This window comes from Winogradskyella psychrotolerans RS-3, assembly GCF_000427335.1.
GTDB classification, from domain to species: Bacteria; Bacteroidota; Bacteroidia; order Flavobacteriales; family Flavobacteriaceae; genus Winogradskyella; species Winogradskyella psychrotolerans.
The window spans coordinates 115343-173013 of record NZ_ATMR01000128.1; the positions used below are offsets into that span (position 1 = coordinate 115343).

Annotated in this window: 58 protein-coding genes and 3 pseudogenes (2 of these 61 running past the window's edge); 22 read left to right on the forward strand and 39 right to left on the reverse strand. The window is 33.4% G+C overall.

What is annotated here, in order from left to right; genetic code table 11:
* The 5 genes from ADIWIN_RS13745 to ADIWIN_RS22200 form a co-directional block, all read left to right on the forward strand.
* On the forward strand, positions 1-67 hold the final stretch of the coding sequence (locus ADIWIN_RS13745; protein ID WP_020896749.1) for a LysE family transporter. The gene continues 551 nt to the left of window position 1, outside the view; only the last 67 of its 618 coding nucleotides appear in the window; its start codon lies off the left edge, out of view; it ends in the stop codon at positions 65-67.
* Positions 68-415: 348 nt separating this feature from the next.
* Positions 416-2035, forward strand: a complete 1620-nt coding sequence (pyrG, locus tag ADIWIN_RS13750; protein WP_020896750.1) for a CTP synthase — start codon at positions 416-418, stop codon at positions 2033-2035.
* A 121-nt stretch (positions 2036-2156) separates the two neighbouring features.
* Positions 2157-4073 carry a membrane protein insertase YidC gene (gene yidC, locus ADIWIN_RS13755; RefSeq protein ID WP_020896751.1) on the forward strand — a complete coding sequence of 639 codons (1917 nt, stop codon included), beginning with the start codon at positions 2157-2159 and terminating at the stop codon, positions 4071-4073.
* Positions 4074-4152: 79 nt separating this feature from the next.
* Complete coding sequence (locus tag ADIWIN_RS20905; RefSeq protein ID WP_020896752.1) at positions 4153-4338, forward strand: hypothetical protein; 186 nt, start codon at positions 4153-4155, stop codon at positions 4336-4338.
* Positions 4339-4344: 6 nt separating this feature from the next.
* A complete protein-coding gene (locus ADIWIN_RS22200; RefSeq protein ID WP_369021497.1) occupies positions 4345-4569 on the forward strand; it encodes a GNAT family N-acetyltransferase in 225 nt (74 codons plus the stop codon).
* A gap of 90 nt (positions 4570-4659) precedes the next feature.
* Here ADIWIN_RS22200 and ADIWIN_RS13765 read toward each other — a convergent pair whose 3' ends face one another.
* Positions 4660-5652, reverse strand: a complete 993-nt coding sequence (locus tag ADIWIN_RS13765) for a fasciclin domain-containing protein (RefSeq protein WP_020896754.1) — start codon at positions 5650-5652, stop codon at positions 4660-4662.
* A gap of 64 nt (positions 5653-5716) precedes the next feature.
* Here ADIWIN_RS13765 and ADIWIN_RS13770 point away from each other — a divergent pair, with 64 nt between their 5' ends.
* The 9 genes from ADIWIN_RS13770 (at position 5717) to ADIWIN_RS13810 (ending at position 15440) form a co-directional block, all read left to right on the forward strand.
* Complete coding sequence (locus tag ADIWIN_RS13770) at positions 5717-6427, forward strand: toxin-antitoxin system YwqK family antitoxin (RefSeq protein ID WP_020896755.1); 711 nt, start codon at positions 5717-5719, stop codon at positions 6425-6427.
* Positions 6428-6684: 257 nt separating this feature from the next.
* Positions 6685-7872 (forward strand): tRNA 2-thiouridine(34) synthase MnmA, encoded by a 1188-nt coding sequence (gene mnmA, locus ADIWIN_RS13775; RefSeq protein ID WP_020896756.1) that lies wholly within the window; start codon positions 6685-6687, stop codon positions 7870-7872.
* A 112-nt stretch (positions 7873-7984) separates the two neighbouring features.
* The gene (locus ADIWIN_RS13780; protein ID WP_020896757.1) at positions 7985-9607 is read left to right on the forward strand and encodes a S8 family serine peptidase; all 1623 of its coding nucleotides are present in this window, start codon (positions 7985-7987) and stop codon (positions 9605-9607) included.
* Positions 9608-9768: 161 nt separating this feature from the next.
* Positions 9769-10710 (forward strand): NAD(P)H-dependent flavin oxidoreductase, encoded by a 942-nt coding sequence (locus ADIWIN_RS13785; protein WP_020896758.1) that lies wholly within the window; start codon positions 9769-9771, stop codon positions 10708-10710.
* A gap of 210 nt (positions 10711-10920) precedes the next feature.
* Positions 10921-12393, forward strand: coding sequence for a potassium/proton antiporter (locus tag ADIWIN_RS13790; RefSeq protein ID WP_020896759.1), 1473 nt, complete (start codon positions 10921-10923; stop codon positions 12391-12393).
* A 133-nt stretch (positions 12394-12526) separates the two neighbouring features.
* Entirely contained in the window at positions 12527-13036 is a 510-nt protein-coding gene (locus ADIWIN_RS13795; protein WP_020896760.1) for a DUF3124 domain-containing protein, read from the forward strand.
* A gap of 108 nt (positions 13037-13144) precedes the next feature.
* Positions 13145-14524 carry an MATE family efflux transporter gene (locus ADIWIN_RS13800; protein WP_020896761.1) on the forward strand — a complete coding sequence of 460 codons (1380 nt, stop codon included), beginning with the start codon at positions 13145-13147 and terminating at the stop codon, positions 14522-14524.
* Positions 14525-14643: 119 nt separating this feature from the next.
* Positions 14644-14871: a DUF8828 family protein gene (locus ADIWIN_RS13805; protein WP_020896762.1), complete on the forward strand. Its 228-nt coding sequence runs from the start codon at positions 14644-14646 to the stop codon at positions 14869-14871.
* The gene (locus ADIWIN_RS13810) at positions 14871-15440 is read left to right on the forward strand and encodes a phosphatase PAP2 family protein (RefSeq protein WP_020896763.1); all 570 of its coding nucleotides are present in this window, start codon (positions 14871-14873) and stop codon (positions 15438-15440) included. Before ADIWIN_RS13805 ends, ADIWIN_RS13810 begins: the two co-directional genes overlap by 1 nt.
* On the opposite strand, the gene ADIWIN_RS21450 is transcribed toward ADIWIN_RS13810, so the two are convergent.
* Positions 15427-15783 carry a hypothetical protein gene (locus tag ADIWIN_RS21450; RefSeq protein WP_020896764.1) on the reverse strand — a complete coding sequence of 119 codons (357 nt, stop codon included), beginning with the start codon at positions 15781-15783 and terminating at the stop codon, positions 15427-15429. The genes ADIWIN_RS13810 and ADIWIN_RS21450 overlap by 14 nt on opposite strands.
* 58 nt (positions 15784-15841) lie before the next feature.
* On the opposite strand from ADIWIN_RS21450, the gene ADIWIN_RS21675 reads away from it, so the two are divergent.
* Positions 15842-15976 (forward strand): hypothetical protein, encoded by a 135-nt coding sequence (locus tag ADIWIN_RS21675; RefSeq protein ID WP_262507766.1) that lies wholly within the window; start codon positions 15842-15844, stop codon positions 15974-15976.
* Here the strand turns inward: ADIWIN_RS21675 and ADIWIN_RS13815 are convergent.
* The 6 genes from ADIWIN_RS13815 to ADIWIN_RS13840 form a co-directional block, all read right to left on the reverse strand.
* Positions 15963-17036 (reverse strand): ArnT family glycosyltransferase, encoded by a 1074-nt coding sequence (locus tag ADIWIN_RS13815; protein WP_020896765.1) that lies wholly within the window; start codon positions 17034-17036, stop codon positions 15963-15965. The genes ADIWIN_RS21675 and ADIWIN_RS13815 overlap by 14 nt on opposite strands.
* A complete protein-coding gene (locus tag ADIWIN_RS13820) occupies positions 17029-17652 on the reverse strand; it encodes a lipid-A-disaccharide synthase N-terminal domain-containing protein (protein WP_020896766.1) in 624 nt (207 codons plus the stop codon). Before ADIWIN_RS13820 ends, ADIWIN_RS13815 begins: the two co-directional genes overlap by 8 nt.
* A gap of 1 nt (position 17653) precedes the next feature.
* Positions 17654-18379: a glycosyltransferase family 2 protein gene (locus ADIWIN_RS13825; RefSeq protein ID WP_020896767.1), complete on the reverse strand. Its 726-nt coding sequence runs from the start codon at positions 18377-18379 to the stop codon at positions 17654-17656.
* 79 nt (positions 18380-18458) lie between these two features.
* Positions 18459-19049: a hypothetical protein gene (locus ADIWIN_RS13830; RefSeq protein WP_020896768.1), complete on the reverse strand. Its 591-nt coding sequence runs from the start codon at positions 19047-19049 to the stop codon at positions 18459-18461.
* 29 nt (positions 19050-19078) lie between these two features.
* Positions 19079-20125, reverse strand: coding sequence for a methylmalonyl Co-A mutase-associated GTPase MeaB (gene meaB, locus ADIWIN_RS13835; RefSeq protein ID WP_020896769.1), 1047 nt, complete (start codon positions 20123-20125; stop codon positions 19079-19081).
* 43 nt (positions 20126-20168) lie between these two features.
* Positions 20169-20738, reverse strand: a complete 570-nt coding sequence (locus ADIWIN_RS13840) for a DUF2911 domain-containing protein (RefSeq protein WP_020896770.1) — start codon at positions 20736-20738, stop codon at positions 20169-20171.
* A 480-nt stretch (positions 20739-21218) separates the two neighbouring features.
* Here ADIWIN_RS13840 and ADIWIN_RS13845 point away from each other — a divergent pair, with 480 nt between their 5' ends.
* On the forward strand, positions 21219-21905 hold the full coding sequence (locus tag ADIWIN_RS13845) for a peptidoglycan DD-metalloendopeptidase family protein (RefSeq protein WP_020896772.1): 687 nt from the start codon (positions 21219-21221) through the stop codon (positions 21903-21905).
* On the opposite strand, the gene ADIWIN_RS13850 is transcribed toward ADIWIN_RS13845, so the two are convergent.
* A complete protein-coding gene (locus ADIWIN_RS13850; RefSeq protein ID WP_020896773.1) occupies positions 21902-23188 on the reverse strand; it encodes an APC family permease in 1287 nt (428 codons plus the stop codon). The genes ADIWIN_RS13845 and ADIWIN_RS13850 overlap by 4 nt on opposite strands.
* 78 nt (positions 23189-23266) lie before the next feature.
* Here ADIWIN_RS13850 and ADIWIN_RS13855 point away from each other — a divergent pair, with 78 nt between their 5' ends.
* A complete protein-coding gene (locus ADIWIN_RS13855) occupies positions 23267-24223 on the forward strand; it encodes a lipid A deacylase LpxR family protein (protein ID WP_040757382.1) in 957 nt (318 codons plus the stop codon).
* Positions 24224-24254: 31 nt separating this feature from the next.
* On the opposite strand, the gene ADIWIN_RS13860 is transcribed toward ADIWIN_RS13855, so the two are convergent.
* The 18 genes and pseudogenes from ADIWIN_RS13860 to ADIWIN_RS13955 form a co-directional block, all read right to left on the reverse strand.
* The gene (locus ADIWIN_RS13860; RefSeq protein WP_020896775.1) at positions 24255-24665 is read right to left on the reverse strand and encodes a hypothetical protein; all 411 of its coding nucleotides are present in this window, start codon (positions 24663-24665) and stop codon (positions 24255-24257) included.
* 55 nt (positions 24666-24720) lie between these two features.
* Positions 24721-26628: pseudogene (locus tag ADIWIN_RS13865) on the reverse strand (S9 family peptidase).
* Positions 26629-26959: 331 nt separating this feature from the next.
* On the reverse strand, positions 26960-27367 hold the full coding sequence (locus tag ADIWIN_RS13870) for a hypothetical protein (protein ID WP_020896778.1): 408 nt from the start codon (positions 27365-27367) through the stop codon (positions 26960-26962).
* A gap of 390 nt (positions 27368-27757) precedes the next feature.
* The gene (locus ADIWIN_RS13875; protein ID WP_040757384.1) at positions 27758-28270 is read right to left on the reverse strand and encodes a hypothetical protein; all 513 of its coding nucleotides are present in this window, start codon (positions 28268-28270) and stop codon (positions 27758-27760) included.
* Positions 28271-28750: 480 nt separating this feature from the next.
* Positions 28751-29784: pseudogene (locus tag ADIWIN_RS22345) on the reverse strand (Fic family protein).
* 604 nt (positions 29785-30388) lie between these two features.
* Positions 30389-30766 (reverse strand): surface-adhesin E family protein, encoded by a 378-nt coding sequence (locus ADIWIN_RS13890; protein WP_020896783.1) that lies wholly within the window; start codon positions 30764-30766, stop codon positions 30389-30391.
* 322 nt (positions 30767-31088) lie between these two features.
* On the reverse strand, positions 31089-31565 hold the full coding sequence (locus ADIWIN_RS13895) for a leucine-rich repeat domain-containing protein (protein WP_020896784.1): 477 nt from the start codon (positions 31563-31565) through the stop codon (positions 31089-31091).
* Positions 31566-31939: 374 nt separating this feature from the next.
* On the reverse strand, positions 31940-32470 hold the full coding sequence (locus ADIWIN_RS13905) for an outer membrane protein assembly factor BamD (protein ID WP_152487264.1): 531 nt from the start codon (positions 32468-32470) through the stop codon (positions 31940-31942).
* A gap of 88 nt (positions 32471-32558) precedes the next feature.
* Positions 32559-34031 (reverse strand): hypothetical protein, encoded by a 1473-nt coding sequence (locus tag ADIWIN_RS13910; protein WP_020896787.1) that lies wholly within the window; start codon positions 34029-34031, stop codon positions 32559-32561.
* Between the two features lie 11 nt (positions 34032-34042).
* Complete coding sequence (locus ADIWIN_RS13915) at positions 34043-34900, reverse strand: hypothetical protein (protein ID WP_020896788.1); 858 nt, start codon at positions 34898-34900, stop codon at positions 34043-34045.
* Between the two features lie 569 nt (positions 34901-35469).
* Entirely contained in the window at positions 35470-36108 is a 639-nt protein-coding gene (locus tag ADIWIN_RS13920; RefSeq protein WP_020896789.1) for a porin family protein, read from the reverse strand.
* A gap of 150 nt (positions 36109-36258) precedes the next feature.
* On the reverse strand, positions 36259-36468 hold the full coding sequence (locus ADIWIN_RS20590) for a hypothetical protein (protein ID WP_020896790.1): 210 nt from the start codon (positions 36466-36468) through the stop codon (positions 36259-36261).
* A gap of 11 nt (positions 36469-36479) precedes the next feature.
* Complete coding sequence (locus ADIWIN_RS13930) at positions 36480-36716, reverse strand: peptidase associated/transthyretin-like domain-containing protein (protein ID WP_040757391.1); 237 nt, start codon at positions 36714-36716, stop codon at positions 36480-36482.
* Positions 36717-36867: 151 nt separating this feature from the next.
* On the reverse strand, positions 36868-37209 hold the full coding sequence (locus ADIWIN_RS13935) for a hypothetical protein (RefSeq protein WP_152487265.1): 342 nt from the start codon (positions 37207-37209) through the stop codon (positions 36868-36870).
* Between the two features lie 231 nt (positions 37210-37440).
* Positions 37441-38235: an anti-sigma factor gene (locus ADIWIN_RS13940; RefSeq protein ID WP_020896792.1), complete on the reverse strand. Its 795-nt coding sequence runs from the start codon at positions 38233-38235 to the stop codon at positions 37441-37443.
* A gap of 1 nt (position 38236) precedes the next feature.
* A pseudogene (locus ADIWIN_RS13945) lies at positions 38237-38765 on the reverse strand (RNA polymerase sigma factor).
* 96 nt (positions 38766-38861) lie between these two features.
* Complete coding sequence (locus ADIWIN_RS13950) at positions 38862-39293, reverse strand: superoxide dismutase family protein (protein ID WP_020896794.1); 432 nt, start codon at positions 39291-39293, stop codon at positions 38862-38864.
* Between the two features lie 356 nt (positions 39294-39649).
* Positions 39650-40279, reverse strand: a complete 630-nt coding sequence (locus tag ADIWIN_RS13955) for a YceI family protein (protein ID WP_020896795.1) — start codon at positions 40277-40279, stop codon at positions 39650-39652.
* Positions 40280-40424: 145 nt separating this feature from the next.
* Between ADIWIN_RS13955 and hemN the strand changes: the two genes are divergently transcribed.
* Both hemN and ADIWIN_RS13965 read left to right on the forward strand, forming a co-directional pair.
* Complete coding sequence (hemN, locus tag ADIWIN_RS13960) at positions 40425-41789, forward strand: oxygen-independent coproporphyrinogen III oxidase (RefSeq protein WP_020896796.1); 1365 nt, start codon at positions 40425-40427, stop codon at positions 41787-41789.
* Positions 41790-41889: 100 nt separating this feature from the next.
* Positions 41890-42723, forward strand: a complete 834-nt coding sequence (locus ADIWIN_RS13965) for a universal stress protein (protein WP_020896797.1) — start codon at positions 41890-41892, stop codon at positions 42721-42723.
* A gap of 214 nt (positions 42724-42937) precedes the next feature.
* Here ADIWIN_RS13965 and ADIWIN_RS13970 read toward each other — a convergent pair whose 3' ends face one another.
* The 9 genes from ADIWIN_RS13970 to ADIWIN_RS14010 all read right to left on the reverse strand — a co-directional run bounded on the left by ADIWIN_RS13970 (position 42938) and on the right by ADIWIN_RS14010 (position 52415).
* Positions 42938-43501 (reverse strand): hypothetical protein, encoded by a 564-nt coding sequence (locus ADIWIN_RS13970; protein ID WP_020896798.1) that lies wholly within the window; start codon positions 43499-43501, stop codon positions 42938-42940.
* A gap of 82 nt (positions 43502-43583) precedes the next feature.
* Positions 43584-44285 carry a sulfite exporter TauE/SafE family protein gene (locus tag ADIWIN_RS13975; RefSeq protein ID WP_020896799.1) on the reverse strand — a complete coding sequence of 234 codons (702 nt, stop codon included), beginning with the start codon at positions 44283-44285 and terminating at the stop codon, positions 43584-43586.
* On the reverse strand, positions 44286-44732 hold the full coding sequence (locus ADIWIN_RS13980) for a FixH family protein (RefSeq protein WP_020896800.1): 447 nt from the start codon (positions 44730-44732) through the stop codon (positions 44286-44288).
* A 296-nt stretch (positions 44733-45028) separates the two neighbouring features.
* On the reverse strand, positions 45029-46453 hold the full coding sequence (ccoG, locus tag ADIWIN_RS13985) for a cytochrome c oxidase accessory protein CcoG (RefSeq protein ID WP_020896801.1): 1425 nt from the start codon (positions 46451-46453) through the stop codon (positions 45029-45031).
* A 16-nt stretch (positions 46454-46469) separates the two neighbouring features.
* Positions 46470-47357 (reverse strand): cbb3-type cytochrome c oxidase N-terminal domain-containing protein, encoded by an 888-nt coding sequence (locus ADIWIN_RS13990; protein WP_020896802.1) that lies wholly within the window; start codon positions 47355-47357, stop codon positions 46470-46472.
* Complete coding sequence (locus tag ADIWIN_RS13995) at positions 47354-47545, reverse strand: cytochrome c oxidase subunit IV (protein WP_040757396.1); 192 nt, start codon at positions 47543-47545, stop codon at positions 47354-47356. Before ADIWIN_RS13995 ends, ADIWIN_RS13990 begins: the two co-directional genes overlap by 4 nt.
* Before the next feature lie 4 nt (positions 47546-47549).
* On the reverse strand, positions 47550-49766 hold the full coding sequence (gene ccoN, locus ADIWIN_RS14000) for a cytochrome-c oxidase, cbb3-type subunit I (protein ID WP_020896804.1): 2217 nt from the start codon (positions 49764-49766) through the stop codon (positions 47550-47552).
* Between the two features lie 5 nt (positions 49767-49771).
* Positions 49772-49960 carry a cbb3-type cytochrome oxidase assembly protein CcoS gene (gene ccoS / locus ADIWIN_RS14005; protein ID WP_020896805.1) on the reverse strand — a complete coding sequence of 63 codons (189 nt, stop codon included), beginning with the start codon at positions 49958-49960 and terminating at the stop codon, positions 49772-49774.
* 79 nt (positions 49961-50039) lie between these two features.
* Positions 50040-52415 carry a heavy metal translocating P-type ATPase gene (locus ADIWIN_RS14010; protein WP_020896806.1) on the reverse strand — a complete coding sequence of 792 codons (2376 nt, stop codon included), beginning with the start codon at positions 52413-52415 and terminating at the stop codon, positions 50040-50042.
* Between the two features lie 105 nt (positions 52416-52520).
* Between ADIWIN_RS14010 and ADIWIN_RS14015 the strand changes: the two genes are divergently transcribed.
* The 3 genes from ADIWIN_RS14015 (at position 52521) to ADIWIN_RS14025 (ending at position 56288) form a co-directional block, all read left to right on the forward strand.
* Positions 52521-53198 (forward strand): Crp/Fnr family transcriptional regulator, encoded by a 678-nt coding sequence (locus tag ADIWIN_RS14015; protein WP_020896807.1) that lies wholly within the window; start codon positions 52521-52523, stop codon positions 53196-53198.
* Between the two features lie 412 nt (positions 53199-53610).
* Positions 53611-54741 carry a vWA domain-containing protein gene (locus tag ADIWIN_RS14020; protein ID WP_020896809.1) on the forward strand — a complete coding sequence of 377 codons (1131 nt, stop codon included), beginning with the start codon at positions 53611-53613 and terminating at the stop codon, positions 54739-54741.
* Positions 54742-54824: 83 nt separating this feature from the next.
* Positions 54825-56288, forward strand: a complete 1464-nt coding sequence (locus ADIWIN_RS14025) for a MoxR family ATPase (protein ID WP_020896810.1) — start codon at positions 54825-54827, stop codon at positions 56286-56288.
* Positions 56289-56385: 97 nt separating this feature from the next.
* On the opposite strand, the gene ADIWIN_RS14030 is transcribed toward ADIWIN_RS14025, so the two are convergent.
* The 3 genes in view from ADIWIN_RS14030 to ADIWIN_RS14040 are tightly spaced (at most 56 nt apart) and all read right to left on the reverse strand, a layout consistent with a single transcriptional unit that may run on beyond the window.
* Positions 56386-56943, reverse strand: coding sequence for a PepSY-associated TM helix domain-containing protein (locus ADIWIN_RS14030; RefSeq protein ID WP_020896811.1), 558 nt, complete (start codon positions 56941-56943; stop codon positions 56386-56388).
* Between the two features lie 27 nt (positions 56944-56970).
* Positions 56971-57543, reverse strand: coding sequence for a YdeI/OmpD-associated family protein (locus tag ADIWIN_RS14035; protein WP_020896812.1), 573 nt, complete (start codon positions 57541-57543; stop codon positions 56971-56973).
* A 56-nt stretch (positions 57544-57599) separates the two neighbouring features.
* Positions 57600-57671, reverse strand: the final stretch of a protein-coding gene (locus ADIWIN_RS14040; RefSeq protein ID WP_020896813.1) for a M1 family metallopeptidase. Its footprint extends 1569 nt past the window's final position; only the last 72 of its 1641 coding nucleotides appear in the window; its start codon lies beyond the right edge, outside the window; it ends in the stop codon at positions 57600-57602.

Here is a 57671-nt window from a genome sequence, read left to right on the forward strand (position 1 = left end):
AATGGATTTTATATTAGGTTGTTTAACAGGTGCAGTTGCTATCGGTAACCTAATTTATTTACTTTAAGTGAACTGTATGTTTTTAAAATGAGCGTTTAGAGCTACAAGATTTTTTTTGCTCGGTAATAACTAAAAATAAATTGATACGGTTACTGTTTCTTTCATAGGGTATATGTCTTATATATTGGGTTAAATCATTCCACATAGAAATGCCTTTTGCTTTTAAAAGTAGAGTAAGTTCATTCTTAGATTCTAATGTGTAATAGGTATTTATTTTTAATGTTTTGTAAGTCAGTAACTAAGCTTATTATTTGGTTGTGTTAATCGATAGAAATAATAACATATTAACAAACCATAAACAAATAGAGAATAACTCATTAAATTTCGTAATTTTGCCTGCGTTTAAAAGCGCATCATGACCACAAACCCTAAATATATTTTTGTAACAGGAGGCGTGTCTTCTTCTCTCGGAAAAGGCATTATAGCTGCTTCTTTGGCTAAACTTTTGCAAGCCCAAGGTTACAGAGCAACCATTCAGAAATTAGACCCATACATTAACATTGATCCTGGTACTTTAAATCCTTACGAGCATGGCGAATGCTACGTAACGGATGACGGAGCGGAAACTGATTTAGATTTAGGTCATTACGAACGTTTTTTAAACGTACCAACATCACAAGCTAATAACGTAACTACAGGTAGAATTTACCAAAGTGTTATTGATAAAGAAAGGCGTGGCGAGTTTTTAGGTAAAACGGTACAAGTCATTCCTCATATTACAGACGAGATTAAAAGAAGAATCCAAATTCTAGGGAATTCTGGCGATTACGATATCGTCATTACTGAAATTGGAGGAACCGTTGGTGATATTGAGTCTTTACCATACATTGAAGCTGTTAGACAGTTAGAATGGGATTTAGGTGAACACAATACATGTGTTATACACTTAACATTAGTACCGTATCTTTCTGCTGCAGGTGAATTAAAAACCAAACCAACCCAACACAGTGTAAAAACATTGATGGAAAGTGGTGTGCAAGCTGATATATTAGTTTGTAGAACAGAGCATCCGCTTAGCGATGGTATAAAAACCAAACTAGCGCGTTTTTGTAATGTAAAAAAGGAAGCGGTTATAGAGTCTATTGATGCTTCTACCATATATGATGTACCAAACTTAATGTTAGAAGAAGGTTTGGATAAAGTGGTTTTAAATCAGTTGCAACTTAAAAGTGATGTGCCAGATTTAAGACGTTGGAACGAATTTTTAAAACGTCATAAGAATCCTAAAAGTGAAGTTACCATTGGCTTAATTGGTAAATATGTAGAACTTCAAGATTCTTATAAATCTATTTTAGAATCGTTTATTCATGCAGGTGCAGAAAACGAAGTTAAGGTTAATGTAGAACCAATTCATTCTGAATATTTATCACAAAGTAATATAGAATTCAAATTAGGTCATTTAGATGGTGTTTTAGTAGCACCTGGTTTTGGTGAACGTGGTATTGAAGGTAAAATAGATGCGGTACGTTTTGTACGCGAACAAAATATTCCGTTTTTAGGAATTTGTTTAGGTATGCAAATGGCAGTGATAGAATATGCTAGAAACGTACTAAACCTTAAGGATGCGAATTCTGTAGAAATGGATGAGCGTACCCCAGATCCTGTAATTAATTTAATGGCATCACAAAAAGGTGTGGTTAATAAAGGAGGAACCATGCGTTTAGGAACTTGGGATTGTAATATCGAAAAAGATAGTATTGCCTACAAGGTTTATAAAACAGACACTATTACAGAAAGACACAGACATCGTTTTGAGTTTAATAACGAATATAAAGCGCAATTTGAAAAAGCAGGAATGAAAGCTACTGGCCTTAATCCTGAAACTGGTTTAGTAGAAATTGTAGAAATTCCTGCAAACGATTGGTTTGTTGGTGTACAATATCATCCAGAATATAAGAGTACAGTGAAAAGTCCACATCCTTTATTTGTAGCCTTTGTTGGTGCTGCTTTAAAATATAAGAAGAAGAAAAAGTAATAATTAATATGTCACTTTGGCGTAAAATTAATTTTGGACAGTTTTTTGGGTTGTTCAATTATTACCATATAAGACCTGTCAGATTTAAAAAACATGACAGGTCTAAAATTGAAAATTAAAGATGGAAGAAAAGAAATTCGATGTTAAATCAATAATAGGTTTTGTCCTTATTTTTGGTATACTATTGTACATTATGTACCAAAATCAACCAAGTCCAGAAGAACTTGAAGCTCAGAAAATAGCAGAACAAGAGCAGGTTGAAGCTGAAAAAAATCAAAGTAAGCAAAATGAAACTTTAGTAACGTCGTCTTCAGATTATTCTGCAAATACGCAAGTTTTAGATTCTACACAAAAAGTTGCACTTCAAAATAAAGTAGGTTCTTTCGCATATGCATTAACCTTACCAACTGTAGGAGACAAATTTACAACGGTTGAAACCGATGTTTTTGAATTAAAGTTTAATACCAAAGGTGGTCACTTAGCAGAAGTAAAGCTGAAAAACTTTGTGGATTACGATTCTGTACCAGTTTATATGGTGAGGGATAATAATAGTGCTTTTAATATTACCTTCGGAACATCGGATAATAGAACTTTAAATACGCAAGATTTCCCTTTTCAACCAAGTGTAACTAAAAGTGGTGAGAACACAATAGTTTCTATGAAACTTAAAGTGTCTGAAACGGCATTTTTAGAATACCGTTATGAGTTGAAGCCTAATGATTATATGATTGATTTTTCAATTAAATCACAAGGTTTAAGTGGAGTATTTAATACGTCTCAACCTATTGAGTTAGATTGGAAACAAAAAAGTATTCGTCATTCTAAAAGTATAAGTTACGAGAATCGTTATACCAGATTAACGTACATGTACGATGATGGTAAAGTCGATAAATTATCACAAGCTAGTGATGATGATGAAACGGTAGATGATGTAGAATGGCTTTCTTATAGACAGCATTTCTTTAGTTCTATTTTAGTGGCTAATGATAGCCCGTTTAAAAAAGTAGCAGTGACCTCTTTAGATTTAGTAGAGGATGAAGAAATAGATACTTTATTTACTAAGTTATACACGTCTAAAATGCCATTAGCTTTTAATGGTGGTGAGTTAAATCAAAACTTAGGTTTGTATTATGGGCCTACAGATAACGCAACATTAAAAGATTACGATAAAGGTTTAGAAGAAAGTATTCCTTTTGGATGGGGAATTTTTGGATGGATAAATAAAATTTTATTCATTCCATTGTTTGGTTTTCTAAGTCAACACTTACCATCTTATGGTATTGCAATTATTGTGATGACTATCTTGGTTAAAATTGTATTATCATTTGTACAGTATAAGCAATTCTTATCGCAAGCTAAGATGAAGATCTTAAAGCCAGAATTAGATGCTGTAAGAGAAAAGTACAAAGACAATAAGTTAAAAGCACAGCAAGAAACTATGGCCATACAAAGCCGAGCAGGCGCAAGTCCGCTGAGTGGTTGTTTGCCAGGTTTAATGCAGATTCCTGTATTCTATGCCTTATTTATGTTTTTCCCAACAGCTTTTGAGTTAAGACAAAAAGGATTCCTATGGGCAGACGATTTAAGTTCTTATGATTCTGTTTTAGATTTACCTTTTCATATTCCATTATATGGAGATCACGTGGCGTTATTCCCAATTTTAGCTGCAATCGCTATTTTCTTTTACATGAAAATGACGACAGGTCAACAAATGGCAACACAGCCAACACAAGAAGGGATGCCAGATATGGCTAAAATGATGAAGTATATGATTTACTTCTCTCCAATTTTAATGTTAGTATTCTTTAATAACTATGCTTCAGGTTTAAGTTTGTATTACTTTATATCTAACTTAATTAGTATTGGTATTATGTTAGTTATTAAAAACTACATAATTGATGAGGATAAAGTGTTAGCTAAAATTGAAGTCAGCAAAACGAAGCCTAAGAAACAAAACAAGTTTCAGAAGAAAATGGCTGAAATGATGGAGCAAGCTGAGCAACAAAAACAAGTACAACAAAAAGGGAAGAAGAAATAATTATTTCAGCTTTCTATTCTTATAGGAATTATAGCCTCAACATCTTGTTGAGGCTATTTTTATTAAATACCTCATACAGATGAAAATTGAAATTTGTAATAAAGCAGATATTAAAACAATAGTTGATGGTCTTAACGCTTATAATTTAGACAAAGTTTCTGCACTATCACCTATTTGGACACCTTTAGAATTTAGTATAAAAAATGAAAAATACGATGTCATTGGCGGAGTTTTAGCAGGCATCAATTATTGGAATGGCTTATAGATTAAAATTCTTTGGGTAGATGAAAATTATAGAAACCAAGGCCATGGAAGAAGCCTCTTAAATCATCTTGAAAATGAAGCAAAGAAAAAAGGAGCTTCAATTTCAATGGTTGATACTTTTGATTTTCAGGCAGAAGATTTCTATATTAAGAATAATTATAAAGTTATTGGTGAAATTAAAGATTTCCCAAAAGGGCATCGACGGATTTATTTTTCTAAAGTATTACAATAAGAAAGACTCAAACCTTTTACAGTTTAAGCCTTTATCTAACTAATTAAACAAATTATTAAAATAAGGTTGTCAACCTTAACATTACTAGTATTATTGCATTGGTAGAAGTACAGTATCTATAACATGTACCACACCATTCATCGACTGAATATCTACTAAGCTAGTCACAATATTACTAATACGACCGTTAGGATCTGTTAACGTAAAAGCAGTGTTGTCAGCAGTTATTTCACCACCTAAAGTCATAACAGCTCCATTTGGTAAGTCACTAGATTGTATGTTGCCACTTACAATATGATAGGTTAGAACCGCATCAACTGTTGCTGGGTCTAAATCACCAAGAGCAGTATTTCCAGAAGGATCTAATTCCAATAATAAATTAGCAAATGCATCATTAGTTGGTGCAAATACTGTAAATGGTCCAGCAGAAGCATCAGATACTGTAGAAATGTATGGCACTGTTGGTGTACCTGTATCAGCCAATTGCAATGCCGCTACTAAATTTGATAAAGCAGGATTGGTTGTCGCAAACGTCGCAATTGTTGGTAAGCCAATGACTTCATCAACAATATGGACAATACCATTACTTGCAACATTATCAGCATTAGTTACCGTAGAAGAACCGTTTAACATCACTCCATTAGAAGTTGTGTAGTATAAACTTAAGTTAGCTCCATTAGGTCCTGTTGCAGCTGTATTGGTATAACCCGATTCAGCGTCAACTAAATTTGTTGATGTTACTGTTATGCCAATTATTACATGGTTTAATAAAATATTTTTTACCAAGGCATTTTCTGCTGTAGATAAATTGTTTAGATCTAAACCAGTATCTGATAATAATTGTGCAAATGCAGCATTACTAGGTGCAAATACAGTAAAAGGGCCTTCACCTTGTAAGGTTGTTACTAAGTCAGTGGCTTGCAATGCAGCAGCTAAGCTCGTTAAATTGTTTTCTAAAGCGATATCAACTACAGTTGTAGGAGTTGGCGTTGTCGTGTTGTCATCATCATCACTACAAGAAGTAAAACCTATAACCAATAGAAATACTGTAAGTAATTTGAAGTTTTTTGAAATAATTTTCATTGTTTTGAGTTTTTATATTGTTCAACATTCAAACCTTGATTGGTTTGTTTAACAAAAATACATAATGATTAAACAAAAAGTTTTTGCACTTTTCACTTTAACACTATTTTTAACATCTGCTTATGCGCAAAACTCAGTCAATCAATTTGATAAAGACGGGTTAAGGCACGGTAAATGGACTAAAAACTACCATAACACCAAACAGAAACGTTATGAAGGCTCTTTTAAACATGGTAAGGAAGTCGACTCATTCAAATTCTACACCTTGTCTTCAGGAAAAAGTGTGCTAAGTGCTGTAAAAGTCTTTAATGAAAACGACAGTATTGCTGATGTTACTTTTCTAGCTTCAAATAAAAAAGTGATTAGCGAAGGTAAAATGAGTGGCAAACAATTTATGGGACAATGGACGTTTTATCATAAAAACGCTTCTGCTAAAATGATTGTAGAGAATTATAATGATGATGGATTGCTGCATGGTGAACGCTTTGTGTATTTTAAAAATGGAGTGGTTGCAGAAAGTGCGAATTATAGGAATGGTAAACTAGATGGTGAATCAAAATGGTTTTCCGAAAAAAGTGTCGTGTTAAGACATACGCATTATAAGGACGACGAGTTGGAAGGTAAAACTATTAATTATGATGCTTTAGGTAATATAACTTCAGAAGGAAATTATATTAAAAGCCAAAAAAACGGAGTTTGGAAATATTATAAAGATGGTGAACTCTCAAAAAAAATAGACCATACCACACAAGAAGTCTTATTTAAGAAAGAATAGCTTAAAGCTATGCTCTGTATAGAATTTCAGAATGGCAATCTTAATAGGATTGCCTTTTTTATTTTGTAATTTTGCCGAATATTTTCGAACTAAGAATGACGTTTCTCTTTAGTAGAGTTGTGTCACATCGAGTGAAATTCATTTTTTTATGAATTTTGCATCGAGAAGTAATTTAAGTTAAGAATGTTCTCGATAGAATTCCGATAGAAAAATCGAGATCATTCGAATTGACGTTCAGATAAAAAGAGATTAATAATATGAAAAGAGTCATCGTAGGACTTTCAGGCGGAGTAGATTCTAGTGTTGCAGCCTATCTTTTAAAAGAGCAAGGTTATGAAGTTATTGGTCTGTTTATGAAAAACTGGCACGATGATTCTGTAACCATCTCCGATGAATGTCCATGGTTAGAAGATAGTAATGATGCCATGTTGGTGGCAGATAAATTAGGGATTCCATTTCAAACGGTCGATTTAAGCGTTCAATACAAAGAGCGTATTGTAGATTATATGTTTAATGAGTATGAAAAAGGACGCACACCAAATCCAGATGTACTTTGTAATCGTGAAATAAAGTTTGATGTCTTTATGGATATCGCTTTAGAGTTGGGAGCAGATTACGTTGCTACGGGTCATTATTGCAGAAAAGGAACCATTGAAAAAGACGGAAAACAAATCCATCAGTTGTTAGCTGGTGCAGATGATAATAAAGATCAATCGTATTTTCTCTGTCAATTATCACAACAACAATTGGCGAAAGCTTTATTTCCTATTGGTGAATTGCAAAAACCAGAAGTGAGGGAAATTGCGAAAGCTCAAGATTTAATTACGGCTGAGAAGAAAGATTCTCAAGGCTTGTGTTTTATAGGAAAAGTAAGATTACCAGAATTTTTACAACAACAATTAAAACCCAAAGCAGGTGATATTGTTGAGGTGGCAGATACGTTTGAAACTTATAGTCAAGCGCTTCCAGAATTCGATTCAAAAGAAAACGAATTAGAATTTTTGTCTAAAAAAACGGTTTATAGTTTAACAGACGGAAAAGTAGTCGGTAGACATCAAGGCGCACATTATTTTACCAAAGGACAACGAAAAGGTTTAGGAGTTGGCGGAACAGTAGAACCTTTATTTGTTATTGATACAGACGTAAAAGACAATGTAATTTACACAGGGCAAGGTAAAAAACATCCAGGTTTATACAGAAATGTGTTATTTGTGACTAATGAAGAATTGCATTGGGTACGTGAAGATTTAGCGATAAACGAAGGAGAAACCATGGAGGTAATGGCGAGAATCCGTTACAGACAAACCTTAGAAAAAGCAACTTTACATAAAGTCGCTACAGGGATGTATGTAGAATTTGAAAACAAACAATCCGCAATTACCGAAGGCCAATTTGTGGCTTGGTATATAGAAGACGAATTATTAGGGTCAGGAGTTATTTCTTAACTTGCCTTTCAATTAACTTTCTAATAGATAAAATAGAGGTCGTCATTTCGAGTGATTTTTAATTTTTTTCTACTTAAAAATGGTCTCGAAAACAAGTTAGATATATAGTCTTATGAAAAATATTTTTACAGTATTACTTTTAATTTTTATTACCAAGAGTTTTGCTCAAGAAGACGCCTGGATTTATCTTACTGACAAACCAAATGTTTCAACAGTACTAGCAAATCCTACAAGTATTCTTACTCAAAAAGCAATAGACAGAAAACAGAGGCATAATATTACGATTGATGAACGCGATGTACCAGTCAATGAAATTTACATTTCAGATTTAAAAGCCCAAACAGGAATCACGGTTTTGGCAAAATCGAAGTGGTTTAATGCTGCTCATGTCAGAGGAACGGAAGACAATATTAAAGCTTTGAGTAATTTAACGTTTGTTGAAACTATTGATTTTGCTAATCAAAATTTAAATACAGCTTCAAGAAGGGCATCACGATTAAATAAAACAGAAATCGAAGATGAAACTATTGCTTTTACTTATGGAGATACGCAAAATCAGGTAGAAATGATTAATGCAGATAATCTGCATTTAGCAGATTATACAGGAGAAGGCATTACCATTGCTGTGATGGATTCTGGATTTCCTAATGTAAATACTATGGGAGCATTTCAGCGCTTACGAGAGAATAATGATTTATTAGATGGTTATGATTTTGTAGATAGAACTTCAGATGTTTATGCATTTACAGGGAGTAATCATGGTACAAAAGTATTGAGTACGATGGCAGCATTTGTACAAGATCAGTTTGTAGGAACAGCACCAGATGCATCCTACTATTTGTTTAGAACGGAAGATTCGGGAAGTGAAAATCCAGTAGAAGAAAGTTATTGGGTAGAAGCTGCAGAGCGAGCAGATAGTTTAGGGGTAGATCTAATTAATACGTCTTTAGGGTATACCACTTATGACAATTCTAATTATAGTTATTCGCCAGCAGATATGAATGGGCAAACCGCTTATATTTCAAAAGGGGCTTCAATTGCTGCTGAGAAAGGCATTTTAGTGGTTGTAAGTGCAGGTAATGCTGGTGCAACCGATTGGCAGACTGTTGGTGCACCCGGAGATTCTCCAGATGTGTTATCAATTGGAGGTGTAGATGGAAATGGAGATTATGTGTCGTTCAGTTCACAAGGTGGAATAGCACAAATAGGATATCAAAAACCAGATGTGGTGGCTAGAGGTGGAGCTGCTTATGTCGTCAGTGAATTTAATAGTATTGTCCAAAATAATGGGACATCGTTCAGTAGTCCAATTCTTTGTGGAGGTATCGCGTCATTATGGCAAGCGTTACCAAATGCTTCACCAACCGAAATAAAGGACTACGTTAGGCAATCAGCCTCACAGTTTAATACCCCGGATGACTTTTTAGGGTACGGTATTCCGGATTTAGATCTAGCAAAGAACTTAGCATTATCACTGGATGAAGAACAGCTTGGCGATTTTATATTTTATCCCAATCCGGTAAAATCGAATTTGAACATCGTCTTACCCTCAACTGTAAATCAATTAGAGGTTTCAGTTTATAATCAATTAGGTCAAGAAATTTTGAATCAGGTTATAACCGAAAATTCTAAAACGATAAATGTTTCAAGTTTTACAGCTGGAATTTATTTGATTAGATTTTCGACTCAGAACATTTCAAAAACATTAAAATTCATTAAAAGTTCTAATGAATAATGTACGTCAGTTCGAGTGATTTCGAGTAACGAGAAATTGTATAGAGAACAGAGTGAACTATAATTCCCTTAGAACAATAAAAATTATCCTCATTTTCAATCGTGAAATTCACTTGAATTGCCGAAATTTATACGTTTTTACAACAGATATAATTTCAAACTATGGCAAATAGAATCACATCACTTTTCAATATAAAATATCCAATTATTCAAGCAGGAATGATTTGGAACAGCGGCTGGAAACTAGCTTCTGCAGCAAGTAACTCTGGAATATTAGGATTAATTGGAGCAGGTTCTATGTATCCTGATGTTTTACGAGAACACATTCAAAAATGTAAAGCGGCAACCGACAAGCCATTTGGTGTTAACGTGCCAATGTTGTATCCTAATGTTCAAGAAATTATGGATATCATTGTTGAAGAAGGTGTGAAAATTGTTTTTACGTCTGCCGGAAATCCGAAGACATGGACCAAATGGTTACAAGACCAAGGGATTACAGTAGTGCATGTGGTAAGTAGTGTAAAGTTCGCTTTAAAAGCACAAGACGCTGGAGTCGATGCTATTGTAGCCGAAGGTTTTGAAGCTGGTGGCCATAATGGAAGAGATGAAACCACCACATTAACATTGATACCAATGGTAAAAGAACAACTTGAGATTCCTTTAATCGCAGCAGGAGGTATTGCCACAGGTAAAGCGATGTTAGCCTGCATGATTTTGGGTGCCGATGGCGTGCAAATTGGTAGCCGATTTGTAGCTAGTGTAGAATCCTCAGCACACCAAGCTTTTAAACAGGTGGTCGTTGATGCTAAAGAAGGTGACACGCAATTAACTTTAAAAGAATTAGCTCCTGTTAGATTAATAAAGAATAAATTCTACAACGACTTACAAGAGCTCTATAAAACGGGTCCAACACCAGAACAACTCAAAGACTTATTAGGAAGAGCTAGAGCCAAACGTGGTATGTTTGAAGGTGATTTAGACGACGGTGAATTAGAGATTGGACAAATTGCAGGCTTGATTCATGATGTAAAATCGGTTTCTGAGATTGTTAATGAAATGGTGACTGAATTTAAGGAAGCCAAGAAGGCTTTGATTACATTATAGTTAGCTTTATATTTACGGATAATTAAAACGCGTTTATGCAACTATAGATATAGTAATTATAGTGGTTTAGTTTTATCAAAATTGTTGAATTTAACCCTGTTTATTAGAAGTTGATAATTAATTGAAGGACTACGTTTTAAAACTCTTATTTAGTCACTTTTTTTTAATAAAAAACCTAAATTTGTATTTGCTAATTTTAGCTAGTAGCGTATGAATTTAACCACTGAAAACATCCTCTTAATAGGTTCTTTATTACTTTTTATAAGTATTATAGTCGGAAAAACATCTTATAAATTTGGAGTCCCAACATTAATACTCTTTTTAGCTATAGGAATGTTAGCCGGTTCAGACGGTATTGGTGGTATTCGTTTTGATGATCCTAAATTAGCGCAGTTTATAGGGATTGTATCTCTTAACTTTATATTGTTTTCTGGTGGTCTAGATACCAATTTTAAAGCCATAAAACCCATTCTTAGAGAAGGACTTGTTTTATCCACGCTAGGCGTTTTTCTTACAGCAGCAACACTTGGTATATTTGTTTGGTTTGTTACAGATTTTACTATTTATGAAAGTCTATTATTAGGTTCCATTGTGTCTTCTACAGATGCAGCTGCCGTATTTTCTATTTTACGTTCGAAAAATTTAGCATTAAAAACGAATTTAAGACCAACATTAGAGTTAGAAAGCGGAAGTAATGATCCTATGGCTTATGTGCTAACGTTAGCGTGTTTAAGTTTAGTAATAAATCAGGATCAAAGTATTCCCACTATGATTTTCATGTTTTTTCAACAGATGATCTTAGGTGGTATTGCTGGTTTTGCCTTTGGTAAATTGAGTAGGATTATTATTAATAGAATTAAGTTAGGTTTCGAAGGACTTTACCCTGTTTTAGTAATTGCGCTGATGTTTATTACATTTTCGGCGACTGATTTTGTCGGTGGAAATGGATTTCTAGCCATTTATATATGTGCCGTGTATTTAGGAAATCAAGATTTAATACATAAATCTACAATTCTAAAAATGTTTGATGGAATAGCATGGTTAATGCAAATTGTATTATTCCTTACTTTAGGTTTACTTGTGTTTCCGTCTCAAATTATTCCTTATATGGGAATCGGATTGTTAATCTCCGTATTCCTTATTCTTGTCGCACGCCCAGCAGCAGTGTTAATAAGTCTCATGTTTTTCAAAATGAAAATGAGAAGACGCTTTTATATTTCATGGGTTGGTTTACGAGGTGCCGTTCCGATAGTATTTGCGACCTATCCACTTTTGGCAGGCATTGATAAAGCAAATATGATATTCAATATTGTATTCTTTATTTCAGTGACTTCTGTTTTAATTCAAGGAACAACCTTATCGCTTTTTGCAAAATGGTTAAATGTGGCTTTGCCAGAAGAAGTAAAACCTATTGCAGAGAATGATCGCTATATTCTTAATTTGCCTAAATCAGCAATGGAAGAAATCTTAATACCTCCCAATAGTTTTGCCGTAGACAAACGAATTATAGACTTACATTTTCCTACGTCGGCATTTATTGTAATGATTAAGCGAAATAATAAATTTGTACGTCCAGGAGGTTCTACAGTTATTGAAGCTAATGATACGTTAGTACTTCTATTAGATACTGAAGATAGTTTAAATGAAGTAAATATGATACTCGATAAAACGCTGATAGGTTAAAATGAGTATTGCACTTCAGCTTAACTAATAATATTGTTTAAGTTTTATTTGTAACTTTATAATTTATCAGTATCATTAAGTGTTTAAAATAATGCGAATCAATAAGTTTTATAAGCAATCAAATTATCACATCATGAAAAGAATAATAGTTTTATTAGTCGTGTTTTATAGTTTTTATTCTTGTAATGAAGCGTTCAATGATGACGGGTATGAAAAAATTAATTGGAGTGCAAGACAAGCAAATATTAAACTTACAGATTCTTTAGAATCAGGTAAATCATATCTATCCGTTTATTCTCAAATTTATAGCTATTCTCAGCATAAAATGTATAATCTCACTGCTATGATTAGTATTAGAAATACAAGCGCTAAAGACACTATGTACTTATCTAAAGTAGATTACTTTGATACGCATGGCACCTTATTAAAAACGTATTTTGATAAGCCTGTTTACTTAACTCCAATGGAAACTTTGGATATCGTTATTAATGAGGTTGATATAGCAGGTGGTACAGGTGGTAATTTTATTTTTGATTGGAAAACACCTAAAAATTCTCCAGAACCTATTTTTGAAGGAGTCATGACATCCACATCTGGTCAGCAAGGTTTATCTTTTTTAACTCAAGCGAAAAGAATTGATTAATAGCCTTTAATTTTAGATGTTAATAGCGTCCTATTAAAATTTTAAAGACACCTATTATTTACTAAATAATTCATTCTTAAAACTAAATGGAAGTATTACTTTTGCGCCATGGTTTTAAGCAACTACACTAAAGAATTTAGATATAATCTTAAACTCGCATCTCCTGTGATGTTGGGGATGCTTGGTCATACTTTTGTGAGTTTTATAGATAACATCATGGTTGGCCAATTAGGGGCAACAGAATTAGCAGCAGTATCTTTAGGTAACAGCTTTATTTTTATAGCTATGTCTATAGGAATTGGATTTTCTACAGCAATTACACCTTTAGTGGCAGAAGCCGATACGGAAGGGAATTTCGAAAAAGGAAAATCAATGTTTAAACATGGTCTTTTTCTTTGCACGGTTTTAGGTTTAGTTTTATTCGGGATCTTATTATTTGCTAAGCCTTTAATGTACATTATGGATCAGCCAGAAGAAGTGGTAGATTTAGCTATTCCGTATTTAGATTTGGTAGCGTTTTCATTAGTACCATTGATAATTTTTCAGGCATTTAAGCAATTTAGTGATGGTTTATCGCTAACAAAATATCCAATGTATGCTACAATAGTTGCTAACTTACTCAACGTTGCGATTAATTATGTTTTGATTTTCGGAAAGTTTGGTTTTCCTGAAATGGGAATTGTTGGTGCTGCCGTTGGGACTTTAGTTTCCCGTTTCGTTATGGTGGCTTATTTGTGGTGGTTACTAGCTAAACGAGAAAAATCAAAAGCCTATGTAACTAACATAAAGTTCTTTGAATTAAGTAAAGAACCTATGAGAAAACTAAGCAATTTAGGATTGCCAAGTGCGATGCAAATGTTTTTTGAAGTCGGTATTTTTACGGCAGCCATTTGGTTGAGTGGAACTCTAGGAGCTAATGCACAAGCTGCTAATCAAATCGCATTAAACCTATCGTCAATGACGTTTATGGTAGCAACCGGATTGAGCGTTGCGGCAATGGTTAGAGTCGGAAACCAAAAAGGATTAAAAGATTTTACAGCTTTAAAACGTATTGCTGAATCTATATTTTTTGTTGGGTTTATTTTCGCGGTAATTTTTGCTTTACTCTTTGTGGCGTTTCATCAATTACTTCCAGATTTATATGTGGATTTAGATGATCCTGAAAATGCAGTAGATACAGCAGAAGTGGTTAAAATTGCAGCAACATTATTATTAACAGCAGCCGTTTTTCAGATAAGTGATAGTCTTCAAGTTATTGCTCTAGGTGCTTTGCGTGGTTTACAAGATGTAAAAATACCAACTATAATTACCTTTATTTCGTATTGGGTTGTTGGTTTTCCTATTAGTTATTATTTAGGAAAAGCAGAAGCTTATGGAAGCCTTGGAATTTGGATTGGACTCATTGCAGGTTTAACTGTTGCTGCTATTCTTTTGTTTATTCGGTTTAATCTACTGACTAAAAAACTTATAATGAAATCATCAAATTAAGGCCTAATCTTTATGAGTATTTCGATATTTCAATATTACTCGAGTAGCTCATTCAAAATCTATATATTTGCAGCTTAAGTTGAAAAACTGAAGACTTTCAAACACAAAATTCAAAAAAAATGGAATTACCAAAATTCATATTAGGAGACAATACAGATTATCCTAATGCCATATTTATCATACATACTGAATTTCCTCGTTTTATCATTAATCTAGAAGATGATGAAGTCGAATGGTTTGAAGAATTTGATCAGCACGATGAAAAGGAATTAGAAACTGAAACTGAAAACTATATTCAGCAAGCTACAGACTTTTACGATAGAGAAATTGCGAGATACGACGATTAATGCTTGAACAAATTTTACAGTACGATAAAGAACTTTTTATATACCTCAATAATTTAGGGTCTGATACATGGGACGGTTTATGGTTGGTAATCACCAATAAATTCACTTCAATACCATTGTACGCTGTATTGTTATTTGTAATTTACAAGAGATTTGGTCTAAAAGCCTTGTTGTTAATGGTATTTGTAATTGCAGGTATGATTGCTTTTACAGATCAAATGACCAATCTTTTTAAGGATACGTTTCAACGACCAAGACCTTGTAGAGCAGAAGGTGTTATGGATTTAGCCCGTTATATAGCACCACGCTGTGGTAAATATGGCTTTTTCTCAGGCCATGCTTCTAACTCAATGTCAACCGCAATTTTTGCAGGCTTGTTATTAAGGCCATATTTTAAGAACCTTATCTATGTGCTAATTATTTGGAGCCTAATTGTTGCTTATAGCCGTATTTATGTTGGAGTTCATTACCCTTTAGATTTAATCTGTGGCTTAAGCTTTGGTGCTATTGCTGGCTTTGGATTTTATAAGTTAAATCTATATCTGATAAATAGATTTATTTCAAAGTAAGCTTGTATAGTTGATTTACTAATCGCGATTTGTGACCTCTATCAGAAAAATTCAGATCGTAAGTAGCCATAAATTCAATAGTATAAAGCTTCGCTAATTCGTCAATATTTTCAGGGTTTGTTGTTGACGTTAGTAGTCTGAATTCCTTTTCTTTCGGAAGTTCTATACCTTCTTCAGTTTTAATACTCGGAATTTTTTTACCATAATTATAAATGGCTTCAGGTGAGAGACCATCTAAGGTGTATAGCGAAATGTTATCTGATGCTAATTCAGAAAGTGGTTTGTAATCTGCTTGCGACTGCACTTGTGCTAAAGGTAAAACCAAAACACCTATACTAAGCATAAACGCTATGATTAAATAGAACGTCGTTTTAATGTTTTTAGCCCTTAGATGCTTAAAGATGAAGAAACCGATAATGGCTAAAACGATAGCTGAAACGATAAATCTTGCTAGAACAATTCCTGTTAAAAACGGTCCTAAGAAGAAACCAGCTATCCAAAAAAGTAGAGCTATAGTACCTATTAAACCAAATTGAAAATATACAGGAATCGTTTCTTTTTATCCTTTAAATTCTTGAATTCCCGAATTAAATACTCCATATAAAATCCAATATTTAAGGCTAGTGGAATTAATACGGGCATTAAATAACGCGATTTCTTTTCAGGAATTACAGATAATAAAATGACGGCAAAAATCGTCCAAAAGAAAGTGAAACGATACGCTTTTAGATTAGTGACTCTTGTTTTTAAATAAGGATACAATAAACTAATAAATGCAGGAACTGTCCACAAACCACTCTGAATAAAGAAGCTCCAGTAATAATAAAACGGCCTTACATTGTAACTGTGCCAATTTGAAGTTTCGCGTTGTGCAATGGCAGAAAAGGTTTCAGGGTCTGCAACTCTAACATGCAGGTACCACCATCCTCCTAAAACAATTCCAAAAACTAAAAGGCTAAATAATTTTAAAAAATGAAGCGTTCCTCCTTTAAATTTAAAAGCTACACCATACGCAATTATAAAAGGTAAGAAAAGTACATAAAGCGAAACAGGCCCTTTAGATAACACCGAACCCGCTAAAAACAATACAAAGAGTAAACTTCTTAGAATTGTAGTTTTTTGATTTTGGAACAGAAGAAATAGTTGATACAAAGCCATCAACATAAAACCATGTGTATAAATATCCCAAGGTGCCTCAATCGTAATACCTATGATATAAAAAGACGTCAATGCTATAAATCCATTGATTAAACTATGGGATTTAGTTAGCTCTAATTTTTTTGATAGAAGGTAAGTTGAAATCCCAATACTTGCCACAAAAAGTAGTGCTGGCCAGCGTAAAGCCAAAACAGATGTTATACCAAATATATAACCAAAAACAGCTGTAATCCAAGTGGGTAATGGTGGTTTTTGATAACGGGCTTCACCATTCATTGTGGTTAAAATCCAATTATTATCAGAGAGCATTTCTCTTGCAGAAATAAAATTTCGGGCTTCCATAATGGTTACCGGAATTGCATCTATAGTAAAACCAAGCATTACAATTACAAAAAGTAAAAGACTGAGTATCGGATATTTTTCAATGAGCTTAATCATTCGTATGTCTAATTAAATAAGCGTTACGAGCGTAGATCACTAAACCAAACAAATGACCTACAAACAGTACGGGATCTTTTCTTATAATAGCATAAGTTAATATTAAACCTGCACCAATTAAGCTCAAAACCCAAAATCCCATTGGTAAAGTCGATTCTTTGTTGCGTTCAGAATGAATCCACTGATACACAAAACGCAGTGTGAATATGACTTGTGCTACAATTCCTAAAACCAATAACCAAGTTGGAATATCGGCATTTTGAAAGAGTAGTTCTACATCTATTTGATTGTTATTATAATAGAATACAACAATTAAAATGGGAACAATAAAAAGCAGATACTGTACAATCTTTGGGAATTTTTGCCACTGACCTTGTAGTTGTAAATTCCGAATGTATATGAAATACGTTAAACTCTGACCTAACATAATAGCAAAGTCTAAACGTAAATAACCATAGATAAATAATAAAAATGAAGCAATTAAACTCAGCGTCCAAAAGGTTTTTGGAGTGATAACTTTTCGTTGCTTTTCAGAAGTTATCCATTGTATAATAAGCCGCGAAGAAAATAGAATCTGGGCTAAAAATCCAATACTGTAAATTATCCAGTCTTTCAAATTAGAGCTTTTGTTTGCTTGATTTTGCTACCTCGTAATTGATATACTTTTTCTTCATCCACAGATAAGCAAAACAATCCATTAATGGTCCAAGCAATCGATTCCAAACGCCAAATTTTGCTGTACCAGCCATTCTAGGAAAATGTTGCACCGTAATCTGTGTGACACGTCCATGTTGTAGCATAATCATTGCTGGTAAAAAACGATGTAACCCTCTAAACATAGGAATGCGTTTTGCATAATCGGTTCTTATAACTTTAAGAGGACAGCCGGTATCGTCCATACCGTCGTGTGTAAAAGCGCGACGTATTCCGTTGGCAATTTTAGAGGACATATTCTTAACAAATGAATCTTTTCGGTTAGAGCGTACCCCTGTAACCAATTCATAAGAATTTATATGTTCTAAAAGGATATTAAAATCTTCAGGCGCCGTTTGTAAATCGGAATCGATATAACCAACTAGTTCTGAATCCACATGATCAAAACCTGCTTTTATAGCAGCACTTAAGCCCCTATTTTCTTTAAATAAGATGTATTCAAAAGCGTCGTTACGTTCGCAAATAGCTTCAATTAAAGCTTGACTATTATCGCTAGAGCCATCATTTACAAAAAGTATAGACGTACTAACCGTAGCGATTTTAAGATATTTTAAAAGTTCCGATTCTACACGTTCTAAATTTTCTTCTTCATTATAAACGGGAACTATAATAGTGAATTGATACGTCATGCGCTATATTGCTTTGTCGGCACAAAAATATCGTTTTTTTGTGTTACAGCGCAAATCTTATGATTTAAAGTAAATGGTATTACTCTGTGGATTCCATTTTTAGTCTTACCTTATCTGTTATTTCCTGTAATTCTAAATTCTCAGGATCTTTCATTTCGTTTTTTACCGCTTCAACATACTCTGGGGAATCTCTGAATTTTAGCTCTAAAAGTGTTTCCGGTTTTATGAAGAAAAACAAGATGCCAACGGCAGAAATTATGGAAAGATGAATTAGAAGTGTTTTGTAAAATCTGTTTTTATGTGTGAAAAATTTAAAAATGACAATAGCAATTATTGGTAATAAGCTGACTAATCCTATCAATAATATGATATTACCATAAGGCCAACCTTGAAACTTAAATAGAATACTTATTGGAAGTATTGATAAAATAAGGCCAGTTCCGATAGCACCAATTAAGCGTAATATGCTAATGTCTTTATAAGATTCCTTTTTAAATAAATTTCTAAATCTAATTTGATTTAAAAGACCGAAGCTAAAAACAAAGTAAAGTATTGATAATAGTAGCGTCAATAGCGTAATAAGTAGAGCGGCATAAGGGTACGTAAAACATAATCGCAATACCATTAATAGGAGTATCGCTAAACCAATACTAATCTCAGTCTGTTTCATTATTTTCAGTAGTTGTTTTGATACGCTAATTAAAGAGAAAGCAAGTATTCTGCAGCAGCAAATGGCGTTGTTTTTCCAACTTCAACCAGTTTGATTTGTTGAGGTAATTCCATTTTAATTTTGGAAGCGTTGTAGAAATCAGATTTTAAGCGGTCTTCAATAGTTTGAAGCAACCAAAATTTATTCTGATTGTTTCTATTGGTGTCAAAATACTTATTTTCTGATGTGGTTTTGATATAATCTTCAATCATGTTCCAAACTTCAGCTATGCCTTCGCGTTTTAGTGCACTACATAACGATACTTTTGGAGACCATTCAGAATACTTAGCAGGATATAAATGCAACGCCCTATTAAATTCTACCTTAGCTAATTTAGCGGCTTTTAAATTTTCACCATCAGCTTTATTAATCACAATAGCATCGGCCATTTCTATAATACCGCGTTTAATGCCTTGTAATTCATCTCCGGCACCAGCTAATTTTAGTAACAAAAAGAAATCGACCATGCTATGCACAGCGGTTTCACTTTGTCCAACTCCAACAGTTTCAATGACAATGGTATCAAAACCTGCTGCTTCACATAAAATGATAGTTTCGCGTGTTTTTCTAGCGACACCTCCTAAAGAGTTTCCGGAAGGGGAAGGGCGTATAAAGGCATTTTCGTTCTTAACCAAATCTTCCATTCTAGTTTTATCTCCTAGAATACTACCTTGACTTAGACTACTACTAGGGTCTACGGCTAAAACGGCTACCTTTTTTTGTAAAGATGTGAGGTGAATTCCAAAAGCTTCAATAAAGGTGCTTTTGCCCACTCCAGGAACACCTGTAATCCCTATTCTAATAGATGTATTAGAATAAGGCAAGCATTTGGTTATGATCTCGTTTGCTTTTTTAGTATGTGAAGGATTGGTACTTTCAATTAAGGTAATAGCTCTGCTTAAAGCCGTTATATTTCCTGAGAGAATACCAGAAACCAAATCATCGACTGAAATGGTTTTTTTTCGATTCGCTTTTATGATTTTAGCAACATTAGGACTTAAACTATCTGGTGATTGAACACCATCTTGTTCATGCAAAGCAGATTTGTATGTCTTGTTTTTTTTGTCACCTAAAGTCCGTTTATTTCTCTGTTCTTGCCTTTTTTAGTTCAATAGGAACTTCAATTAGCGTATTATCCCAAGCCATGGTTAAATTGAGATGCCCTGTTTTATTATCAAAAGCAATGGTAAAACGCTCTACGGTAACACCTATTTCTTGTGTTGGAACTTGAAACTCAAGCGCATCGTAATTAGGATCCCACATTGGTTCCATTTTTTCATCAACTCCCCAATCATACTGCTTAGAGTTAAACATTACTTTCCACTTGTCTTTCATTGGTACGGTCCAAATCGTATATTTTCCTTTCTTTAATTCTAAACCATCAATTATTAGTGATTGGTTAGTTTCAAAAGTAGTTGCTTCATTTGCTCCTGTTCTCCAAACTTTATCGAATGGCACCAATGCTCCAAAAACATCACGATCGCGTTTAGAAGGTCTGTTGTACTCAACCTTTAAATTTAAATCGTTAAGTGTTATTTCTGCTGAATCTTTCGGACTCAATCGCGGTGAAAAAATGTTTTCAACAAATGCAGAATATAATAGCAAGCCTAATGCTAAAATGGATAAGATAATCAGGAGGCGTTTTAACATAGTTGTTAATCTTAAATAATTTGGGTTAAATTATAATGCAAACTTATGCATTCAATATTTAAAGATAATTCAAATCCCTAACTTTATAGATGTCAAACGTTGAATTTTATGGAAATCTTATAATATTGAAAATATTTTGAAGATTCTTGCAACACTTCAATTTTTGTGTCGTCTTTAATGTGTAACCAATCAAAAACCAAAACCAAAATCAGTACGTTTCAAATTCATATTGTTGAAAAATGCAAACAGAATAATGAACGTCCATAAAGGCAATTGTAAAATTGATCTCGCAATGGTGTGACTTGTGTGACTTTTAGTAACGTGATTATTAATTAAGGCGTAATTATAATGTCAGGTTGAGCGCAGTCGAAACCTAATTGCTTATTGACTACAACGAATCTTCGATTTTTAAATTATTATTAAACTCACTTTCAGTTTTCCATGAGATAGATTTTCTATTTTTATGGAAATTTTGTTTTTATGTCATTTCTCACTTTCGAAGCCTTTTTAAAATCACTCCAACCACATTCGCTGTTGGACGCTGATCGTACTTCTAACGATTTTATTACACTCGATTTATCAATTCATAATCCGGAATTAAATGCCGTTAACGTATCTTCTTCAGATGATTTAGAACATTTTATTTGGAATCATATTAAAACTAATACTGCCAAAATCGCTTATGGAGGTTATTTGGAAACGCGTGGCATCTACCAACGTAGCACCTATTTTAATCAACAAAATTCTGAGGAAGAACGCAATATTCATTTAGGTATGGATTTATGGATAGAAGCCCATACGCCAATTTACGCTCCTTTAAATGGGACAATCCATAGTTTTAAAAACAATACCAATCATGGTGATTATGGACCAACGATTATTTTAAAACATCATATGGAAGGGGTTGAATTTTATACCTTGTATGGGCATTTAAGCTTGGCATCAATTCAAGATTTAGAAGTTGGAGTAGAAGTAATCCAAGGAGACCAAATCGCAACACTGGGAACCGCTGAGGTTAATGGCGATTATCCACCACATTTACACTTTCAGATTATAAAAGATATTCAAGATTTTAGCGGAGATTATCCAGGCGTGAGTAATCAACTCGATTTAGCCTTTTATAAAGATAATTGTCCTGATCCTAATTTGCTCTTAAAGTTGTCTTAGCTTTTTCTTCGCTTTTCAGAAGATTTATAAATCCATTCCACAATAAAGCATAAAGCAATAATTGCCCCAGAAACGAGCACGCCTGTAAGGTTGGATTTGTACTGTTGATTAATTAAAATCACCAAAGCTAATACGCAAAGCGTACAACCCACTAACGGAATTATTTTATTGCTACTCGTGTCTTTAGAGGTTTTAAAACCCACAAAATTAACGATGCCAAAAATGATGATGAATCCAACACTTCCGGCTGTGGATATACTTTCTAAATCTAAAATATTCACTAAAACTAAAGTTGCAATAGCTGTAATTAATAAACCAATAGGTTGATTCCAAAGTTTAGATGTAAAGTGATGTGGTAATTCATCATCTTCAGCAATTTCAAAATTAACACGACTACCTCCATACAACGATGCATTGATGGCAGAAAATGTAGAGATGAGTGCTGCAACCGTAATAATGGTAAATCCTATTTCTCCTAACATCGGTTTTGCTGCTTCTGCCAACACGTAATCTTCTGCCGTGGCAATGGTGTCAAAAGGCAATGAGCCAACGGTGACTATAGCAATGATAATGTATAATACAATAACAAAAATAACAGAGCCATAATATGCCCTTGGGATGTTCTTTTTTGGATTGATAATATCTGGAGCTGCATTCGCAATAAGTTCAAAACCTTCGTAGGCTACGAAAATCACCATGCCTGCAGCAAATAGTTGTACTGGAGATTCCCAATGCGAAATGGCCAATTGTGATAGGTTAGGGTTTCCTATGAGACCATAAGCTCCAACAGCTATAAAACCGAAAAGTATAATTAGTTTTATGATGACGGCGTAGGATTCTATCTTTCCAACGACGGCAATACTATAATAATTTATGGCAGTGGCAAGGATGATAATGGCACTGGCATAAATATGAAAATCGACTGTTTTGTTTGATGTCAGTTCTAATAAATTAGGTGCGTAAGAGCCAAAAGCAGAAGCGTAGAGCGAGAGCATAATTATATAACTGACCCAGAGTAAGTTATTAATGGCACCACTAAAAATAGACACCCCAAAGCCTTGGTTTATAAACTTTACGGTGCCACCTCGGTCAGGATAGTGTTGCGATAGTTTGACGTAGCTATAGGATGTAATTAAAGCCAAAAGGCCAGCACATAAAAAGGCTACAGGTGTTCCGCCATGTGCGATAGAAACGGCTAATCCGAGAACGGCAAAAATACCACCACCAACCATACCACCTATACCAATAGAAATCGCGTCCTTTAAACTTATTTTATCTGCCATGGAAATATGCTAAGGTGTTTGTAATAACATCAAAATTAAGGATAAAACCGTAGTTCTTGTATTCTCGTAAGTATTTGCATGAATATACTACGAATTATCATCCTTCTTTTACTTCCATTAGGTCTGTGTGCTCAAAAAATAGACCATGCAGTTTCATACAGATCTATAGAGAAAGAGCGTTATTTCAGGTTTCATTATGACAATGATTATTTTGCTGCTACCGATGAGAATTATACTCAAGGCTATAGTTTTGAATTGGTGTTGCCTAGTTTAGAAACGAATCCTGTGAATCATTTATTCCTTAAGCCTAAAGATGTTACTACTAAGTATGGCTTGGCTATTGAACATATTGGGTTTACACCAAATGATTATGTCAGTGAAGCGATTCAAGTTGGGGATCGTCCGTTTTCATCTGCCATTATGTTGAAGAGTTTTACCATGGCCACAGACCGAAGTCGTAAGACTAAACTTTCTCAAGCTTTGAGCTTAGGATTAATTGGTCCAGGTGCTTTTGGTAAGGAGATGCAAGTTGGTATCCATGAAGCCACAGGAAACGATATTCCAAGAGGTTGGGATAACCAAATTAAAAATGATGTGGTATTGAACTACAGAATCGACTATGAGAAACAGCTGTATAACTATAATGATGTATTCACGTTTCAAGCGCAGTCGTCTTTACAATTAGGTACCTTATTTACAAACGCGTCTGTTGGGTTTCATAGTACCGTGGGAATTATAAACTCAACGTTTTCTTCCTCACCAAACACAAAGGGGTTTCAACTCTATGCTTACGCACATCCGATGGTTAGTGTTGTTGGATATGATGCCACTTTGCAAGGTGGTTTGATTACTACAGATAGTCCATATTCGATTGCCTCTGGTGACGTGGAGCGATTTACAGCACAATTCAATTATGGGCTCGTATTAAAAACGAAAAGCCTATATTTTGAATATACCAGATCTGCCATCACTAGAGAATTTGAAACTGGATCCTCAGCAAAATGGGGTGGAATTAGAATTGGGTTTACATTTTAAATAAGCGTATAATTCTGATAGTACGCGTCTATTAAAAATTCTTGTTTATCTGTTTTTTAGTCAGAATATGTCCCAAAATGAAGCCTACTATAGCAAATACGCCATCTGAAAGCGTAAACCATAGTTCTTTTGGTAACATAATAATATTAAAAAATGTAGCAGCAAGCATTAGCGCTCCAACAATATAACTTGGTACCATACTTTGCTTAGAAATTTTAGCAGCGACTAGCATGCCGACGATAACACCTGCAAAATGTGCAATAACAACACATATTTTTATGCCAACAGGAATCAAATTCATGTTGTTGCTTAGCCATTCCATATTTAAAGGATCTGCACCAACTGGTAACGGAAATAAATTATGACCAATAAGATTTTCAATAATGTAAACGGTTAGTGATGCTGCAATAAAACCAATTATGGTTGCTACTATATTTCTCATTATGGACGTTGGTTAGTTATAATAAATTCAGTTTATGCTTAAAAGGTAAGACATATTATAAGGTTTCCTTCAACCACTTAAAAAAATTCGTGTTGCCAAACTAGTGCATTTTGAGGGTTTAATACCCAATGGTTTTCTTCAGGGAAATATAATAACTTACTTTTTAAACCGAGCAGTTGTGCCGTTTGGTAAGCAGCTAATCCTTGCTCAATTGGCACACGATAATCTTTTCCTCCTTGAATAATTAACATCGGAGTATTCCATTCTGCCACCTTGTTTACAGGATTAAATTCATTATAAGCCTTTTGTGCAGCGTCATTGGTTGTATCCCAATAGTTACCTCCAAAATCGTGGTTAACGAAGAATAATTCTTCTGTTGTACCATACATGCTTCTGGTATCAAAAACACCATCGTGAGAAATGAATGTTTTAAAGCGATTGTTGTGAATTCCTGCTAAATAAAAAACCGAATACCCACCAAAACTAGCACCAATGGCTCCCAATCGGTCGTTATCTACATACGGTTCTTTTGCGATAGCATCAATAGCAGACAGGTAATCGTCTATGACTTGGCCTCCCCAATTTTTACTAATATCTTCATTCCATTTTACTCCATGTCCTGGCATACCACGACGGTTAGGTGCTACGACAATATAGCCTTGTGACGCCATGAGTTGGAAATTCCAACGGTACGAATAAAACTGAGATAATGGAGATTGTGGACCACCTTGCGCATATAATAAGGTTGGGTATTTTTTTGTCGCATCAAAATTAGGAGGTAAAATAACCCAAACTAACATTTGCTTGCCGTCTGTTGTGGTGACGTAACGTTTCTCAACTTTAGGTAAATCGACACTAGCGTATAAGTCTTTATTGATGTCAGTTAATTGCTTAAAGTTGTTGTTCTTTAAGTTGAAACTAAAAATATCAGCAGCATGGTTCATGTCTGTTCTTGTCACTAAAAGCGTATTATCTTTTTGAGCGATAATACTGGTGACATCAAACTGACCTTTAGAAAGTTGTTCTACTACCGGAGCGATACGTTTTTTACCCGGATAATTCACTTTAAAAAGTTGAATAGTCCCATCTACAGCTGCTGTAAAATACACATGATTTCCGTCGTTACTCCATGTAAAGCTTCTTACCGTGCCATCCCATTGTTGAGTTAAATTCTGTTTTATGCCGTTGTTTAAAACAATGATGTCGTTTTTATCGCTTTCGTATCCATCGGTTTTCATTTGTAACCACGCCAATGCACCAATTGATGAGAACGCGGGATTGGTATCGTAGCCTTTGTTATCTTCTGTAATGTTCTCCGTGGTTTTAGTGGCTAAGTTGTATTTGTAAATGTCCGTATTGGTACTGGTAGAATAGGCTTTACCTTTAGTTTTTTGCTGACGTAGTAAATCGCTTTGCTGTCTGGCGACCAGATATAATCTTCATCACCACCAAACGGTTTTTGAGGTGTGTGGTAAGGTTCGTTAGGCATAATGTCGATTCCTGTGGCGTCTTCTGATCCTACTTTTTTATAAAACAAATGGTTGAAGCTACCATCGCTCCAAGTATCCCAATGGCGAATGTCTAAGTCTGAAAATATATACACATCAGACTTGTCTAGATTCTTATAAACGTCTGTGCCTTTAATAGCTTCAATTTGAACTTCAGCATTATATAATTCATGGTTGCCATCTGTCGATACATTTTTGTCGGTCGCTTTAACATCTTCCTTTTTAATTTCGACGATCGTGCCACCATCTACAGGCATTTTAAAGTATTTGGAATCGTAACTATTGTCGCTTATGTTTGGTGTTTTTACGATGAAAAATAGGGTAGACCCTTCGCTATCTAAACCCATAACACTAAGGCGTTCTACTTGCCATAATAATTCTGGAGTCATCGTTTTTTGTGCGTTTATAAAGTTGCTGGTCAGTATTAAACTTAGAATAAGGAGGGTGTTTTTCATAATGGCTATTTCAAGAATTCGTAAATGTAAAGTTAAGAAGATTTTTCCATTGCATCGAATCGTATTGTAAGACTTCTGTGGTTGTGTTACAGGTTGATGATTTGAGTTAGTGTGTGAATTATTTGTGATTTGGGGTAAAACCGTTCAAGACCTTTATATCACTCGCTTTAACCTTAGTTTAACCATAGTATAAGCATGCTATAACCACGCTATAACCTGTATTTTGAGATGTGTTTTTTTTGCATGAAAAAGGGAGCATTTTAGTATAACGCTAGTTTGACTTGATGAGTTGAGGTATTAATTTGGAAAGGCGGTTTAACAGCTCATTTTATTATAACGGAATTGTGATTCCTACCGCCATAGCTCCAACAAACTGCTTAACAGAAGGTTGAAAGTAATAGGTGAATCCTACATCAACATTATTGTTTTTTCCTAATTCTAGTCCGATTGCAAACGGGATGTGATAAATGATGCCGCCTTTATCAATATCATCGTAGTATGTGAAGGTTTGAAATTTACCGATGGACGTGCCTATTCCTAGTTCAAGATAGGGAGCTACCCAAGGAATTGGTGCTCTAAGTCGTGCTTTTCCTCCAAGTAAAAAGGCTTTGGATTCTGCTATTTCATCAGTGGGATTATTGTTTAAGTCTTCGCCATTGGAATTGGTTATGATCACACCAGCATAAGGTCTTAATTCAAACCAAGAACTGACTTTTAGTACGAATTCTCCTTGTAACAACAGACCGCCGATCAGCTACGTCATCTATGCTGTTATAAGGGACACTAATGCCGTATCCGATGAGGGCATTTATTGATTTTTCCTTTACAAACTGTGCGCTTGCGATGTTTGAAGCGAGAAGTACTATGAGGAGTATGAGTGCTTTTTTCATGAGGTTTGGTTAGGTTTTAGGGTATGGATGGTTTATAAAACTAATTTAAGGAATAAAAACCGATTAGAAAATCCGCGAAGATTTTTATAAGTAGGCTAGAACTAGCAATGAATTATATAGGGTATTGTAAAACGATTTCTTTTAAATATGACGATTATACATTTAAAATTTGAGTACATTAAATTTTCTGAATTTCTATGATTCAATAGGGCTTCGTATTTTTTTTTTTTTACAAAAATTTAACGTTTGATTATTTTTCTATTGGTGATTTTATCTTTTTCACAAATAATGCTTTCCTTTTTTGATTGGTTATATAAAAAAATATAATTTCTAGTTTCACCAATATATTTTAAATTTTTGCATGTTTCAAGATTTATCTTTTGATATGAAAAATTGGTTTTCATAATTTCTTTGTCATAATTTTTAACATTATATGCTTTATTAATTTGAAATAGTATCGGTACCAAGCTTAATATTAAAAGGTATACTATAGAAAAAGACAATAAGAAAAATTCAGGTTTATTTGATTTTTGACCAATTGTAAAGAGGTTCGCTAATTTATTAAAAAACAGTAGAAGAATAATGCCTAATGTTATTAAAACAGACATAGTAAAATACTCTTTAAATGCCAATCCATAAATAGCTCCAACAATGATAATTACTATTCCGGCAATATTTTTGAACATCAGAATTCTCTTTATTGAGTTTTTTGTTTTTAATTTTTCTTCTGGTGTTTCTTTTTCATTAGACAATTCATCATTTTTACTTTGTTTAAAATCATAAAATTTTTAATACTTACAATTGAAGCAGCAGAAATTAACAAAACCGAATAATTAATAAATAATAATAAGATTTCAGAAATATCTATATAATAAATAATATTAATTCCAAATATGATGTAATATGAGAATAGATATAAATAGCCTATTGCTGTTAGTATTATTATGAAAATTGGTAATGCCTTTAAATATGTGTCTAGAACTTTTGGCATATGTAATCTTGTTTATTTATTTTAGGTTAACTAAAAATCTCGACAAACGTCAAATTTAGTTAATTTTTATTCTTATCCATTTGTTCATAGCTAATTAACTCACTGTTTTTCTTTTTTTGCAAAAAACCTCAAAATTTGTCGTTAGCTCGAGGAATTAATCGAATTCTGATTGAGGGGAATGTTTTACAACGAGTTTGTATATGGTTTGTTGCGTGGTTTGAGCAACTAATTTAGTAAATAATTACCAACCAAGAAAGTCTGCGAGGACTTTCGTAAGTAGGCGAGAAGCCAGCAATAAATTATATACGGTGTTGTGCCCAGTTATTTTAAACGATAGATTGTTTTATTTTTTTCACCCATTTTTTCAAATAAATTCAATTCTGCTCCTTTCTTTAAATCTCTACTTGCAGTTGCTGAAGAAATATCTTTAAAAATATCCATATAATCTTTTCTTGTAAATTCAGTTTTATTTAATGAAACATAGTATTCTAATCTATCTTTTTCATTTAACGTTCGATTATTAAAATCTAATAGTTCACTTATTGAAATGTCAATAACGTTTAGCATATATTCAATAAACTTAGTTGATTTTCCAGATTTATCACTTTCAGCTAAAGACTTGTAATATTTTTCCTGGTCTTTACTAATTAGAGTTTCAAAAGGTAAAAACTCAAAGATTGGATATTTTTCCATTAAAATTAAAGTTTGCCATAATCTTCCCATTCTGCCATTTCCATCCAAAAATGGATGTATAAATTCCATTTCGTAATGGAAAACACAACTTTTAATTAATTCAATTTCATCAGAATTTTTCAAATACTCAAAAAGGTCTTTCATTAAGTATGGTACATTTCCAAAAGGTGGTGCTAAATGCTCAACTTTTGAACCTTTTACAATTCCGACACTTTGATTTCTATATTTTCCAGAATTTTCAATTAAACCTTCCATTAAGTTTTGATGTGCTTTTAGAAAGGATTTTTCATTAGAAGGATTGTAATCTTCTAAATTTTCATAGATTTTAATTGCATTTAAGACTTCAAGAACATCTTTTTTTGGCCCAATAACTTTTTGTTTTCAAGAAGTGCTGTTATTTGTTCTTCTGTAAGTGTATTTCCTTCAATTTTTTAAAGAAGAATGAATAGTTTTGATTCTATTCTGTTTTCTCAATTTCGGTGAAGGTTTGTTTAATAAATTAGCATTTACTTCTCCTATTTTCTCTGAAATAGAAGTTATTAATTTTAAAATAGAAGATGTTATTTCGTAAGGTGGTTTCATTTGTGATACTATCATTTGATACTATCAAAGGTACAATCATTTAATCTGAATTATGTTATGAAACGTGATTTTTTAATTGGGCACAACTTGTTATATAAGTACAATCACTCACGTTATCCCTTTTTTAATTCTGGATAACAAAAGCTATAGCACTCTATTCTTAGTTTATAAAACTACGCAATACTTTGCAAAGTTTAGTATGTGACTTTACGTACATTTTGATAAAAATAAGGTAGTTATGAGACTTATGGTTACTGTTTTCCGTAATGCTGTAAAAAAATTAAGCGGTTGCTGAGCATTTTAGATGGTGTTTGTAGGCGTTGGGTGGTTTTTGAAGCTTTCTAAGTGATGGATGCGATCATTGTAAATAGATTGGTGCTTGGTTCTAATGCTTCTCGATACATGCCGACAGAAAGGTCGGCACACTCGAAGTGACGGTTTGGGAGGGTTTTATGTGCGTTGGTACATAAGTTACAGATAGATCCGAGCACAGCGAATTGGTGAAGCTATATTCTGCGAGGATTTTGGTAAGTGGGCTAGGACTAGCAATGAATTATATACGGTGTTGTAAGTAGTAGTTTCAACTAGTAGAATTATGATTCCTTTAATTACAAAATTTAAATAATATCATTTCTCCAAGTGAATCAGGAATAACATTTTCTAAATCTGCGTATTTACCATAATCATTTGAATCTATTGTATCTCCATTTTCATCATAGCTTATTTCTGCTAAAGTTCCAATCATTTTATTTTCACAATCAAACTTATGAAGTATAAGTATCTTTTTTATCTTTTGTTTATTACCAAATATTGTTTCATTAACTTTTATCTTTTTGTATTCAATCTTATACCAGGCTGCTTTGTCAGAATGATCTCTAGTAAAGAGTTTATATTCTTCATTTTCGTTTAGCAATTTCCAATCCGAAGTTTGTGAATTAGCGTTTAAATAAAAAGCAAAAAATAGGATTATTAAATATTTCATACTAGTGTTTTTGTCTTGTTTATCTCATCTAGAACAGTTTTTATTCTATTACTTAAAACGGATTGTATAAGAACAGTATGGCGGAAAAAACGCACGAACCCTTCGGTTGAACACAAGCCGAATTTTTAAATTTTTCTTATTACTTTTATTTCTCAATAAGCCAAATTTAAAAATTTGGCGACCTCGAAAAGCGCCTGAAACATTGGTTTAAGCACCAATTGCACTATTGATTTTATACGTTGTTGGCAACTGGCATTTTATTCGGTTAATTATTATGATAATATTGGGTTGAACTGAAGTTCTATTAAAATTATACAAAACATTAATTATAATTTACTTTAAGACTAGGCAACGCTTTTACAAGTTTTTTAAGGCTACTTTCTACTTTTTTATTACTGTATGGTTTGATTTCTAATCCTCCTATTTCAATAGTTTCAAGATTAGTAAGTTTTTTTAATTGTGAAGGTAATTCATGTATTGGGGTATTGTAAAGCCCTAACATTTTAAGATTTTTCAAGTTTTCTATGCTTTTAGGTAATTTCGTTACATAGCTATGACGTAAATCTAATATTTTTAGATTTGTTAAGAGTTCTATATGTTCGTGTAGCTCAAATGGATTATTCTTCGCAATACTCATAAGTTTGAGTGTCTCAAGTTGTCTTAAATATAAAACTTGAATAGGAAATTCTTGAAGCGGCATATTTATAAAAATAGATTTTAAATTAGTTAAACCCCTAATGTTTGGTAAAAAATAAAAATTGTTTATTGTAAATTCAAGAACTTCTAAATTTTTAAACATAGAAAAATCTTTAGGGACATTTTTAAGTTTTTGTTATGGCTGAGTAATATTCCAGTCAGGTTATTACATTTTATTATAAGTTCAGGAAGAGTAGTGATTTCCGTAGCTCTAACATAAATATTTATTAATTTACCACTCTCAAAAATTTCTTCAGGGATTATTTTTATTTTAGCACCACTTAGTGCTAGGTTATTTAAGTTTAAGTGATACACTAAACTATTATATTTTTCTTTTTGTCTGCGTCGTCCATCTCATAGTTAAAGAGTTCAAAAGATTCAATATTCCAATATTTTATGTAATTTTCAACAGCTTCAAATTTACTCACATATCTATCCTCTCTAAGATAATTTTTAAACTTTCTTTAGATGGATTTTTTAGTATTTGTTCCAAAACTTGAGAAGCCTCATTTTTATTATTTTCTTGGATTTTTTCCATCCTGTTATCAAAAACCTCCTTTTTCTTTTAATCCTATCTTCTTTATAAGCGTTTCTATCTTCGTATTTAGAATCATCATAAAGCGACTGCGTACTTTCGTTTTGTTTTTTCTCAAAAGCTGTTTGTATCTCAGCTAGTTTTTTGTCAAGTTGTTCTCCTGTGCTTTTGTATAACTGAAATGCATCTGAGTTTTCTACATTATCTGGCACCATTAATTTAAGGGTTTCGTAGGCTACTTTAGCTTTGGTGTAGTCTTCTGTTTTGTAATACGCCATAAATAAAAGGGCTTCTACTTTGGGGTTAGATTTGCCTAAGCTTTTTTTAACACTCTCGGTTTGCGTTACTGCTTCAGTAAAAATGCCGTTTTTGTAAAACTCTTCTGCTTTAGTGAAGTCTTGTTTTGGGGATTGGGCTTTAAGATCCGTAGTAATAAAAAATATAGTTATGAGAAATGATACATATTTAATCATTTTAATTAAGTTTAGTTTTTTTACTTGATTATTATATTTAATATTTTTTTGAAATAAATACATATTACGTGCTTTTTTTTGTTCTATATCAAAAATCAGAATAGCGATTTATTAACCCAGATACAACACTGAATGGCTTATTTTCATTGGGAAATGGACGATCGGATTTATCTAGTACAATTTCTAAAATAATATTACCATCACTATCATAACCAACAATACCTTGTTTATTAACACCATATAATTCTGGACTGCAGCCTTCACAATTGTAAAATTTAAAAGGAGTTCCAATAGGATAAGTACAATAAAATATAGCATTTTCTGGTAGTATCTTATTTTTTGGCAAATCATAGATGCTTTTCTTACCTTTTTTCAAAAACTTAATAGATGCATAATTGCGATTTCCAACCTGTTCTCCTTTATTATTATAAAGAGTTGCGTTATTTACATAGTCATAGGTTCTTTCAGCTTTATAAGCATCTTTACTATTAAATTTACCATTATTCACAATAAAATGATCTGCAATTTTAGTTATATAAATATTGGTTGGTTCTAAAACTACTAATTCTGTTCCTTTGTATTTTAATCCATAATAATTCCCATATTCATTATTTGGTTTGGGTATTGAGAACACTTCAATTTCAGGCTCTACCAAATCAGGTAACTCACCCCATTCATCATTTCGATTATATTCAGTGGTGCGTTGTACTTCAGCTAATTCTGCTTCCAATTTTTCCTGTGGGCTTAATTCTTTCTTTTCGTTTTTATAGCGGTCGTAGGTTTTAATGATATCTATCATTTCATATTCTGGCCATTCTAACGTTTCTATAGAGGCACTAACGCTAATTTGCTTTACTTGTTTCCAAATGTTTTTAATTTTTGTAATTCGTTGTTTCTGTTCTTCTTGTGAAAGTCTTTTAAAGCTATCTTCTGTCACATTTAAATCTATGAGCGGGCCTTTAGGATCCGAGTATTGCCAATTAAAAAACTCGTTCCAAGTAGGTGGACTTCCTGCAACTGTAGGCTCTCTAAACTCACCTTCTCTTGCAATAAGTAAATCAACGTCTTTAACTATATAGGTGTAGACAACATTAACGGGTACACTAGATTCTTCGACCTTAATTTTTCCTACTCGATTTTTATCACTTGAGTTTCCATCACCCGCATATCCAAATATTTTAATATCTACTTTTGTTGGTCTTATATCGAGAAAACGTTTTTGTAAGTCAGGATACTCTAGAAGTTGATCCAAAGACATACTTCTTGACGTATTATCTACTTTAACTGTATAATAACCTTTTCGGTACCATTGAAAAGCATACATTTCTAGTGGTTCGCCTAGATAATCCCACACTTTCATTTTAAGTGTAAACTCATTTAGAAAATTTGTTTTATCTGCGGCATCAATAGTTGTCCTATTCCTAACGCCAAGTACTTTTATATCTCCTATGAAACGTCCTTTGGAGTCTTCTATTAATCTTCCATCCCTAAGGTCACTAAATTGAGCATTTACAGCAAAAGTTAATGAGAGTAATAAAATTAGAATGAATCTGTTTTTCATATTTTTAATTTTTAATCTTGTTTCGCTTCTTTAATGAATATTCTGGTCAGTAGGCCTTCGTTATTATCTGAATTAGTTTCTAAAAACTCATTCAAATAATTACTGGTAGTTCCGTGTGGGTTTACGTGCTTTACTTTGAGTTTAATTATTAAGGCGATAACCGTTACACCTTGCCCTTCTTTAGTTAATGATGGTAAAAAAAACTGTGCTTCATTTTTTGGTTTAGCCTTGCCTAACTGAAAACTTGGATTAACCATATGAATAGTTGAAGTGCCTAGATCAATAATTTTTTCTTGTACAGCTTCACTATCCTTAATATCTTCTCTGACAAATGCGGTAATTGATAAATCAAAATTGTTCATAATAAGGTCGTAGTTCTTATGAATTTTTACAGGAGTATATATTTGTTCGATATTTGAAAGTTTAACTTTTAGAAAATTATTTTCTATAAAAAAATCAAAATCATAAGTTGCCATATTATTTTCTTTTTTGCCGCCTTTTTTATAAAAAGTGTTTTTAACCTTGATAATAGCTACACTATCCTTAAGTTTTTTAAAATCGATGGCTTGAGGATTTAAAACTTCACTTTCGAACGTATAATCCTCTGCTTTTTTGGAGGTTGCTTTTTTAAGAGCATTACTTCCATATTTGATTGCATAGGGAAGTATAATACCAACAACTGTGGTTGCGGAAAAAAACTCTTTGTCATTATCCACTTCTGGTTTTATAATATATTCTGGTTTTTCCATTACAGTAATAATGCCTTTTACCTTTTCACAATCCAGGTTTGTGTTTTGTATTTTAAATTGAGCAAAAGTTGAACTGTAAACTAAGAATGTACAAACTGCTGTAATTATTGGTTTTTTCATTGTGTTTAGGTTTTAGCTTTCAAAGATTGAGTTTAATATTAATTCAATCAATACCCATTAATAGGTTTATTTTTTTTGTTTTTTTTTTTTTGTCTTATTTCCAGCTAATTACGAGAGTAAAATCAGTTTTTTTATCCTCTTTTTTAATTAGGGATATCAAGCGCAATAGTATTCCATTCTTAGTTTATAAAACTAAGCAATACTTTGAAAAGTTTAGTACGTAACTTCATGTTCATTTCGTTAAAAATAAGATAGTTATGAGACTTATGGTTACTGTTTTTCGTAATGCAATAAAAAAACGAAGCGATTGCTGAGAGTTTTAGGTGGTGGTTGTAGGCGTTGGGTGGTTTTTGGAGCTTTCTAAGTGCTGTATACGATCATTGTAAATAGATTGATGCTTGGTTCTATTGCTTCTCGATACATTCTGACAAAAAAGTCGGAACACTCGAGGAGACATAAAGGAAGCTGTTAATTTTTTGTTCTTTGAAGACCTAACAACTACCGTTAGTTTTAGTGCTTTGAGTAGGTGAGAGCAAGTACTTACGAATCGCCATTGTTAAAAATGGCTTTTACAAGTTATATTCAATTCCGAAATTGAAAACAAAAGATTTAATATCTTCTCTTTCTATTAGCCCAGTAAATGCTCTTATGTTTAATGATAACGCATCTGATACATCATAGCCCGTACCTAGGCATACGCCAAAATCGAAATTAGCATTTCCTTTTTTTATAAAACTGCTATCGTTGCCATCTAAAAGAATTTGAGACGACTGCAAATTTCGGTCTATAATAAACCCAAATTGCGGGCCACTTTCCATATAAAATGCCTCTGAAAAATAAAGTTTTACGGGTAGGGGAATTGAGATGGTTAACTCATAGACCTGATATTCAAAATCAAATGTGCCGGTGTATGGTAATGGGTTTCCATTAAAATCTGTGATTGGATTATCTTTCGTATTTATTTTACTTCCCTGTAGCGCAAATAGAAGTTCGGGTTGGAATTTCATTTTGTCGGTTATTTCAATTTTATAGAAGCCACCAACATAAAAACCAACTTGATAGTCGTAGTTTCTTAAATTTTGATTTGGGGTATATTTCCCATAGTTTATACCTCCCTTGATGCCGAAATTGGCAATTTTGTCTTGAGCGACAATAGTGGCATATGAAAAAATGAAAAGAACTAAGAGGACTGCTTGTAGTTTGTTCATTTGTAGTGTTGATTAATTGGTTGTGACGGTTTGTATATGGAAAGTTGCGTGTTTGTGTGCGAGGATTTTCCGAAGGAAAATCAGAAGCTAGCAAACGAGCAACTTACTTTGGTTTAGCTAAAACCAACAATTTTTTATATACTCTGTTAACTATAGTTTTTTTAATATTATTCTTGGATTAAATTCAATGTCTTTACAGCCATTCAGGTTTTCATTGAATTTACTGTTTTTCTCTGCATTATAGTCAGTTTTATAGGATTCATATCCTTCTTTTGAAACCTCAAAATTTGCATAACACCAAACAAATGGCAAATCAATAGGCGTATGCAACCAATTAATTTCGGATTTTTCGGTAAGCACAAAATTCCCATTTATGTCAGTCTTAATGATTTGTGATTTGAATTCTTCGCCCTCATAATATCCGAATTTCTTATTTTTATTTCATTTTCCTCAATTCGCGCGACTATTGCGTTTTGGATTGGGTTTCCATTTCGGTCAACTACTTGTCCAATGATTTTTGGTTCATATATGACTTTTTTAGGATGAATAAACAAACCAACCAAAAATATCAGCACACAAATCAAAATAATATTTCCGGCTTTTTTCATATATTATAGCGAACGTTTATGTATATGGAAAATTGCGGGTTTGTGTGCGAGGAATTTCCGAAGGAAATTCAGACGTAACAAAACAAGCAACGATCTTGGTTTAAGCCAAATACCAGCAATTTTTTATATACTGTGTTGGCAACTGTATTTTTTAATTTTCCACTAATTCTTTTTCGTGAGTTTCATCTGGTGAGAATCGTGCAATAAGCATTGGTGTCAAAATACAGACAATTCCGATTATTGATTTTAGTCCAAAGTTGCCAATGAAATTCATCGCAATCAAATAAATTCCACAAATCAGAAAAATTACATTAGTCATTTTTTTGTCCCAAATAAACCCTCCAACTAAATATGCAATTCCGATTAGAGTAAACATTCCAGCGTTTAGAATTTGATTCGTTTCGTCACTATAATTCAGAAACCAATTCGATATTTTACCGATTAATACAATTCCAATTAAAACTCTAAAAATTGTAAATAATGTTTTTTTCATTCCTTTTGCGTTTTGTTTAGATATTGTTGCCAACTAGTGATTTAACCAAAAAAGTAACTGTTATCCTATTTTAATTTTAGGGTAAGAATACTATTAAGCTTATTTACGTTTATAAAAATAACCAAAACAAATTAAACTTCTATACGTAAAGTCACGTATGATTTTACACAAAAAAACCACCAAGTTTTTCACAAGGTGGCTTTTATATGTTATGTGTAAAAATACTTTGGCTTATGGCGCACTCGCCACAACACCAAGTGTGTAGAGTTGTTCCATTGTAGGACCATCGCTTCCACCTTCGGGTTCTAAAGTAATACCAAAGGCCTGGCTTTCGTTAGCATTGGCAATGGTAAATATTTTATTGTCGTCGGTATTAAAATCGTCTATAGTTCCTAAACTCGTTGGTGTTAATGGATTTAAGGTTAACGACCATACTTGCCATACTTTTCCTTCTGGTGCATTAGGTAAACCTTCTGCATCTAAATAAATCGTATTGTCGGCTTTGTTCCAATACACTTTTGCAAAGCTAGAGGCAAAATCACCTTGGCCACCAAGTGGTACCGCAATAATGTCTTTATCTCTTATAACGTTTAATAGATTTTTAGTAGCTGCCAAATCGGTTCTGGCATCTTCTATTTGTGTTTCGAGATATTGGTTTTCTATATCAGCGGTTTGTAATTGTTGTTCTAAATCGGTGTTCTGATTTAAAGTCCAAAATAAACCTGCAGCTAATAGAATTGAGGCTGCCCAACCTGTATAACTTATCCAATTGGTTTGTCTAGGTTGTAGTTGTACAACTTTAGTGTCTTCTGCTTCTAATCGCGCCTTAATAGACTCAAAACCTTTCGCTCTTGGCGATACTGCTGCTGTTAATTTAAGGACAGCTCCTTCTATCTCTATAACTTCTTGTAACAGTTTTGGGTGCTGTTGTAAAAGTTCATAGATTTCCTGATTTTCTGTTTCAGAAAGTTTCCCAGCTACGTATAGCTCTAAAATACCTGATTCTATGTATGCGTTTATATCCATATTACAATACCATATCTCTTAATTGTTGTATACAGTTCCGGTTTCTCGTTTTAATGGTACCAATTGGCATTTGTAATTCTTCCGAAGCTTCTTTTTGAGTAAATCCTTTAAAATAAAGGAGCTCAATTACTGCTTTGCATTTTTCGCCTAATTGCGTTACAAATGTTTTAATACCAATGGCATCCGTACTGTCGTCTAAATTATCATGGCTGGCTATGATATCTACGAAATAATCAGTGTTTAGGTTTTGTTTTGACTGCTTAAACGCCTTAGAACGTGTTTTATCTATAGCAGCATTGCGTGCTATATTTAAAATCCACGTAAAAAAAGCGTCCTTTTTTTGAAGAGTAAGTTTCCGATTTATGCCATGCCTTTATAAAGACATCTTGCATAAGCTCGTCTGCAATAGCAGTATCTTTAACAATATTGTAAACGACTCCATGTATGCTTTTGTGATACATGCCATAAAGCGTTTCAAAAGCAGCGTGATTTTTATCTTGAAACTGTTTCACCAGTAATTCTAATTCCATGTAATAGCGATTTTTATTTAGAATCTTTCGCAGTAATGGGGAAGAAGAATCGCTGCAATTGTTCTAACAATTTAATGTTATGTATGTATTCTGAGGTTATTCAATAATTCCTGCACACCCAACACGTGCACCAGCGGCACCAGTAGGCTGTGTGGTTAAATCATCGACTCCAATATGTACAATAACTGCTTTTCCTAAAATATCTTTGGTATCATCTCCGCAACCAATACACCACTCATCTGTAGTTTTTGTAATTGTAGCACGTCCGTTAACATTAGCAGTGAGATTACCAATATCACCTTTGTGATAACCAGTCTCAGCTCCCCAAGCACCATGTGGTTGACCTGTAGGGTTCCAATGACCTCCAGACGATGTACCGTCTTCTGCAGAACAATCTGCTTTTTCGTGGATATGGATGGCATGGTCACCTTCTTCTAAACCGGTAACTGAACCGACCATAGTTACAAAACCATTTTTTTCAGTAAAGTTAATAGTACCATCTACGTTACTACCACTTTTTGGATACAATAAAACTGATAATTTCTTCTCAGTAGCATCTTCTTTTACAATCTCTTCAAAGTCACTTTCAACAGTCGTTTCAGTTTCTTTTTTTGTGTCTTTACATGATGTAGCTGCAGATATGACTACAAAAGAAAATAGTATTAATTTAAATTTTTCATGATATGCTCAAATTTTTAGTTGGAATTAATATGTTTAACAGTGTTATAATCCGTCTCTATTGGCTATGGTTTATAGCACTAAGACGACTAACAATGGGCACAAATTAATGAAGTAAAAAATGCTTCAAGTGCTCAATCACAATTAATATTAATTCATTTGAAACTATTTAAGATCAGGTTATCAGTTTGGAAAATAATAGCAGTTTACTTGTCACGTAAAAAAGTGCTCACTTCAATAGCAACATCTTCCCATGTTTTACTCACACCATCAGCACCTTTATGCAGATCAAAACATACTTTATTTAAAGATTCTAATGCACCCAATGCGTCCCAATCTTTAAGATCCATGGTGCCTTTCATACTTACACGTCTTTCATCTGTAATGTTAACGTCTAATGGTAAGTCTTTAGTCACTCCATTCATTGTAATTTCAGCAGAGTAGGCGTTGTTAGCATATTTAATTTTACCTTTTAATAATTCAGGATCTAACATCGCTCCAAAAAACGAAGCCTTTAACTTTTCATCTCTAGTCTCATCTTTAGTAAATAAACTACTTACCGGAATTGAAAATTCTAAATTATTTAAAGCTTCTTCTGGCGTTGCACCTGCTTTTTCTTCAAAATTTAGCGTTGCAAATTCTCCACCTACTGGTACTTTGTCGGTGGTTTTATAAGCCGTCCATTTTACATTGGTTGCTTCAGGTTTAACAACATAGGAAATAGTGTTTTCAATGGTTTCAGTAGTTGTAGTCTCTTCTGCCTTTTTATCGTCTTTACAAGATGTGAAAACTAAACAAACAATAACTAATAGTGATAAGAATTTTATGCTTTTCATGATGTTTTTATTTTAAGTAAAATTAATCATATAACGGCGTTAATGCAAGTAACGAGCGATTCATAATCTAAAAGTTTTAACCATATGATAAAAATCATATTTTAAGAGTTGGCTTACTAGTAATTTTGACTATGAATTTAAAGCTATGAGTCAATCGTTAATTACAAAATATAATGTTTCAGGTCCTCGTTATACGAGTTATCCAACGGTTCCGTATTGGGATTTGGACTCCTTTTCTTTAGCCCAATGGAAAACGTCTTTAAAACGTGCTTTTAACGAAAGTAATACATCTGAAGGCTTAAGTTTATACATTCATTTACCATTTTGCGAAAGCTTATGTACGTTTTGTGGTTGCCATAAACGCATTACAAAACGGCACGAAGTAGAGTCTCCATACATTAAAGCGGTATTAAAAGAATGGGGTCTGTACTTGGATTTATTAGGAAGCAAACCAAAGATTAAAGAATTACATCTTGGTGGAGGTACACCTACATTTTTTTCGCCAGAACATCTTCATTATTTAATTTCTGAATTATTAAAGGATGCAGAATTGGCAACAGATTATGAGTTTAGTTTTGAAGGTCATCCAAACAATACCACAGAAGCACATTTACAAACCTTATATGATTTAGGATTTAGACGTGTCAGTTATGGCGTTCAGGATTATAATCTCAGTATCCAAAAAGCCATCAATCGTGTTCAACCTTTTGAAAACGTAAAACGTGCGACAGACTTAGCGCGTAAAATCGGTTATACCTCTGTCGGACATGATATTATTTTCGGATTACCATTTCAAACCGAAACCGATGTTATTGAAACCATCAATAAAACGAAGTCTTTAATGCCAGACCGTATTGCATTTTATAGCTATGCGCATGTGCCTTGGATAAAAGGAAATGGTCAGCGTGGTTTTAGCGACGCAGATTTACCAACACCAGATTCTAAGCGTCAGCAATACGAAACAGGAAAACAGCATTTTGAAGCTGCAGGTTATGTAGAAATAGGCATGGATCATTTTGCCTTAAAAACGGATTCACTTTATAAAGCGATGGAAAATGAAACCTTACATCGCAATTTCATGGGGTATACTGCTTCTAAAACACAAGCTATGATTGGTTTGGGAGTGTCGTCTATTAGTGATAGTTGGTATGGTTTTGCTCAAAATGTAAAATCGAATGAAGAGTACTACCATTTGTTAGAGCACAATATTATTCCGGTGTTTAAAGGTCATATTCTAAATGCCGAAGATTTGGCGATTAGAAAACACATCCTTAACCTTATGTGTAATTTTAAAACGGATTGGGAGGATGACACCTTAGAATTTGAAGAATTACCAGAAGTGCTCATAAAATTAAAAGAGTTTGAATTGGATGGTTTACTTCAGTTTGAATATAAACAAGTCATTGTAACCGAGAAAGGAAAAGCTTTTATAAGAAATATATGTATGGCTTTCGATTTGTTATTACAACGCAAAAAACCGGAAACTCAGTTGTTTTCAATGACTATTTAATATAAAAAAAATGAAACACGCCTATTCAAAATTTAATCGCCTTAAGGGCTAATTAATAGCGAACAGCATGTGACAATTAAAAAATAATAAATAAAAACTCATGAAAAAAATAATTGTACCAGTAGATTTTTCAGAACATTCCGAATTTGCGCTCGAAGCTGCGGCCAGCTTAGCCCAAAAGTATGGATCTGAACTTATTGTATTACACATGTTAGAGTTGTCTAATGCAATTATTTCGACTGCAAGCGAAGCTTTAAATCAAGAAGCTGTTTTTTATTTAAAACTTGCTGAGCAAAAATTTGAAAGCTTCTTAGATAAACCCTATTTAGAAGGCCTTAAGCTAACACCAATTGTGAAACATTTTAAAGTGTGGAGCGAAGTGAATTTGGTGGCTACAGAACATCATGCAGATTTAATAATTATGGGCTCTCAAGGAGCTAGTGGGATTAAAGAAGTGCTTGTAGGTTCTAACACAGAAAAAGTAGTACGCCATTCTGAAATCCCTGTTTTAGTCATTAAACATAATCCGATTTTAATGGATTTTGAAAATGCTGTTTTTGCTTGTGATTTTTCTGAAGAAACTGTGGCGCCTTACTTAAAAGCAAAAGAGATTTTCAACTTGCTTGGTACAAAATTACACTTGGTATATGTGAATTCACCTGATGGGAATTTTAAAAGTTCTTCTGAAATAGATAAACGTGTGTCTGATTTCTTAGGAAAAGCAGAAGGGAATTTAGACAACTTAAACCAAGTTAATATTGTGTCAGATTATTCTATAGAAAAAGGGATTCTTAATTTTGCTAATGTTATTGGTGCAGATCTAATTGCGGTGGCAACACATGGTAGAAAAGGTTTATCGCATATATTTGAAGGTAGTGTTTCTGAAGATATTGCAAACCATTCGACCTTACCAGTCATGACATTTAAAATATAACTGATGATGTTATTATAATAGTTAGTGTTATTAATCATCGTCCTAAAAACGCCATCGATTCTCTCTTTGGCGTTTTTTTATTTACATGATGTTTTAAACTCGATACTTTAGTAGTCGTAGAAAAACGAGACAAGAAAGGAGCCCAACTGAAATAATTAAGAGACTAGAAAAAAAAGACTTAAAATTCTCATTATGAAGTTTAAGTCTTCTTCTGCTAAAAACGATAGCCAAGTCTTAAATGTAGATTTAATGCGAAATCATTCTTATTGTTTATATAGACATTTTTTTCTTTAATATAATGTATGTATCCTATTCCGATGCCTGTTTCATAAGTGAAATGCTTACCAACATTACGTCTAATTCCCCAAGTTGGTGTGATGGAAATATCACTAATAAAATTAATGTTATCAGCGAAAGAGCCTATTACGATATCGGGATGGTAGGTGGTTTTTATTGAAATAAAATTACCACTGTTTCCATCTATGCGTCGCGATTTAGAAACTCTTTTGTTAAGATTGTAATACCAACGTGGTTCTAATGTAATTGCAGGAACCAGAATAAAGCCACGGCTACCGACAAAGCTGTTGCTGAACAAGCCTGCGTCCAATCCAAGCTCACTTCGTAATGCTATGGAGTTTGAGAGTTTAGATTCATTGTGTCCCCAAATACCAAGAAAACCAGTTTGTAGGCCGTAAGTGGATTCTTCTACACTAGCATCTTGTGCGGTTAATGTTGTAATTGAGAGACTGAAAATGAATAAAAAGAATAGATTTTTCATGTTTTTGATGGATTGATGATGTTGATTTATAGAGAGCTAATATATGAATTATCATTCCACGTTGTAAGAATTTATTTGTGTATTAATGGCATTCTATAGCACTAACGGCTGTTTCTATGATTGGAGCAGGAGAGAGGTATGGAATTCCGAGACCTAATCCACGAAGAATAAATAATAAACCAATAACCACCACAAAAACAGGAATCGCTTTTTGTATGCGTTGTTTAATGGTTGAATTTAGAAATTTTCCTAAATAGATAGCTGTGGTCATTAAGGGGATTGTACCAAGTCCAAATAATACCATATATAAACTGCCCTCTAATAAACTGCCAGTAGCAACAGCTCCAAATACAGCCATATAGACTAAACCACAAGGTAGAAACCCGTTGAGAAAACCAATAGTTAAAAATGTATCTGCAGTTTTCTTTTTTAAGGCTTTTCCTAAAGATGTTTTTACTTTAGAAATACCTTTGTAAAGAGGTTTTGAAAGGTTGTATTTGCCAATAATTTTATGAGGAAGAAGAATCACAACAATCATTATTACACCTATGATTATTGAGAGTTGTTGTTGAATACCAAAAATATAAAGACTTTTTCCAACGAGTCCAAACACCAAACCGATAATGCTATAAGCCAATAACCGACCAAAGTGGTATAGGCTAATCTGACTTACTTTTCTAAACGAGTTAGACCGATCTACAGGGAGCATAAAGGCAATTGGTCCACACATACCAACACAGTGCAAACTACCTAATAAACCTAGTATGAGCGCCGAGACTAACATCTAATATATGATTTCGGTTTTATAGATATAAGAATTTGTGTTATATTTCCAATCTACAGTAATGTTCCAACGACCACCTAATAAACGTTTGTCAGGTATGAGCAAATTTTGGTTTGATAGAGAAATTGGAATTTCAAAATCAAATTGTTTATCAGATGGTCTGTATAGGAACACTTTTCCTTCAATTTTATTGATATCTATATCTTCAGGAAAAATGAGGTTAACACCTTCGTCACTCTTTTTCCAAGTAATATTCGTTTTTAATGTTTTAGAATGTTGTTCTTTATTTAAATCCTCTTGAAACTCTAGTTCTTGACCATAATAGTCTTCTGTTACTAAATCAAAATCATACTTATCATCTGTACTCATTGTAATAATAAAGTACATGATAAAGCTCATGAAAGCTATAAACGCGATTACAATACCTGTTCCCCAATTTATTTTCATAATTCAACTTCCTGCGAAAGCAGGAATCTCTTTTTAGTTAATATACTTCCTGCTATGGCAAGAATCTTTATTTTTTCATGCCTACAAGGTTTTAGAAACCTTGCAGGGTTAATCAATTGAGAACTGCTAGGTTTTTATTACACTTCCTGTAAAGGAAAGTATCTTCCGGTTTTTTTAACCAGCAAAGTTTTAAAAAAAACCTAAAGTCCCTTCAAGGGAACACTACTCATAACTAATTACGCTTATGCAACACCTAACTAACGTCGTGCTTCCAACTTCTCACTTCTAGCTCTTTTTTAATTATAACTCCGAGGTCCTAAAAAGTTAACTGCTGTGGTCTCAATTAATTCATCCTTACTATAAACCTCAATGATTAATTTTATTCTATCGTCGGACAATTCACTTTTATTAATTTCAATAAATAAAGTGCCTTGTTCTAATTCTTGAGCAGGAACTTTAAAATTTTCAGTTGTTGAAACCATTTTAATAGTGCCTTTAAATTTTCTAAGTTTAAAACTAATGTTATTGATGTCTTTTGTGGTTTTATTCACTAATTTGTATGTAAATACATTACTTATCATGTTATTTTCTTTGGTCTCGTAAAGTTGACCAGGAAGCCTAAGTATAGTCGCTTCAACATCATTTCTAAGAAAGAGTAAGCCAATAAAAATACCAGTTAGAATAGATAAAACGGCTATATAGCCTTTCATTCTGGGAGTTATTTTGAACTTCTTTTTTCTTTCAATTTCATCTTCACTCGCAAATCTAATCAACCCTTTAGGAAGATTGATGCTTTCCATAATATGATCGCACTCATCAATACAAGCCGTACAATTTACACATTCTAATTGTGTTCCGTTTCTAATATCTATACCTGTTGGACAGACATTAACACATTGTAAACAATCAATACAATCTCCATGACCTAAAGCGTCTCGATCTTCATTTTTTCTGAATTTCTTTCTGCCATTTTCCGCTTCTCCACGTTTATGATCGTAAGCAACAACTATAGACTTATCATCTAATAATACACTTTGCAGTCTGCCATAAGGACAAGCTATAATACAGACTTGTTCTCTAAACCATGCAAACACAAAATAGAATACCGCTGTAAAAATAATCAGAGGAAAAAGTGTTCCTACATGATCTAATGGATTACCAGTGATGTATTTTATTAGTTTATCACTTCCAATTAAATAGGCTAAAAACACGTTTGCAATTAAAAACGAAATGATTAAAAAGATAAACCACTTAAATCCTTTCTTTCTAATTTTCTCCGCATTCCACTCTTGCTTATCTAATTTTCGTTGTTTATTTCTGTCACCTTCAATCCAATATTCAATACGTCTAAAAACCATTTCCATAAAAATGGTTTGTGGACAAATCCAACCACAAAACACACGACCAAAACTGACCGTAAATAGAGCGATAAATACAATACCAATAAGCATTGATATCACCACTAGATAAAAATCTTGAGGCCAAAACGGTAAGCCAAAGACATTAAAGCGACGCTCTAAAATGTTGAATAATAAAAATTGGTTGCCATTTATTTTTATAAATGGAGCAGCGAGTAAGAAGATGAGTAAACCATAACTTACAAACTTGCGATATTTATAAAGCTTGCCACTTGGTTTTTTGGGATATACCCATGCGCGTTTACCATCTTCGGTTACTGTACCTATCGTATCTCTAAATGATTCGTGTTCTGATGGTTCCAATTTTTATTTGATTTTATTAGTCTATTGATTCTTCTTTCCAAACATCGCCTTCGGCTGGTTTAGGTTGTGCAGGTGTTGTACCTTGAAATTGTAAAACATAACTCGCTACTTGTGCTATTTCAGCAGGTTTTAAGCTCTGTTTCCAGGCAATCATACCTTTTCCATCTCTACCACCTTCTGATACGGTTTTAAATACGTTTTTAATACCACCACCTAAAATCCAATGTGTATCGGTTAGGTTTGGTCCAATTCCACCACCACCATCAGCTTGGTGACAAGCAATACAATTTACTTCGAAAATTTTCTTACCGTTATTTAAATCTGAAGCTTCAGTTAATAATTCAACAGTATTAAAATCGACAAGATCTTTTGCTGTTCTCTTGTATTCTTCAATAGCTATTTTGGCTTCAGCATATTCTGTGTCTAGTTCATCAAATTGACTATCGCCATCAAATACTTCATATTTAAATAAATAGATTACAGCAAAAATGATAGACGCATAAAACCCATACAACCACCATGGTGGTAAGTCATTATCTAATTCTTTAATACCATCATAATTATGGTCTAGAATAATTTCATGTTCTTCTTGTATCGGTTTTGATCCTAGTAATTTGATATATTTCTCTTTTATCCAAACGACTAGTTTTGATTCTTTTTGATTACTAGCGTCATAACGTGCCTTACCAGCGTCGTCTAAACTTTGATAAAGAATATTAGATAGAGAACCTGCAATAGCTTCAATAGCTATTAATACTAAGAGTACTAATAATAGAAACAATAGTATGGCGGGTTGCTCCATAAATGCTGGCTGGTCGCCAGATTCTACAAAATATTCTATTAGTAAGACAATGATGAAAAATACAACAGGTATTCTTAACCAAGATGGAATAGTGTTTCTCATAGTTCTGTTTCGTTTTGGTTATCTAATTCTAATGGTAAATTGCTGACGCGAGTAATATATTCTTTTTTTGCTGTGAAAACCCACCAAAATAGGATTACAAAAAAGCTAAAAAAGATAATTAAGGATATAATTGGGTAGATTTCTATTCCAGAAATACTATCCATATGATTTTTTACAAATTTTAGCATAATACTAGTTTTGAGTGGTTTCTAAATCTTTTACTTTTATATCAGTTCCTAATCGTTGTAGGTAAGCAATTAATGCTGTGATTTCACGATTCTTAACTTCAATGAATTTTTTACCAGTGGCTTCAGCTTCTTTTTTACCAGCTGCAAATGATGTCGATAAATCAGAATCTTCATATAAGTTTTGTTCAATTTCAGATCCTTGCTTTAGCATGTGTTGTTGCGCATTTGCAATGTCTTCATCTGTATATGGAACTCCAAGTGCTACCATGGTTTTCATTTTGGCTTCAGTTTGAGATTTATCTAATTCATCTCTAATTAACCATTGGTATGCTGGCATAATCGATCCACTTGAAACACCTTGAGGATCATACATGTGCTTAAAGTGCCATGAATCTGGTCGTCCACCTGTCATTTTTCCTCCAACACCTTCTCTGGCTAAATCCGGACCAGTACGCTTACTTCCCCAAAGGAAAGGGTGATCGTATACAAATTCTCCGGCTTTAGAATATTCACCATAACGTTCTACTTCACTTCTAAACGGACGAATCATTTGTGAGTGACAGCCCACACAACCTTCTCTAATGTAAATATCTCGACCTTCTAATTCTAAAGGCGTATAAGGTTTTACGCTAGACAATGTTGGGATATTAGATTTTATCATAATTGTTGGAACAATCTGAACGATACCTCCAATTAATATCGCTATTGTAGCGAAGATGGTTAGTTTTATTGGTTTACGTTCTAATACAGAATGCCAACCTTCTCCAGCAGTTCTGTGTTTTGAAACACGTTGTAAAGCTGGTGCTTCTGCTAATTCGTCTTCTACAGCGCTTCCTTGTCTTATGGTAACAAAAACGTTATATATAAGTATTAACATACCGGTTATGTATAGCGTTCCTCCAATAGCACGCATCCAATACATTGGCATAATCTCAGTAACTGTCTCTAAAAAGTTACCGTATTTTAATGTCCCATCTGGATTAAATTGCTTCCACATACTTGCTTGAGTAAATCCTGCAACATATAATGGTAAGGTATAGAATATGATACCTAAAGTTCCTATCCAAAAGTGGGCATTTGCTAATTTGGTTGAGTATAATTTAGTTTTTACTAATCTCGGAATTAACCAATAGATCATACCAAAGGCTAAAAAGCCATTCCATGCTAAAGCACCAACGTGTACGTGTGCAATAATCCAATCTGTAAAGTGACCAATGGCATTAACGTTTTTAAGTGATAAAAGAGGGCCTTCAAAAGTAGCCATACCATAACCTGTAAGTGCTACTACCATAAATTTTAAAACAGGGTCAGTACGTACTTTATCCCATGCACCACGCAAGGTTAAAAGTCCGTTGATCATACCACCCCAAGATGGCATTAATAACATTACAGAAAAGGCAACACCTAAGTTTTGAGCCCATTCTGGTAAAGCAGTATATAATAAATGGTGAGGTCCTGCCCAGATATAAATAAATATTAAAGACCAAAAGTGAATGATAGATAGTCTATAAGAATATACAGGTCTATTAGCAGCCTTAGGTACAAAATAGTACATCAATCCTAAAAACGGTGTTGTTAAAAAGAAAGCAACGGCATTATGTCCATACCACCATTGTACTAAGGCATCTTGCACACCAGCGTAAACAGAATAACTCTTCATGCCTGTTAAGCTTACAGGAAGTGATAAACTATTAAATATATGAAGTACGGCAACCGTAACAAATGTTGCTAAGTAAAACCATATAGCAACATACATATGGCGTTGACGACGTTTTAAGATGGTACCGATTAAGTTCCAACCAAAAACAACCCATACCACAGCAATAGCAATATCAATAGGCCATTCTAGTTCGGCATATTCTTTAGAAGATGTGTAACCTAAAGGTAATGTAATAGCCGCAGAGACAATAATAGCTTGCCAACCCCAAAAATTAATTTTACTTAAGGTGTCGTTAAACATTCTAGCTTTTAGTAATCGTTGTGAGGAGTAGTAAACACCAGCAAATATGGCATTACCTACAAAGGCAAAAATAACAGCATTGGTATGTAATGGTCTTAATCTACCAAAACTAAGCCATGAAACACCATCGGTTAGATTTGGGAAAACGAACATAAATGCTAGTAATAATCCTACCAACATGCCTATTACACCCCAAAATATAGTGGCATAAAGGAAATTTTTAACGATTTTGTTATCGTAATAAAATTGTTGTACATCCATAATAATTAATTGTTCTTAGTCGTTTTTATAGTTGGTTTTGGTTCTTCTTTTACGAGTTCGTCTTCAAAAAGCATACGAACGGATGGAGTATAGTCGTCATCGTATTGCCCGGACTTTACTGCCATTATAAAAAAGACAAAGAAAATCACGCCAATAACAACGCTAACTGATAATAAAATATAAATAACACTCATACCTACTGAAGTTATGGCTCAAAAGTAATATTGAAGCCGGTTTGAAAATATGATAAAAATCATGTTTCCTTATTTTTAATCATTCTAACCGCTTTCCTAAAAGATTTGTAGCAATTGTTGTAAATATAACAATACTAATAGAGCTTAGAGGCATTAATATTGCTGCAATTACGGGTTCTAATTGTCCGGTTGTAGCAAAGTATAATCCAATAACATTGTAAAAAAATGATAATACAAAGCTCCACTTAATAATTTTTATGGCTGATTTAGACGCGGAAATAAATTGATATAATTGCTTAAACTTTGAAGCATCTAAAATAGCATCGCAAGCAGGAGAGAAGACGTTTACATCTTCAGATATCACTATACCTACATTGCTTTGTGCTAAAGCACCAGCATCATTTAATCCGTCTCCGATCATTAATACTTTGGCTCCTTCAGATTGATGGTATTTAATAAACTCTAATTTATCTTCTGGTTTTTGGTTGAAAATTAATTTGGTTTTGGCCGGCAATAATTTTTTTAAATTTTCAAGCTCTCCTTCATTATCCCCCGAAAGAATAACCAAATCAAAATGCTTTTTTAGTTGATTAAATAGTTTTGAAACTCCTTTTCTATAGCTGTTATAAAAGGTGAATTTTCCTTTATAGACATTATTACTACTGACATGAACTGTAGTGTTAAGCAAAGTGCTAGTGTTGGGACTTCCAACAAAAGTAGCAGAACCAATCTTCATATTAACAGCATCGTGTTTGGCTTCAATGCCTTTGCCAATGTGTTCTTCAAAAGTATCAAGTGTAATGATATTATGTTCTTCTAAAATAGTATATAATGTTCTACTTAACGGGTGATTAGAACCTCTGAGTGAATTTTTAAGAACTATATTTTCAGAATCTGAAAGCAAATCACCATCATATTCTGCATTACTATCTTTATTAGACGTAATGGTTCCTGTTTTATCAAAAATCACCGTGTTTATTTCAGCCAATTGTTCAATAACAGTAGCGTTTTTTACATAGAATTTTTGTTTGCCAAAGATTCTCAATAAGTTCCCAAAGGTAAAAGGAGCAGACAGTGCAATCGCGCAAGGACAAGCAATTATCAATACAGCAGTAAATACATTCATCGCTTTACTAGAATCTACAAACAGCCAAAATGTAGTAGCGATAAAAGCAACAGCTAATATGGCAATGGTGAAGTGTTTACTAATGGTATTCGTAATATTGGTAAAACCGTCTTCTTTGTTTTTATTGAAAACATCATTACTCCATAATTGTGTGAGATAACTCTGCTCAACAGACTTTAGAGCTTCCATTTCAATAACACCATTGGTTTGTTTACCACCAGCAAATAATTTGTCTCCAGATTGTTTAGAGACCGTTTGCGATTCTCCCGTTACAAAACTGTAATCTATTTTTGCTTTTCCATTGATTAAAATACCATCAACAGGAATTAATTCTTCATTCCGAATTAAAAGGCGATCACCTTTTTCGATATCGTAAACTTGAATGGAATTTTCGTTCCCTGATTTATCAATTTTGGTAATGGCAATCGGAAAGTATGATTTATAGTCGCGCTCAAAGGATAAGAAATTATATGTTTTTTGCTGGAAGAACTTTCCGGTTAATAGAAAGAATATTAAACCAGCCAAACTATCAAAAAAGCCAGAGCCTAAATCGAACATAATTTCAATAGTACTCCTAATAAAGAGCACAGAAACTCCAAGTGCGATTGGGACATCAATATTTAAAATTTTAGCCTTTAGACCTTTATATGCCGAAATGAAATAATCTTGAGCAGAATAAAAAACAATGGGTAAAGACATGGCAAACATTAGCCATCTAAAGAGCGGTTTGTATTGCTCTAACCAAAACTCGTTGACTTCAAAATACTCTGGAAAAGACAAAAACATAATATTACCAAATCCAAAAGCGGCAACGCCAAGTTTATAGATTAAACTTCGGTTAACATCCTTTTTACCAGAGTTAAAATCTTCTAAACTAATATAAGGTTCGTAACCAATAGCGCTTAATAGTAATACCACTGATTTTAAATTGGTAGTTTCAGAATTGTAAGTAACTCTTACCGTTTTTTTACCAAAATTGACTTGAGAATCTGAAATGCCTGGATTAAGCTTGTTTAAATTTTCGAGAATCCAAATGCAAGAACTGCAATGAATATGGGGAATGTAAAGCGTGGCAATCTCTAAAGCACCATCTTTAAACTCCGTGAGTTTTTCAATAATGTTTTCCTGAGAAAGAAAATCATATTTGCCTTCTATTTCCTTTGGAGTAGCTCCAGGGGAATTTTGTAAATCGTAATAACAAGTTAAATCGTTCTCATTAAAAATCTCGAAAACAGTTTTACAACCGTTACAACAAAAAGACTTTTCTTGAAAAGAAATAACATGATTACCACAGTTGTCACCACAGTGAAAACACGTTGCGTTTTCCATTTTTAATTTGCTCAATTATACCTGTAACAAAAGTCATTAAACAGGTGCGTATATACTATGATATTTATCATGTTTTAATTAACTTTGAATTTAATAGTTTTTGTTATGATGAAATGCGAACAATGTATCGTTAAACAATTTAATGCTTTAAAATCTTTAGAGAAAGATGATTTGATTCGTATCTCTGGTTGTAAGACTTCTAAATTCATAAAAAAAGGTGAAATTTTATTTAGAGAAGGTGAAAGTATTAACGGTGTCTACTGCATTAAAGAAGGAGTTTGTAAGTTAACAAAGTTGAGTGCTAACGGCAAAGACCAAATTGTGAAACTTGTGGTGAGAGGTGATTTATTAGGCCAACGTTCATTAGTTACCGATGAAAAATCTAACCTTACCGCTATCGCAGTAAATGAAATGGAAATTTGTTTTATTCCTAAAAGCGAAATTTTACATGATTTATCAAAAAACGCCAATTTTTCTTTAGATATGCTTCAAGACATGGCTAAAGAACTTAGGATTGCGGATAATATCATTGTAGATATGGCTCAGAAATCTGTAAAACAACGTTTAGCAGATGTGCTTATTTATTTAGATCAGGCCTTTGATAAAGATGAGAGAGGTTATGTTGGTGTTATGTTATCTAGAGAAGATTACGCAAATCTTGTAGGAACAGCAACTGAATCTGCCATCAGAATTTTATCGCAATTTAAAAAAGAAGGATATATTTCTACCACAGGAAAACATATAAAGATTATTGATTTGGAAGGTTTGAAACGTATTGAATAATACTATTAAATTACCTACAATTTTTACGTTTTAAGCGTATTGTGATTTTTAGGTCTCAAATGATTTGAATCTCTATAGTTTTTAACACATCTCCATAAATGGATCCGTTAAAGGCTATTTTCGTTTGTAATAATTCCGAAAGTCCCAACCTTATTAAATGTGTTTTTTTTAGCAAAGCCATATTTGATTAGTCTTTCTACGTCTTTAATAGAATATCAGTTGTTTTTTAGTAACTAAAAAAACAGAAAGTGGATAACCAATTTCTAAAAGTGGAGTTAATGCTTCGCACAGGAGTTGGAAAAGCATTATTTTTACATAGCTATGAAACGCACAGTCTTTAAATTTCATAAAAGAAAGACTGAGAATAGTAGCGAACTGCATGTGTCAGTTAAATAACAATAAAGAGAAACACATGAAAGAAAAAACGAACAAATCGGGTTTCGTCTTTAAAACCTACGAAGCTCCCAACCAATCTCCTTTCGAAAAACTTTTCGAAATTTTTAAGGAGCTTATTACACATACTTCAGGCGATTTTGATGAAGCCATTGAATGGTTGCGTAGTCTTGATAAAGAATATACATTAACGACTCCAGAGTATACCATTGATGATTTTATTGAAGACTTAAAAAATAAAGGGTATATCAGAGAAGAATTAGATCCTAACGGAACAGGTGAAGGAGGCATGACGATTACTGCGAAAACAGAACGCGCTATCCGTCAGCAAGCTTTAGATCAAATTTTTGGAAAAATAAAACGTAGTGGTTCTGGGAATCACAAGAGCAAAGGATTAGGACTTGGTGATGAGCATACAGGCGATTTAAGAGCCTATCAATTTGGTGATGGTTTAGATAAAGTATCCATGACAGAGAGTTTGAAAAACGCTCAAATTAATAATGGTATTGGTGATTTTAGTTTAACCGAAGATGATTTGGTGGTTGAAGAAACCCTTCACAAAAGCCAAATGAGTACTGTTTTAATGATTGATATTAGTCACAGTATGATTCTTTATGGTGAAGATCGTATTACCCCAGCTAAAAAAGTAGCTATGGCTTTGGCAGAATTAATTACGACACGCTATCCAAAAGATACATTAGAAATATTAGTCTTTGGAAACGATGCTTGGCCAATTAAAATCAAAGAATTACCCTATTTAAAAGTCGGTCCATATCATACCAATACCGTTGCAGGATTACAACTCGCGATGGATATGTTGCGTAGAAAACGTAATACCAACAAGCAGATTTTTATGATAACCGACGGTAAACCCAGTTGTTTGCGAATGCCAGACGGACAGTATTATAAAAATAGTAATGGATTAGATCCGTTTATCACTAACAAGTGTTATGCAATGGCGCAACAAGCAAGACGCTTACATATTCCGATAACGACCTTTATGATTGCTGAGGATCCGTATTTGATGCAATTTATTAGAGAATTTACGCAAGCCAATAGAGGAAAAGCATTCTATACAGGATTGAAAGGTTTAGGAGAAATGATATTTGAAGATTACGAGAATAACAGAAAGAAAAGAATTAAAGGATAAATAAAGCTTTTAGCTCTTAGGTATTAGCCTTTAGCTCAAACGAGCTCGCTAATAGCTAAAGGCTAATAGCCAAAAGCTATAAAATGAAAACAGAAAACATAAGTACACTCGGCGAATTAAAAAAAGCAGGTTACCAATCAAAGTCTATTAAAGATGAATTGAGAGATAATCTTATTGACAATATAAAGAATAAGAAAACCACGTTTGAAGGTATTCACGGTTATGAAAATACAGTGATTCCAGAATTAGAACGTGCAATTCTATCTAGGCATAATATTAATTTATTAGGATTAAGAGGACAAGCAAAAACACGTTTGGCAAGGATGATGGTGAATCTGTTGGATGAAAACATTCCAGTCGTAGCAGGCTCTGAAATTAATGACGATCCCTTAGCTCCAATTTCAAGATTTGCTGTAGAGTTAATTGCTGAAAAAGGAGATGATACTCCAATAACTTGGTTACATAGAAATGATCGTTTTGCTGAAAAATTAGCCACACCAGATGTGACTGTTGCTGATATTATTGGTGATGTAGATCCAATAAAAGCAGCCAATTTAAAATTGAGTTATGCCGATGATCGTGTGATTCACTACGGTATGATTCCAAGAGCTAACCGCTGCATTTTCGTCATAAACGAATTACCAGATTTACAAGCACGAATTCAAGTCGCCTTATTCAATATTTTACAAGAAGGTGATATTCAAATTAGAGGATTTAAATTGCGTTTGCCTTTAGATATGCAGTTTGTATTTACGGCAAACCCTGAAGATTACACCAATAGAGGAAGCATTGTAACTCCTTTAAAAGATAGAATTGGTTCTCAGATTTTAACGCATTATCCTGAGGATGTAGAAACAGCAAGAACAATTACTGCACAAGAAGCGAAGCTAGATTCCAGACAATCAGAATCTGTTTACGTCCCTGAATTAGCTAAAGATTTGTTAGAGCAAATTAGTTTTGAAGCTAGAGAAAGTGAATACGTAGATGTAAAAAGTGGAGTAAGTGCACGTATGAGTATTACAGCGTTTGAGAATTTACTAAGCACCGCAGAGCGCAGAGCATTAATTGCTGGAGACGATACAACAGCAGTGCGATTATCTGATTTTACAGGAGTGATTCCCGCAATTACAGGGAAAGTAGAATTGGTATATGAAGGCGAACAAGAAGGTGCCGATTTTGTAGCCAATGCTTTAATGGAAGCCGCCGTAAAAACCTTGTTTCCTAAATATTTTCCTAAAGTAGAGAAGTTAGAAAAGCAAGGTGACGAAACTCCTTATGATGACTTAATCTCATGGTTTTTCAATGGAGACGGTTTTGAATTGTTAAACGAATATGATGATAAGGCTTATAAAGCAAAATTAGATGAGGTGACTCCGTTAGATGCTTTAATTGCAGATTATCAACCAGAAATTGATCCAAGGGATGTCTATTTTGAAAAAGAATTTATTCTTTGGGGACTAACACAATTTAAAAAATTGAGCAAGTATAGTTATTCTGAAGGGATGCAGTTTAAAGATCCTTATGGAAGTTATATTAGTGGTTTATAAGTGAAATCAATATTTAATTTATGGCCTGTCAAGTTTTTAGAACCTGACAGGTCTTTTTTTATGTAATCATTAATGATTTTTGGATCATCTAAAACGCTTACTTAATAAGCGTCTTATTCTTCTTAATCTGTTTTGGTTTCAACCATAACCAAAAACCGCTCAAAGAAATAAATAGTAGACCCAATGCTATTAAGGTAGAGTAGAAGAGTTTTGTTGGTGTTCCACTGGAATTGAAAAGAAAATCGATAATAGAACCATCATGAATCATTTCAATAATATCTGCTGTTCTTGTCTTTTGTGAGATGATTTCACCTGTATAACAATCGATTTGTAATTCTGTAAAATGATGATCAAAACGTACTTTGGCGATGCCTTTTCTTGGTCGGTAATCGATTCTGTTTATGTCGTTTGAAAGTTCTAAGCTGTCCATATAATTAATAGCTTTCATTTCAATTTCTGATAAAGAAATCAAATGACGTCCATTAGAATTAATACTTGTGGTTGCAGGTTTAAAACCTAATTCATCTTTCCAAGTTAGGAGAAGTCCAGTAATACTCATTATAATAATAAAAATCAATAGCGGAATCGCAACAAAGCGATGTGCTTTGCGATACCAACGCGTTGACTTAGCTAAGGATTTATTTTTCTCTTTCACGGAATAGGTTAACGTATGAATCTAAATCTATCTAACATCACGACTTTTAATATTAGCATCGCAGAGTTTAATAATGGCTTCGATTCTTTTTTGTTTGGTGTCTTCGCGTTTGGCCTGATTTAACCAGTATAAATAATGTTTTCTATAGCTAGGCGCAAAGTTGAGGTAATTAGCATACGCTGTTTTATTGGCATTAAAAGCTTGTTGAAGATTGCTCGGAATGATCCCTTTTTCTACATCATCTAATTCTGTCCAACTACCATTCTCTTTGGCTATTTTAATAGAATTATGACCGCTCTTGTGGATTAAGTTTTCTTTATGTAATTCAATAATATATTTTTTGTTAACCGCACTCCAAACACTTTTAGGTTTTCTTGGGCAAAAATATTGTCTACGTTTTCCATCTCCTAAACTTTTTACGGTAGAATCTATCCAACCAAAACAAAGCGCCACTTTTACGGCGTCTTCCCAACGCATAGAGTCCTTTTTATGATCAACTTTGTAGAAAATTAAATGAACACCTTTTACAGAATCGTGATAGTCTAGCAACCATTCGCGCCATTCCGTATCTGTTTTAAAATATAATTCTTGTAGATCCATGTTCACTTCCCGAGAAAGCAGGAATCCTTTGTTTTCAGACCTGACAGGTCTACTTTTTAAATTTCTTTTGATAGGATATAAAAATCTCTATCTATCTTAAAGTCTTTAGACGATATTTTTTTAGTCTG

What these genes read in the sequence shown, in the direction of transcription:
- ADIWIN_RS21675 (WP_262507766.1), top strand. Translation starts at nt 15,842, where the DNA reads ATGAAGAAACCGATAATGGCTAAAACGATAGCTGAAACGATAAATCTT.
- ADIWIN_RS14010 (WP_020896806.1), bottom strand. Translation starts at nt 52,415, where the DNA reads ATGGAAAACGCAACGTGTTTTCACTGTGGTGACAACTGTGGTAATCAT.
- ADIWIN_RS14015 (WP_020896807.1), top strand. Translation starts at nt 52,521, where the DNA reads ATGATGAAATGCGAACAATGTATCGTTAAACAATTTAATGCTTTAAAA.
- ADIWIN_RS13975 (WP_020896799.1), bottom strand. Translation starts at nt 44,285, where the DNA reads ATGTTAGTCTCGGCGCTCATACTAGGTTTATTAGGTAGTTTGCACTGT.
- ADIWIN_RS13995 (WP_040757396.1), bottom strand. Translation starts at nt 47,545, where the DNA reads ATGCTAAAATTTGTAAAAAATCATATGGATAGTATTTCTGGAATAGAA.
- ADIWIN_RS13980 (WP_020896800.1), bottom strand. Translation starts at nt 44,732, where the DNA reads ATGAAAATAAATTGGGGAACAGGTATTGTAATCGCGTTTATAGCTTTC.
- ADIWIN_RS14020 (WP_020896809.1), top strand. Translation starts at nt 53,611, where the DNA reads ATGAAAGAAAAAACGAACAAATCGGGTTTCGTCTTTAAAACCTACGAA.
- ADIWIN_RS13940 (WP_020896792.1), bottom strand. Translation starts at nt 38,235, where the DNA reads ATGGATATAAACGCATACATAGAATCAGGTATTTTAGAGCTATACGTA.
- ADIWIN_RS13855 (WP_040757382.1), top strand. Translation starts at nt 23,267, where the DNA reads ATGAATATACTACGAATTATCATCCTTCTTTTACTTCCATTAGGTCTG.
- ADIWIN_RS13895 (WP_020896784.1), bottom strand. Translation starts at nt 31,565, where the DNA reads ATGTTTAAAAATTTAGAAGTTCTTGAATTTACAATAAACAATTTTTAT.
- ADIWIN_RS13795 (WP_020896760.1), top strand. Translation starts at nt 12,527, where the DNA reads ATGAAAAGAATAATAGTTTTATTAGTCGTGTTTTATAGTTTTTATTCT.
- ADIWIN_RS13805 (WP_020896762.1), top strand. Translation starts at nt 14,644, where the DNA reads ATGGAATTACCAAAATTCATATTAGGAGACAATACAGATTATCCTAAT.
- ADIWIN_RS13770 (WP_020896755.1), top strand. Translation starts at nt 5,717, where the DNA reads ATGATTAAACAAAAAGTTTTTGCACTTTTCACTTTAACACTATTTTTA.
- ADIWIN_RS14035 (WP_020896812.1), bottom strand. Translation starts at nt 57,543, where the DNA reads ATGGATCTACAAGAATTATATTTTAAAACAGATACGGAATGGCGCGAA.
- ADIWIN_RS13930 (WP_040757391.1), bottom strand. Translation starts at nt 36,716, where the DNA reads ATGAAAAAAGCCGGAAATATTATTTTGATTTGTGTGCTGATATTTTTG.
- ADIWIN_RS13840 (WP_020896770.1), bottom strand. Translation starts at nt 20,738, where the DNA reads ATGTTAAAACGCCTCCTGATTATCTTATCCATTTTAGCATTAGGCTTG.
- ADIWIN_RS13860 (WP_020896775.1), bottom strand. Translation starts at nt 24,665, where the DNA reads ATGAGAAATATAGTAGCAACCATAATTGGTTTTATTGCAGCATCACTA.
- ADIWIN_RS13920 (WP_020896789.1), bottom strand. Translation starts at nt 36,108, where the DNA reads ATGAACAAACTACAAGCAGTCCTCTTAGTTCTTTTCATTTTTTCATAT.
- ADIWIN_RS13765 (WP_020896754.1), bottom strand. Translation starts at nt 5,652, where the DNA reads ATGAAAATTATTTCAAAAAACTTCAAATTACTTACAGTATTTCTATTG.
- ADIWIN_RS13800 (WP_020896761.1), top strand. Translation starts at nt 13,145, where the DNA reads ATGGTTTTAAGCAACTACACTAAAGAATTTAGATATAATCTTAAACTC.
- ADIWIN_RS13965 (WP_020896797.1), top strand. Translation starts at nt 41,890, where the DNA reads ATGAAAAAAATAATTGTACCAGTAGATTTTTCAGAACATTCCGAATTT.
- ADIWIN_RS13990 (WP_020896802.1), bottom strand. Translation starts at nt 47,357, where the DNA reads ATGAGAAACACTATTCCATCTTGGTTAAGAATACCTGTTGTATTTTTC.
- ADIWIN_RS13830 (WP_020896768.1), bottom strand. Translation starts at nt 19,049, where the DNA reads ATGAAACAGACTGAGATTAGTATTGGTTTAGCGATACTCCTATTAATG.
- ADIWIN_RS13785 (WP_020896758.1), top strand. Translation starts at nt 9,769, where the DNA reads ATGGCAAATAGAATCACATCACTTTTCAATATAAAATATCCAATTATT.
- ADIWIN_RS13815 (WP_020896765.1), bottom strand. Translation starts at nt 17,036, where the DNA reads ATGATTAAGCTCATTGAAAAATATCCGATACTCAGTCTTTTACTTTTT.
- ADIWIN_RS13935 (WP_152487265.1), bottom strand. Translation starts at nt 37,209, where the DNA reads ATGAAAAAAACATTATTTACAATTTTTAGAGTTTTAATTGGAATTGTA.
- ADIWIN_RS13790 (WP_020896759.1), top strand. Translation starts at nt 10,921, where the DNA reads ATGAATTTAACCACTGAAAACATCCTCTTAATAGGTTCTTTATTACTT.
- ADIWIN_RS13845 (WP_020896772.1), top strand. Translation starts at nt 21,219, where the DNA reads ATGTCATTTCTCACTTTCGAAGCCTTTTTAAAATCACTCCAACCACAT.
- ADIWIN_RS14025 (WP_020896810.1), top strand. Translation starts at nt 54,825, where the DNA reads ATGAAAACAGAAAACATAAGTACACTCGGCGAATTAAAAAAAGCAGGT.
- ADIWIN_RS20905 (WP_020896752.1), top strand. Translation starts at nt 4,153, where the DNA reads ATGAAAATTGAAATTTGTAATAAAGCAGATATTAAAACAATAGTTGAT.
- ccoN (WP_020896804.1), bottom strand. Translation starts at nt 49,766, where the DNA reads ATGGATGTACAACAATTTTATTACGATAACAAAATCGTTAAAAATTTC.
- ADIWIN_RS13955 (WP_020896795.1), bottom strand. Translation starts at nt 40,279, where the DNA reads ATGAAAAGCATAAAATTCTTATCACTATTAGTTATTGTTTGTTTAGTT.
- ADIWIN_RS13970 (WP_020896798.1), bottom strand. Translation starts at nt 43,501, where the DNA reads ATGAAAAATCTATTCTTTTTATTCATTTTCAGTCTCTCAATTACAACA.
- ADIWIN_RS13910 (WP_020896787.1), bottom strand. Translation starts at nt 34,031, where the DNA reads ATGAAAAACAGATTCATTCTAATTTTATTACTCTCATTAACTTTTGCT.
- ADIWIN_RS21450 (WP_020896764.1), bottom strand. Translation starts at nt 15,783, where the DNA reads ATGCTTAGTATAGGTGTTTTGGTTTTACCTTTAGCACAAGTGCAGTCG.
- ADIWIN_RS13890 (WP_020896783.1), bottom strand. Translation starts at nt 30,766, where the DNA reads ATGAAATATTTAATAATCCTATTTTTTGCTTTTTATTTAAACGCTAAT.
- ADIWIN_RS13915 (WP_020896788.1), bottom strand. Translation starts at nt 34,900, where the DNA reads ATGAAAAAACCAATAATTACAGCAGTTTGTACATTCTTAGTTTACAGT.
- ADIWIN_RS13905 (WP_152487264.1), bottom strand. Translation starts at nt 32,470, where the DNA reads ATGATTAAATATGTATCATTTCTCATAACTATATTTTTTATTACTACG.
- ccoS (WP_020896805.1), bottom strand. Translation starts at nt 49,960, where the DNA reads ATGAGTGTTATTTATATTTTATTATCAGTTAGCGTTGTTATTGGCGTG.
- ADIWIN_RS13850 (WP_020896773.1), bottom strand. Translation starts at nt 23,188, where the DNA reads ATGGCAGATAAAATAAGTTTAAAGGACGCGATTTCTATTGGTATAGGT.
- hemN (WP_020896796.1), top strand. Translation starts at nt 40,425, where the DNA reads ATGAGTCAATCGTTAATTACAAAATATAATGTTTCAGGTCCTCGTTAT.
- pyrG (WP_020896750.1), top strand. Translation starts at nt 416, where the DNA reads ATGACCACAAACCCTAAATATATTTTTGTAACAGGAGGCGTGTCTTCT.
- yidC (WP_020896751.1), top strand. Translation starts at nt 2,157, where the DNA reads ATGGAAGAAAAGAAATTCGATGTTAAATCAATAATAGGTTTTGTCCTT.
- mnmA (WP_020896756.1), top strand. Translation starts at nt 6,685, where the DNA reads ATGAAAAGAGTCATCGTAGGACTTTCAGGCGGAGTAGATTCTAGTGTT.
- ADIWIN_RS13780 (WP_020896757.1), top strand. Translation starts at nt 7,985, where the DNA reads ATGAAAAATATTTTTACAGTATTACTTTTAATTTTTATTACCAAGAGT.
- ADIWIN_RS13825 (WP_020896767.1), bottom strand. Translation starts at nt 18,379, where the DNA reads ATGACGTATCAATTCACTATTATAGTTCCCGTTTATAATGAAGAAGAA.
- ADIWIN_RS13810 (WP_020896763.1), top strand. Translation starts at nt 14,871, where the DNA reads ATGCTTGAACAAATTTTACAGTACGATAAAGAACTTTTTATATACCTC.